This is a genomic window from Thalassovita gelatinovora, assembly GCF_001458355.1.
In the GTDB taxonomy this organism is placed as follows: Bacteria; Pseudomonadota; Alphaproteobacteria; order Rhodobacterales; family Rhodobacteraceae; genus Thalassobius; species Thalassobius gelatinovorus.
Window position 1 is genome coordinate 1 of record NZ_CYSA01000003.1, and the last position, 57,671, is coordinate 57,671.

49 protein-coding genes and 1 tRNA gene (1 of these 50 running past the window's edge) are annotated in these 57,671 nt (G+C 56.9%); 33 read left to right on the top strand and 17 right to left on the bottom strand.

Annotated elements, in window-relative coordinates; translation table 11 throughout:
• Positions 1–206 (top strand): IS3 family transposase (locus TG4357_RS18945; protein WP_144433912.1); only part of this gene is annotated, 206 nt, incomplete at its 5' end.
• Here TG4357_RS18945 and TG4357_RS19250 read toward each other — a convergent pair.
• The 4 genes from TG4357_RS19250 to TG4357_RS00375 form a co-directional block, all read right to left on the bottom strand.
• Positions 124–678 carry a calcium-binding protein gene (locus TG4357_RS19250; RefSeq protein ID WP_058260891.1) on the bottom strand — a complete coding sequence of 185 codons (555 nt, stop codon included), beginning with the start codon at positions 676–678 and terminating at the stop codon, positions 124–126. The two genes, TG4357_RS18945 and TG4357_RS19250, sit on opposite strands and share 83 nt — an antisense overlap.
• A gap of 136 nt (positions 679–814) precedes the next feature.
• Positions 815–1,876, bottom strand: a complete 1,062-nt coding sequence (locus TG4357_RS00365; protein ID WP_058260892.1) for a calcium-binding protein — start codon at positions 1,874–1,876, stop codon at positions 815–817.
• Between the two features lie 223 nt (positions 1,877–2,099).
• The gene (locus TG4357_RS00370; RefSeq protein WP_058260893.1) at positions 2,100–5,690 is read right to left on the bottom strand and encodes an efflux RND transporter permease subunit; all 3,591 of its coding nucleotides are present in this window, start codon (positions 5,688–5,690) and stop codon (positions 2,100–2,102) included.
• Positions 5,687–6,919 (bottom strand): efflux RND transporter periplasmic adaptor subunit, encoded by a 1,233-nt coding sequence (locus TG4357_RS00375; RefSeq protein ID WP_058260894.1) that lies wholly within the window; start codon positions 6,917–6,919, stop codon positions 5,687–5,689. The genes TG4357_RS00370 and TG4357_RS00375 overlap by 4 nt, the downstream gene beginning before the upstream one ends.
• 213 nt (positions 6,920–7,132) lie before the next feature.
• On the opposite strand from TG4357_RS00375, the gene TG4357_RS00380 reads away from it, so the two are divergent.
• The 4 genes from TG4357_RS00380 to TG4357_RS00395 all read left to right on the top strand — a co-directional run bounded on the left by TG4357_RS00380 (position 7,133) and on the right by TG4357_RS00395 (position 11,956).
• Positions 7,133–7,816, top strand: a complete 684-nt coding sequence (locus TG4357_RS00380) for a hypothetical protein (protein ID WP_306345468.1) — start codon at positions 7,133–7,135, stop codon at positions 7,814–7,816.
• 49 nt (positions 7,817–7,865) lie between these two features.
• Positions 7,866–9,185, top strand: a complete 1,320-nt coding sequence (locus TG4357_RS00385; RefSeq protein ID WP_233487402.1) for a PQQ-like beta-propeller repeat protein — start codon at positions 7,866–7,868, stop codon at positions 9,183–9,185.
• 47 nt (positions 9,186–9,232) lie between these two features.
• Complete coding sequence (gene der, locus TG4357_RS00390) at positions 9,233–10,699, top strand: ribosome biogenesis GTPase Der (RefSeq protein WP_058260895.1); 1,467 nt, start codon at positions 9,233–9,235, stop codon at positions 10,697–10,699.
• A 267-nt stretch (positions 10,700–10,966) separates the two neighbouring features.
• On the top strand, positions 10,967–11,956 hold the full coding sequence (locus TG4357_RS00395) for a fatty acid desaturase (protein ID WP_058260896.1): 990 nt from the start codon (positions 10,967–10,969) through the stop codon (positions 11,954–11,956).
• Positions 11,957–12,088: 132 nt separating this feature from the next.
• On the opposite strand, the gene serS is transcribed toward TG4357_RS00395, so the two are convergent.
• A complete protein-coding gene (gene serS, locus TG4357_RS00400; RefSeq protein ID WP_058260897.1) occupies positions 12,089–13,381 on the bottom strand; it encodes a serine--tRNA ligase in 1,293 nt (430 codons plus the stop codon).
• Positions 13,382–13,784: 403 nt separating this feature from the next.
• Here serS and yajC point away from each other — a divergent pair, with 403 nt between their 5' ends.
• From yajC to TG4357_RS00450, 10 genes are all read left to right on the top strand, one after another.
• The gene (gene yajC / locus TG4357_RS00405) at positions 13,785–14,069 is read left to right on the top strand and encodes a preprotein translocase subunit YajC (protein ID WP_058260898.1); all 285 of its coding nucleotides are present in this window, start codon (positions 13,785–13,787) and stop codon (positions 14,067–14,069) included.
• 42 nt (positions 14,070–14,111) lie between these two features.
• Positions 14,112–15,776: a protein translocase subunit SecD gene (secD, locus tag TG4357_RS00410; RefSeq protein WP_058260899.1), complete on the top strand. Its 1,665-nt coding sequence runs from the start codon at positions 14,112–14,114 to the stop codon at positions 15,774–15,776.
• A 1-nt stretch (position 15,777) separates the two neighbouring features.
• Entirely contained in the window at positions 15,778–16,746 is a 969-nt protein-coding gene (gene secF, locus TG4357_RS00415) for a protein translocase subunit SecF (RefSeq protein WP_058260900.1), read from the top strand.
• Positions 16,739–17,491 carry a sulfite exporter TauE/SafE family protein gene (locus TG4357_RS00420; protein WP_058260901.1) on the top strand — a complete coding sequence of 251 codons (753 nt, stop codon included), beginning with the start codon at positions 16,739–16,741 and terminating at the stop codon, positions 17,489–17,491. Before secF ends, TG4357_RS00420 begins: the two co-directional genes overlap by 8 nt.
• 10 nt (positions 17,492–17,501) lie before the next feature.
• A complete protein-coding gene (locus TG4357_RS00425; protein ID WP_058260902.1) occupies positions 17,502–17,855 on the top strand; it encodes an Mth938-like domain-containing protein in 354 nt (117 codons plus the stop codon).
• A gap of 195 nt (positions 17,856–18,050) precedes the next feature.
• Positions 18,051–18,668 carry a heme ABC exporter ATP-binding protein CcmA gene (ccmA, locus tag TG4357_RS00430; protein ID WP_058260903.1) on the top strand — a complete coding sequence of 206 codons (618 nt, stop codon included), beginning with the start codon at positions 18,051–18,053 and terminating at the stop codon, positions 18,666–18,668.
• Positions 18,665–19,321: a heme exporter protein CcmB gene (ccmB, locus tag TG4357_RS00435; protein WP_058260904.1), complete on the top strand. Its 657-nt coding sequence runs from the start codon at positions 18,665–18,667 to the stop codon at positions 19,319–19,321. Before ccmA ends, ccmB begins: the two co-directional genes overlap by 4 nt.
• A gap of 46 nt (positions 19,322–19,367) precedes the next feature.
• Positions 19,368–20,099 (top strand): heme ABC transporter permease, encoded by a 732-nt coding sequence (locus TG4357_RS00440; protein ID WP_425329304.1) that lies wholly within the window; start codon positions 19,368–19,370, stop codon positions 20,097–20,099.
• The gene (gene ccmD, locus TG4357_RS00445; protein WP_306345469.1) at positions 20,099–20,254 is read left to right on the top strand and encodes a heme exporter protein CcmD; all 156 of its coding nucleotides are present in this window, start codon (positions 20,099–20,101) and stop codon (positions 20,252–20,254) included. Before TG4357_RS00440 ends, ccmD begins: the two co-directional genes overlap by 1 nt.
• The gene (locus TG4357_RS00450; RefSeq protein ID WP_139193695.1) at positions 20,247–20,786 is read left to right on the top strand and encodes a DsbE family thiol:disulfide interchange protein; all 540 of its coding nucleotides are present in this window, start codon (positions 20,247–20,249) and stop codon (positions 20,784–20,786) included. Before ccmD ends, TG4357_RS00450 begins: the two co-directional genes overlap by 8 nt.
• 72 nt (positions 20,787–20,858) lie before the next feature.
• Here TG4357_RS00450 and TG4357_RS00455 read toward each other — a convergent pair whose 3' ends face one another.
• Together TG4357_RS00455 and acnA are read right to left on the bottom strand one after the other, a co-directional pair.
• The gene (locus TG4357_RS00455) at positions 20,859–22,304 is read right to left on the bottom strand and encodes a TrkH family potassium uptake protein (RefSeq protein WP_058260907.1); all 1,446 of its coding nucleotides are present in this window, start codon (positions 22,302–22,304) and stop codon (positions 20,859–20,861) included.
• A gap of 224 nt (positions 22,305–22,528) precedes the next feature.
• Positions 22,529–25,213, bottom strand: a complete 2,685-nt coding sequence (gene acnA / locus TG4357_RS00460) for an aconitate hydratase AcnA (RefSeq protein ID WP_058260908.1) — start codon at positions 25,211–25,213, stop codon at positions 22,529–22,531.
• Positions 25,214–25,417: 204 nt separating this feature from the next.
• Here acnA and TG4357_RS00465 point away from each other — a divergent pair, with 204 nt between their 5' ends.
• On the top strand, positions 25,418–26,134 hold the full coding sequence (locus TG4357_RS00465) for a DUF1223 domain-containing protein (protein WP_233487403.1): 717 nt from the start codon (positions 25,418–25,420) through the stop codon (positions 26,132–26,134).
• 5 nt (positions 26,135–26,139) lie between these two features.
• Here the strand turns inward: TG4357_RS00465 and TG4357_RS00470 are convergent, their stop codons facing one another.
• The 4 genes from TG4357_RS00470 to TG4357_RS00485 all read right to left on the bottom strand — a co-directional run bounded on the left by TG4357_RS00470 (position 26,140) and on the right by TG4357_RS00485 (position 30,599).
• Positions 26,140–27,027 (bottom strand): lysophospholipid acyltransferase family protein, encoded by an 888-nt coding sequence (locus TG4357_RS00470; RefSeq protein WP_058260909.1) that lies wholly within the window; start codon positions 27,025–27,027, stop codon positions 26,140–26,142.
• Positions 27,028–27,035: 8 nt separating this feature from the next.
• The gene (locus TG4357_RS00475) at positions 27,036–27,893 is read right to left on the bottom strand and encodes a DMT family transporter (RefSeq protein WP_058260910.1); all 858 of its coding nucleotides are present in this window, start codon (positions 27,891–27,893) and stop codon (positions 27,036–27,038) included.
• A 138-nt stretch (positions 27,894–28,031) separates the two neighbouring features.
• On the bottom strand, positions 28,032–29,210 hold the full coding sequence (locus TG4357_RS00480; RefSeq protein WP_058260911.1) for an acetate/propionate family kinase: 1,179 nt from the start codon (positions 29,208–29,210) through the stop codon (positions 28,032–28,034).
• Entirely contained in the window at positions 29,211–30,599 is a 1,389-nt protein-coding gene (locus TG4357_RS00485; RefSeq protein ID WP_058260912.1) for a bifunctional enoyl-CoA hydratase/phosphate acetyltransferase, read from the bottom strand.
• Positions 30,600–31,373: 774 nt separating this feature from the next.
• Between TG4357_RS00485 and TG4357_RS00495 the strand changes: the two genes are divergently transcribed.
• The 9 genes from TG4357_RS00495 to TG4357_RS00535 all read left to right on the top strand — a co-directional run bounded on the left by TG4357_RS00495 (position 31,374) and on the right by TG4357_RS00535 (position 44,064).
• Complete coding sequence (locus TG4357_RS00495) at positions 31,374–33,797, top strand: hybrid sensor histidine kinase/response regulator (RefSeq protein WP_368677437.1); 2,424 nt, start codon at positions 31,374–31,376, stop codon at positions 33,795–33,797.
• A gap of 232 nt (positions 33,798–34,029) precedes the next feature.
• Complete coding sequence (locus tag TG4357_RS00500) at positions 34,030–34,917, top strand: hypothetical protein (RefSeq protein WP_058260915.1); 888 nt, start codon at positions 34,030–34,032, stop codon at positions 34,915–34,917.
• 377 nt (positions 34,918–35,294) lie between these two features.
• Positions 35,295–37,262 carry an acetate--CoA ligase gene (gene acs / locus TG4357_RS00505; RefSeq protein ID WP_058260916.1) on the top strand — a complete coding sequence of 656 codons (1,968 nt, stop codon included), beginning with the start codon at positions 35,295–35,297 and terminating at the stop codon, positions 37,260–37,262.
• A 3-nt stretch (positions 37,263–37,265) separates the two neighbouring features.
• On the top strand, positions 37,266–37,949 hold the full coding sequence (locus tag TG4357_RS00510; protein ID WP_058260917.1) for an adenylate kinase: 684 nt from the start codon (positions 37,266–37,268) through the stop codon (positions 37,947–37,949).
• A gap of 59 nt (positions 37,950–38,008) precedes the next feature.
• Positions 38,009–38,281, top strand: coding sequence for a DUF4212 domain-containing protein (locus TG4357_RS00515; protein ID WP_058260918.1), 273 nt, complete (start codon positions 38,009–38,011; stop codon positions 38,279–38,281).
• A gap of 3 nt (positions 38,282–38,284) precedes the next feature.
• A complete protein-coding gene (locus TG4357_RS00520) occupies positions 38,285–40,072 on the top strand; it encodes a sodium:solute symporter family protein (protein ID WP_058260919.1) in 1,788 nt (595 codons plus the stop codon).
• A 209-nt stretch (positions 40,073–40,281) separates the two neighbouring features.
• The gene (locus TG4357_RS00525; RefSeq protein ID WP_058260920.1) at positions 40,282–42,105 is read left to right on the top strand and encodes a DUF294 nucleotidyltransferase-like domain-containing protein; all 1,824 of its coding nucleotides are present in this window, start codon (positions 40,282–40,284) and stop codon (positions 42,103–42,105) included.
• A gap of 22 nt (positions 42,106–42,127) precedes the next feature.
• A complete protein-coding gene (locus TG4357_RS00530; RefSeq protein ID WP_058260921.1) occupies positions 42,128–42,652 on the top strand; it encodes a hypothetical protein in 525 nt (174 codons plus the stop codon).
• The gene (locus TG4357_RS00535; protein ID WP_058260922.1) at positions 42,652–44,064 is read left to right on the top strand and encodes a 3'-5' exonuclease; all 1,413 of its coding nucleotides are present in this window, start codon (positions 42,652–42,654) and stop codon (positions 44,062–44,064) included. The genes TG4357_RS00530 and TG4357_RS00535 overlap by 1 nt, the downstream gene beginning before the upstream one ends.
• 300 nt (positions 44,065–44,364) lie before the next feature.
• On the opposite strand, the gene TG4357_RS00545 is transcribed toward TG4357_RS00535, so the two are convergent.
• Positions 44,365–45,102 carry an RlmE family RNA methyltransferase gene (locus TG4357_RS00545; RefSeq protein WP_058260924.1) on the bottom strand — a complete coding sequence of 246 codons (738 nt, stop codon included), beginning with the start codon at positions 45,100–45,102 and terminating at the stop codon, positions 44,365–44,367.
• Between the two features lie 73 nt (positions 45,103–45,175).
• Positions 45,176–46,288: a Ppx/GppA phosphatase family protein gene (locus TG4357_RS00550; RefSeq protein ID WP_058260925.1), complete on the bottom strand. Its 1,113-nt coding sequence runs from the start codon at positions 46,286–46,288 to the stop codon at positions 45,176–45,178.
• A gap of 191 nt (positions 46,289–46,479) precedes the next feature.
• Here TG4357_RS00550 and TG4357_RS00555 point away from each other — a divergent pair, with 191 nt between their 5' ends.
• Genes TG4357_RS00555 through TG4357_RS00565 form a run of 3 tightly spaced genes read left to right on the top strand, consistent with a single transcriptional unit; the run spans position 46,480 to position 48,810 of the window.
• Entirely contained in the window at positions 46,480–46,782 is a 303-nt protein-coding gene (locus TG4357_RS00555) for a virulence factor (RefSeq protein WP_058260926.1), read from the top strand.
• A gap of 32 nt (positions 46,783–46,814) precedes the next feature.
• On the top strand, positions 46,815–47,750 hold the full coding sequence (locus tag TG4357_RS00560) for a methylenetetrahydrofolate reductase (RefSeq protein ID WP_058261144.1): 936 nt from the start codon (positions 46,815–46,817) through the stop codon (positions 47,748–47,750).
• Position 47,751: 1 nt separating this feature from the next.
• Entirely contained in the window at positions 47,752–48,810 is a 1,059-nt protein-coding gene (locus TG4357_RS00565; protein WP_058260927.1) for a methyltetrahydrofolate cobalamin methyltransferase, read from the top strand.
• A 169-nt stretch (positions 48,811–48,979) separates the two neighbouring features.
• Here TG4357_RS00565 and TG4357_RS00570 read toward each other — a convergent pair whose 3' ends face one another.
• Positions 48,980–49,588, bottom strand: coding sequence for a response regulator transcription factor (locus TG4357_RS00570; RefSeq protein WP_058260928.1), 609 nt, complete (start codon positions 49,586–49,588; stop codon positions 48,980–48,982).
• Between the two features lie 186 nt (positions 49,589–49,774).
• Here TG4357_RS00570 and TG4357_RS00575 point away from each other — a divergent pair, with 186 nt between their 5' ends.
• On the top strand, positions 49,775–50,317 hold the full coding sequence (locus TG4357_RS00575) for a putative pterin-binding protein (protein ID WP_058260929.1): 543 nt from the start codon (positions 49,775–49,777) through the stop codon (positions 50,315–50,317).
• Positions 50,318–50,428: 111 nt separating this feature from the next.
• Positions 50,429–53,002, top strand: a complete 2,574-nt coding sequence (locus TG4357_RS00580) for an ATP-binding protein (protein ID WP_058260930.1) — start codon at positions 50,429–50,431, stop codon at positions 53,000–53,002.
• A 36-nt stretch (positions 53,003–53,038) separates the two neighbouring features.
• Here the strand turns inward: TG4357_RS00580 and TG4357_RS00585 are convergent, their stop codons facing one another.
• On the bottom strand, positions 53,039–53,746 hold the full coding sequence (locus TG4357_RS00585) for a winged helix-turn-helix transcriptional regulator (RefSeq protein WP_074646776.1): 708 nt from the start codon (positions 53,744–53,746) through the stop codon (positions 53,039–53,041).
• A gap of 152 nt (positions 53,747–53,898) precedes the next feature.
• Here TG4357_RS00585 and mddA point away from each other — a divergent pair, with 152 nt between their 5' ends.
• Both mddA and TG4357_RS00595 read left to right on the top strand, forming a co-directional pair.
• On the top strand, positions 53,899–54,636 hold the full coding sequence (mddA, locus tag TG4357_RS00590) for a methanethiol S-methyltransferase (RefSeq protein ID WP_058260932.1): 738 nt from the start codon (positions 53,899–53,901) through the stop codon (positions 54,634–54,636).
• Between the two features lies 1 nt (position 54,637).
• Complete coding sequence (locus tag TG4357_RS00595; RefSeq protein WP_074646778.1) at positions 54,638–55,285, top strand: OsmC family protein; 648 nt, start codon at positions 54,638–54,640, stop codon at positions 55,283–55,285.
• Between the two features lie 296 nt (positions 55,286–55,581).
• Here the strand turns inward: TG4357_RS00595 and TG4357_RS00600 are convergent, their stop codons facing one another.
• Together TG4357_RS00600 and TG4357_RS00605 are read right to left on the bottom strand one after the other, a co-directional pair.
• A complete protein-coding gene (locus TG4357_RS00600; RefSeq protein WP_058260934.1) occupies positions 55,582–56,802 on the bottom strand; it encodes an SGNH/GDSL hydrolase family protein in 1,221 nt (406 codons plus the stop codon).
• Positions 56,803–56,910: 108 nt separating this feature from the next.
• Positions 56,911–57,000 (bottom strand) — tRNA-Ser (locus TG4357_RS00605).
• A gap of 306 nt (positions 57,001–57,306) precedes the next feature.
• Between TG4357_RS00605 and TG4357_RS00610 the strand changes: the two genes are divergently transcribed.
• Positions 57,307–57,671: the 5' end (the start) of a DUF2059 domain-containing protein gene (locus TG4357_RS00610; RefSeq protein WP_058260935.1), read on the top strand. 454 nt of this gene lie beyond the right edge of the window; the window shows 365 of its 819 coding nt (coding positions 1–365); it begins with the start codon at positions 57,307–57,309; its stop codon lies off the right edge, out of view.

Genomic DNA, 57,671 nt, shown 5'->3' on the forward strand with positions numbered 1-57,671 from the left:
GCAAAGGTAATTGTTATGACAATGCGGCCGTCGAGACATTCTTCAAAACCATCAAGGCCGAGCTGATCTGGCGGCGGTCATGGGCAACCAGGCGGCAAACTGAGATGGCTATCTTCGAATACATCAATGGCTTCTATAATCCGCGCCGACGCCATTCAGCACTGGGCTGGAAAAGCCCCGTCGCTTTTGAGCGGAAGGTGGCTTAAACGAGCACTTGGGGCGGCACGAAACCGTGACAGGTCCAGTATCGTTGCCGACCCCGGTGCTGACATCGTTTCTGCCCGGTCCTGTATCCACTTCATCATTCCCTGCGCCGGAAATAATGTCGTCGTCGCCACGCCCGCCGACAACGGTGTCGTCGCCATCGCCCGAAGTAATCGAATCCGACCCGTTTTGGCCGTGGATCAAATCGTCACCGCCGCCGGTCGCAACCACGTCGTTCCCGTCTCCCGCCATGATCGTCAGGTCGTTCGAACTACCCATCTCGTCGATAATGTCATTCCCATCGGAAACCTCGATTTCATCGGTGTTATCTTCTTTGTCAGTGGTATTTTCGCTGTCGAAAATATCCCACAGGACAAGGCCGCCAATGAGCGGAAGCAGCGTCAATAAAAGCACAAAATGTCCCCATAAGTATTTGGAGACAATAAATTGAAACAATGTCAGAAATTCAAGCAAAAATAGTATTGCATGCAGATGTATATCGTTAATGACGACAACACTTCTCCAGAAACGGCTTTGTTTCAAATTCTGAGACAATCAACGAGCGGGGGGGCATATACCGGCGCGTTCCGTCAGTAGAAGAGCGTAATGCCTAACCCTCCAGCACCCTGACCGTCAGGTTGTCTGGCGTGATCTGGTCGAAGCTGACCCCTTGCAGGTGCAGGAACTCGATCCCCACGGCCGTCAGGACGATACCGCCATCGGGGGCCTCCTGCGCGGTGATTTCGTCAAAGCCAAATTCCAGCCCGCCGATCAGGGTGATCCGCACACTTTCGGTGTCGGGATCGAAATCGGTGATGGTGACGGTTTCAGCATCGCTGCTGTCCTGCACGATGCGTGGGTCTTGGTTGACGCAGATGCAGAACCGGTCGGTGCCGTCACCACCGGTCACGATATCACCGTCATCGGCGCGGATGAAATCGTCGCCCGCCCCACCGTTCAGGGTGTCGGGGGCATCGGGCAGGGGATTGCGGGCGTCATCGAATTGCAGGTCGCGGGCGACGATCCGGTCGTCACCGGCACCACCGTCAATTTGATCCCTGCCTTGATAGGAGGTTAGTAAATCATGCTCTGCCCCGCCCGACACGATGTCGTTGTCGGTCGCGGCCAATTCGGCGCTCAACAGGTTGTCGAGCCAGCGGTCTTCGCCATCGCCCAGATCGATCAGGTCGTTGCCGCCGCCGGATGTGACGGTGTCCGAACCGTCACCGGTTGAGATCGTGTCATTGCCATCGCCGGATTTAATGCGGTCATTCCCCGGCCCGCCGTCAATGATATTGTCGCCGCCGGTCGACTGTAGAATGTCATTACCATCGTCGCCGGTGATCGTGTCATTGCCGTAATAGGCATTGATGTCGTCATTTCCCGCGCCACCGTCGATTGCGTCATCGCCAGATCCGGAATCCACGGAATCGTCGCCTGCTGCGGTTTGAATGGAATTGTTGCCATCGCCGGTCCGGATGATGTCATCGCCAGAATGGGTATGAATGACAAGATTATTGTCATTAGACAGGTCAATGAACCGATCATCGTTTTCTGTACCGGTGAAGTTTTCGGCATCGTGACCGTCATCGCCATCGGAGTCCCCGCCAAAGTTCAGGCTGTCCACCAATAGAAGCCCGATCATCAGTGGCATCACAATCAGAGTAAACATAATGAAACACTCTCTTATCCCGGAATTTAGATACAAATTTGGAAATAGAGAGCTTTTCTTAAAAGCGTGTAAATTTAGAACAAAAAGAGAATATTTAGTGTCATGGCTTTTGCGGGCACACCTTGCGCGGGCTTGCCGCGCAAGGGGCGATCGGACCGAATGGTCACCGACGCCAATCGGATCATGATGGTTGGCAAGACCGGGGCATCCCCGGTCTTGCCAACTATTCCGCTGCTTTCAGTTTTCGAGACTTGTCGGCACTGTCCACCTCGGGCAAATCGAACATGTCCGGGGTTTCTTCTTCCCAGATAATCTCGGGGGCTTTCAACCTGCGCGCGGCGCGTTGAAGCGCCAGATCGCGGGCGGCGCGGCTGGCGCGTCCCAATGACAAAGCTGCCAGCGCCCGTGCGATCCAGTGCAGATAGGTTGTGAACCAGATCCGGATCGCAAGCATTGCAGGGGTAAAGACCAGTGTCAGCACTGTGGCGATGCCCAGTCCGAACACCACTGCTGTGGCCAGCTGTTTCCACCACAGGGCCGTCGGGCTGTCGATGCTATAGCCACCCTGGATGAAATCCAGCGACAAGCCGAACATCATCGGGGCCAGCCCCGCCATCGTGGTCACGGTGGTCAGAAGCACTGGACGGATACGATCTTCGGCGGTTCTGATGATCGCTTCGATCCGTGGCATATAGGCCGAATATTCCTGATAGGTGTCGATCAGAACGATATTGTTGTTCACCACGATACCGGCCAAGGCCACGATGCCGGTCCCGGTCATGATGACCGAAAAGGTCTGATCCATCACCAGCATGCCGATCAGAACCCCGGTGGTGGACAACACCACCGCCAGCAGAACCAGCGCCGAATTGTAGAAGCTGTTGAACTGTGCCAGCAGGATGATGAACATCAAGGCCAGCGCCGCGCCAAAGGCCTGACCAAGGAAGGCCTGGCTTTCCGCCTGATCGTCCTGATCGCCGGTCCATTCCCATTCAACGCCTACGGGCAGCGGTTTGGTTTTTAACCAGTTTGTCAGATCTTCGATCCGCTCGTTTGCGGTGATCGGGACGGTTACCTCTTTGCCATTCTGGTCGGTGATCGTTTTGGTCAGGCCGCTGGTGATTCCGGCTTTGACATCGAAGTAGCGTTTCTGATCGACCCGGCTGATGCTGGCCAGCTTTGGCACCGGTTGACGGGAGATGAAATTTGCCAACGGCACCAATCCGTCGGCAGTACGCACCTTCAGCGTGTCGAGCGTCGACAGAACCCGATCGCTTTCTGGTAACCGGACACGGATTTCGATTTCCTCATCCGAACTATCGACCCGCATCGTATCGAGAAGGATGCCGCGCGTGACCAGCTGAACCATGGCTCCCACGGTGGCCACATTGGCACCATAACGGCCCGCCTTTTCGACATCGACGTCGATTTGCCAGTCGATGCCGGGCAGCGGCAGCGTATCTTCGATCAGTTCCAACCCTTCGGTGTCTTCAAACCGGGTGCGGGCGATATTGGTGGCGGCAATCAGGTCTTCCCAGTTGTCCCCCTTTAACCGCAGATGCACGGGCTTGGCCGATGCTGGGCCGCGGGCCTGCGCCAAAATCTCCACTTTGATACCTGGGATCTGTTGCAACTGTTCGGTCAATTCGGCCAAAATGATGTCGCCATCCAAATCGGGACGGTCGGAACGGTCTTCCCACGGTATTGTTTCAAACTGGATTTGGCCGATCGTATCCACCGGTGGCTGCGCTCCGCCAGTGTTGCTGTTCAGACCGCCTTCTCCGGCAAAGGTAAAGGCATTCAATACCCCCGGATGGGACAGAACGATGTCTTCGGCCTCTTGCACCAGCAGGTCTTTTTCAGTCACCGACAGGTTGCCGCGCGCCCGGACATAGACGATGGCCTGTTCCGGTTCGGATTCGACGAAAAACTCGGTTCCCTTGTTGTGTTCGCCGAAATAGCTGAACACCGACATCACCACGAACCCGACAACCCCGACCGCGACCAGAGGCATGACGGGGTTGCCGACAATGGCCTTGATGGCCCAGCCGAACAAGGTCCGGCGACGTCTGGCTTTGATCTTGCGCCGGCGCCATTGGATTTCCGCAGCTTGCAGGGTGACCGAGGAGGCAAAGGCACCGAGGACAAAAATTGCACCGCCAACTGCCAAAGATGCCCGACCCGCATCGCCAAGCTCAAACAGGTAATTAGGATTGAGAACCTGCATTGCACCGACAAACATCATCAGCATCGATGGTGGCACCAAAGCGGCCCGCGCAATCCACCACGGCAGATGACGCTTGAGAAATTCCGACATATTGTGGAATTTGCGGCTGAGCCGGCCCGACACGCCGCCCATAACGGGAAGATAGATCAAGGCGACCACAAGCGAGGCGCTGAGAACGAAAATCAGCGTGACGGGCAACATGCTCATGAATTCACCCGGCACCCCGGGCCAGAACAGCATCGGCAGGAAGGCGCAAAGCGTCGTCGCGGTGGAACTGACCACCGGCCAGAACATCCGCTTGGCGGCTTCGACATAGGCATGCATCGGACCGACGCCTTCGTTGATCCGCTTGTCGGCATATTCCACCACCACGATGGCCCCATCGACCAGCATCCCGACGGCGAGGATCAACCCGAACATCACGATATTGGAAATCGTTACGCCCATCGCTGCCAGCAGCAAAAAACATAGCAGGAACGAGGTCGGGATGGCGAAGCCCACCAGAAGCGCCGCACGGCTGCCCAAAGATGCCAAAACCACAATCATCACCAGCGCGATCGCGGTCAGAACAGAGCCTTCCAACTGGCTGACCATAGACCCGACAACGCGGCCCTGGTCGTTCGAGGTGCCAAGCCGCACCGCCGCCTTAAGGTCGTCGGGCCAATCTTCGCGCGCCTTGTCCAATTCGTCTTTTACCGTCTCGATCGTGTCCAGCAGGTTGAAGCCTTTGCGTTTCACGACCTGCAGGGCGACGGTGGGCACGCCGTTGAATTGTGCGGTGCCTGTGCGGTCTTCGAAGGTCAGACGGATTTCTGCCAGATCGCCCAACGTGACGACCCGCTGGCCATTAATCTTGACCGGCAGGGAATAAATGTCGCGGGGTTCGTCAAAGGAAGACGGGATCTTGACCGAAAACGTGCCCTGATCTGTTTCCACCTCGCCAGCGGCGACCAGCATGTTGTTGCTGGTGACAACGTTGATCAGTTCCTGTGCGGTGACGTTATAGGATTCCAGCCGCAGCGGATCGATCACCACTTCGACCATTTCATCGCGATTGCCCGCGATACCGGCTTCCAGCACTGAATCGAGAGATTCCAGCTGATCCTGCAGGTCTTTCGCGACGCGGTACATCGTGCGTTCAGGGACGTCGCCGGTCAGGTTGACGATCAGGATCGGAAATTCCGAAAAGTTGATTTCGTTGACCGAGTAGCTGTCGAAACCACTGGGGAACTGGCCTTCTGCGGTCGACATCGCGTCACGGACATCTGCCGTGACCTTGGTCTTGTCCCAACCGAATTCGAATTCCAGCGCCACCCCGGCATAGCCTTCCGAGGCGGTGGAGGACATGGTTTTCAACCCATCCAGACCGGCCAATTCTGTTTCCATCGGCTTGACCAGCAGGGTTTCGGAATCCTCGGCGGAAATGCCGGGGAAGGGGACCGAAACGAACAGAGCCGGAATTTCGATATCCGGTTCCCCTTCTTTCGGCAGGCCGAAATAGGCATATCCCCCTGCCAGCAATGACAGCAGGATGAAAGCCATTACCATGCGGGCGCGTTCTGCGGCCCAATCGACGATACCGGTCATTGCGATACCTCGCGATAGGTCGGCAATACCTTGACGCCATCGACCACGTATTCCTGTCCAACCACGATGACATCGACGGTTTCCGGCAGCCCGCTTACCCAGGTGCCTTCGGCGGTGTCACGGATCAAAGAGACAGGTTTGAACGCAACGACATTGTCGTCCTCTACGATCCGAACGCCCAGACGTCCGCCGTCATCAAGCGTCAGCGACGATTGCGGAAGAAGATGGGCCCGGGTTCCGGCTGACGCGATCAGGATCTCGGCGGTTTGACCATCGCGGATGCTCAAATCTTCGTTGGTCACTTCGATATCAACGCGGAAGGTTCGGGTCTGTGGATCGGCTGAACGAGACAAGAATATAACCCGCCCCCGCACTTCCTGCCCGTCACTCAGACGCGCCCCGGCCAAACTGCCCAACGAGACCCGGTTTACCTGAGTTTCCGGCACGTAGCCGATGACCTTGATCGGGTCGAGCTGGATCACAGTGGCACAGACGCTGCCTGCGGTCAGCAAACTGCCCAGTTCTGCCGTGTCGGTTTCAAGTAACCCTGCGAAGGGGGCGGTAATGGTCAGCCGTTCGATTTCTGTTTCCGCGACCTCGACATTGGCTTCGGCGGCTCGAATCCCGGCCTGTGCGGACTCGACCCCGGAACGGGCCGATTCAATTGATGCTTCGGCGGATTTCACCCCTGCCTGCGTGGATGCTACCCGAGTGTTGGAAGCATAGCCTTCTTTCGACAATTCGGACGCGACTGTGTCGTTGATCTGAGCTTCGTCAAACCGTGCTTGCGCTTCTTTAATGCGGGCCTCTGCCTGAGGAACCTGTGCTTTGGCATTGGCCAGTTGTGCCTGGGCATTGGCCAAGGCCGCCGGACGTGTGCCGGGATCAAGCTTGCACAATTCCTGATCTTTCTGGACGAAACTGCCTTTGCGCAACGGTTCCGAAATCACCCGTGATGTGGTTTCGGACCGAACTTCAACTTGCCGCGCCGCTTCGGTTTCGCCGCGCAGGATCACCGCACTGTCGATTTCGCGGCTTTGCGAACGCTGCACCACCACCCGCACAACCGAGGCCGGTTCGCTGGTTGGTGTGGTGGTTTGTTCTGCTTCAACCTTGGTCGTTTCCTCAGTATTGCCGGTAGCAAATGCGATCACAACGTCGCGCTTCATTACCAGAAGGAACAGACCGGCAGTCACCAGCAGGGCAGTGATAATCGGAACAATACGCATTTGGGGTCCTAAATTTTTTTGTTCTTGGTGCCGTAAGTGGCTTTTCTATACTGAAATACAAGCTTGTGCAGCAATAACTAAACAGATCGGTTCGGAGTATGCTGCAGCAAAAACATCCGCAAGCAGGCAGAACGCGGAAAACATGCACACATAGCGGCGCATTCGCGCACACCCTTGGCAGCCTCGGTGCTTCGCGTTAAGAGGGGGCAAATCATGGGGGCACGAGTTGTGAGCAACAGCGACAGTTTCATTGAAGAAGTCACCGAAGAAGTGCGCCGTGACCGGCTGTTTGCGCTGATCCGCCGCTATGGCTGGATCGCAGTTCTGGCGGTGTTGACTTTGGTTGGCGGGGCCGCGTGGAACGAATGGCGCAAAGCGCAGAATATTGCGGCGGCACAGGCGCTTGGCGATGAAATTGTCGTCGCGCTAGAGGCTGACGCGGCCCAAGACCGTGCCGATGCTTTGGCGACGATCACATCCGAAACCGCGCAGGGCGATTTGGTTGTCAGCCTACTGCGGGCGGCACAACTGGAAGAAGCGGGCGACACCGTCGGTGCGCTTCAACTGCTTGATGCGCTGGCCGCTAATGGCGATGCACCGGCGATTTATCGTCAAGTCGCCGGTTTCAAATCGCTGCTGCTGCAAGCCGATACGTTGTCAGCCGACCAACGCCGTTTACGGTTGGACGGCTTGATTCAAACCGGATCGACTTTGCGGCTTCTGGCCGAGGAACAACTGGCGCTGATCGACATGTCCGAAAACATGCCGCAGGCCGCAATCGAACGGCTGCAAAGGATCATTGCAGATGCCGAAGCCACGACAGGCTTGCGTCGCCGCGCATCTCAGTTGATTGTGGCCCTTGGCGGCGACACCGCCACCGAGACGAATACGAACTGAGACTTTTGTGACCAGTGGTTTCAGCGCAATAAGACAGAGGGCAGGATTGGTGAAACGCAGTTCTATCGTTCTTGGCCTGGTAGCGGTTTCGCTGCTGGTAGCCTGCACCGAAAAAGAAGTCATCCTGCCAGGTAAACGCGAAAATATTCGTTCTATCCTGAGCGAAGAGGATATCATCGAGGCACCGTTGAGCGCCGCCAGCAGGAAATTGACCCTGCCCAAGGTCAGTAGCAACGCCAGTTGGACGCATCGCATTGGAACGCCGAAATATCGGCCTTCGCATCCGGCACTTGCCGCCGCACCGTCGTTGGTGTGGAGCGCTGACATCGGCGCAGGCGACGGCAAGCGCAACCGTATCACCGCCGATCCGGTGGTGGATCAGGGGCGTGTCTTCACACTGGATGCCGAAGCGCAGGTTGTTGCTACGTCAACGGCGGGCACAACGCTGTGGAAAACCGATCTCACCCCGGCCCGTGACCGTCAGGACGAAGCCACCGGTGGCGGTTTGGCGCTTGGCGCGGGCAAGCTGTTCGTCGCTTCGGGGTTCGGAACGCTGACCGCGATTGATCCGGCAACAGGCGGCGTTGTCTGGCAGCAGGATTTGGAATCGACCGGGTCGGGCACCCCCACTGTTTACGACGATCTGGTCTATATGGTCGGCGGCGACAACACCGCTTGGGCGCTTGAGGCGGATACTGGCCGGGTACGCTGGCAACTGACGCAGGCGTCCGATATTGGCAATGTCCTTGGCGCATCCGCCCCGGCAGTGAACGACAAATTCGTGGTCTTCGCATATGGCGATGGCGGACTGCACGGTGCGTTCCGAAAAGGTGGGCTGAGGCTGTGGTCCAGCTATGTTTCGGGCCAACGACGGTTCAAATCCATTGCCAAGGTCAGCGATATTACCGGCGATCCGGTCATTGATGGCGATATCGTCTATGTTGGTTCCCATTCCGGGCGCCTGGTGGCGCTCGACATCAATACCGGCGAACGGATATGGACGGCGGCCGAAGGCGCGATCAGCCCGGTTTGGCCCGCTGGAGGGTCTGTTTTTGCACTGACCGATCAAAACGAACTGGTGCGGCTCAACGCCCAGGATGGCAGTCGGATCTGGGGCACAAAACTACCCAACTTCGTCAAATACCACCCGCGTAAGGCGGCCGAGGTCTATGCCCATTACGGCCCCGTTCTGGCCGGTGGTCAATTGGTCGTGGCGTCCAATGACGGGCTGTTGCGGTTTTTCAACCCGGAAACGGGTGCCATGACCCGTTCGGTCGAAGTCCCGGGCGGTGCCACCACCGCGCCGGTGGTGGCGGGCGGTGTGCTGTATGTTGTCGGCACCAAAGGTCAATTGTACGCTTTCCGTTGATCGCAACTTGGTGTAACAGGGCGGCTTGATCCGTTTTGGAGCGATAAATGAGCTTTACCCTCGCCATCGTGGGGCGTCCCAATGTGGGCAAATCCACCCTGTTCAACCGCCTTGTCGGCAAACGTCTGGCCTTGGTCGATGACCAACCCGGCGTGACCCGTGATTTGCGCGAAGGAGAAGCCAAGCTGGGCGGTCTGCGGTTCACCGTGATCGACACTGCCGGTTTGGAAGAGGCCACCGATGACAGCCTGCAGGGGCGGATGCGGCGGCTGACCGAACGCGCGGTGGACATGGCCGATATTTGCCTGTTCATGATCGACGCGCGGGTCGGGGTGACGCCGACCGACGAAATGTTTGCCGAAATCCTGCGGAAACGCTCCAAACACGTGATTCTGGCCACCAACAAGGCTGAAGGTAAAGCCGCCGATGCCGGGGTATTGGAGGCCTATGCCTTGGGCTTGGGTGAACCATTGCGTTTGTCAGCCGAACATGGCGAAGGCATGGGCGAATTGATGCACGTTCTGATGCCGTTGGCGGATGAATTTGCCGATGCAGCCGCTGAACATATGCCAGAAACCGATGTCGCACTGGATGAGGACGAAGACGAAGAAGGTTTCCGCAAACCGACCTTCGAAAAGCCGTTGCAAGTCGCGGTGATCGGCCGGCCGAATGCGGGGAAATCGACCCTGATCAACAAGATCCTTGGAGAAGACCGGCTGCTGACCGGCCCCGAAGCCGGGATTACTCGTGATGCGATTTCACTGACCATCGATTGGGGTGGATTGCCGGTGCGGATCTGGGACACTGCCGGGATGCGTAAACGCGCCAAGGTTCAGGATAAGGTCGAAAAACTGTCGGTCTCCGATGGGCTTCGGGCGGTGAAATTCGCCGAAGTGGTGATCTTGCTTCTGGATGCGGAAATTCCGTTCGAACAACAGGACCTACGGATCGCCGACTTGGCCGAACGCGAAGGCCGTGCCGTGGTGGTGGCGGTCAATAAATGGGACATCGAAGAACATAAGCAGGAAAAGCTGCGCGAAATGCGTGAAGCTTTTGAACGTCTGCTGCCGCAATTGCGCGGCGCGCCGCTGGTCACCGTTTCGGCCAAGACCGGGCGTGGGCTGGATCGGCTGCAGGCGGCGGTGGAAAAAGCCTATGATGTCTGGAACCGCCGGGTTCCGACCGCGCAGCTCAATCGTTGGTTGATTGCGATGCTGGAACAACATCCGCCGCCCGCGCCGGGCGGACGTCGGATCAAGCTGCGTTATATGACCCAGGCCAAGACGCGGCCACCGGGGTTCGTGGTCATGTGTTCTCAGCCCGACAAGATTCCCAACAGCTATTCGCGCTATCTCGTCAATGGGTTGAGACAAGATTTCGACATGCCGGGCACGCCGATCCGGCTGACTATGCGCGGTCAGGGGGATAAAAACCCCTATAAGTCCAAACGGGAAAAGAAACCCGGTGCCTTGGGCAAACACCTGACCAAAAAACGCGGTCAACCGCGCGGCTAAATCCTGATTTGGTAGGGCTGATTGGGCAACATTTCGCACTTGCTGCGGCGTGGGGCGGGGGTGTGGCTGTTTTCCTGACCTGAGGACTTGCGAAAAATGTCTCTCAGATTACTTTCTTCATGAACGGCGCATTGGGCGTAAAGATTTTTAATCGTTATGGCCGCAAATTCGGTCAATAAACTGTAGTGTGTAGGAATTAGAAAGACGGCTGTGTGGCCGCTTCGTGCGAAAACCCGCTGGATTAAATGAATTACCTTGGGGTGAATAATGTCTGTCAGGGATCATACCAAAGCTTATACGGAAAAAGACAACCGCATCGCGGCGGTCAGTTATTTCGGAACCTTCCTTGTCTATTTTGCGACGCTTTTTACGGCAATCATCTGGGCCTCGCTGTGGTGGGCGGTTATTCCGCTGGTTATCGTGAATGCTTTTGCAGGGGTGCGGCTTTACGTGCTGCAACATGATTGCGGTCACGCTTCGTTGTTCGCAACCCGGCGGCAAAACGATCTGGCTGGATACGGCCTGTCGGTTTTCACCCTGACACCCTACTGGGTGATGCGCCACAATCACAACCTGCATCACGCCCATGTCGGCAATCTCGATCATCGTGAAGATGGTGAAATCTACACCATGACCCTTGCCGAGTGGAACAAGGCGGGGTTTTGGCAGCGGATCACTTACCGGCTCTATCGCAATCCCGCGGTCCTGATGTTGGTGGGTGGGGTTTTCGTCTATTTCCTGCGCTACCGCTGGCCCAAGAACACGCTGCGTGCCGGCATCGCCGGGGTGTTGGCGCATAATCTGGCACTTGTGATCTGGATTGCCTCGATTTGGGGGCTGGCTGGTTGGACCGGATTGACCGTCTGGCTGGCGACTGCGGTTGTCGCCGGGGCGATCGGTGTTTTCCTTGTCTATCTGCAGCATAATTTCGAAGACACCTATTGGGATCGCCGTCCAGATCTCGATCCGTCCATCGCGGCGCTGAAAGGGTCTTCGGCACTTGATCTTGGTTGGTGGTGGGATTTGGGGACCGGCAATATCGCCTATCACGACATTCATCACTATGACCCGCGAATTCCATCTTATCGATTGCGCAAATGTCATCGTGAAATCAGCCCCGTGCTGGCACCGCAGACCAATATTGTGAAATGGCCGCAAGCGATTGCCTCGTTCCGGCTCAAGCTGTGGGATGAAGATAACGAAAAGCTCGTACCGTTCCCGCAATCACGGCAGCACAGTCTGGCGACTGCAAGCTGATCATATCCCCTGTGGCGTTTCTTCTTGGCGGCAATACTCTGGGGGATGAATTGGCCAAAGGCCAAGAAGGGGGCAAGGCCCCCTTCGATCGCCCGGAACGGGCTAAACCGGACAGCGCGGCCGCGCTGACCTTCAGATCAAGATGCCATCTGCATCCAGGATGGTCTTGCCGCCAAGATAGGGATGCAAAGCCTGCGGCAGGGCGACCGACCCGTCTTCCTGCTGACCATTTTCCAGCACCGCGATCAACGCTCGGCCCACCGCAAGCCCCGATCCGTTCAGCGTGTGCAGGAATTCCGGCTTGCCGCCGGCTTCGGGCTTGAACCGGGCATTCATCCGGCGCGCCTGAAAATCGCCACAGACCGAAACCGAACTGATTTCACGGTACATGTTCTGCCCCGGCAGCCAAACCTCGATATCGTGGGTTTTTTGGGCGCCGAACCCCATATCGCCGGTGCACAGCACCACGGTGCGATACGGCAGCCCCAGCTTTTCCAGGATGCCTTCGGCGCACCGCGTCATGCGGTCGTGTTCATCCAGCGATTTATCCGGATGGGTGATCGATACCATTTCGACCTTTTCGAACTGGTGCTGGCGCAGCATCCCGGCCGTATCGCGGCCAGCGCTGCCTGCTTCGGAGCGGAAACACTGGGTATGCGCCACGTAGCGGCGTGGCAGATAGCTTTCCTCGACCGTCTCGCCATTGACGATATTGGTCAGTGGCACCTCGGCGGTGGGCACCAGCCACCAACCATTGGTGGTCTGATAGCTGTCTTCGCCGAATTTCGGCAATTGCCCGGTGCCCTGCATCATTTCTTCGCGCACCAGAACCGGGGTCCAGGTTTCGGTGAGGCCGTTTTCATCGACATGGGTGTTCAGCATGAACTGGGCCAGCGCCCGGTGAATACGCGCCACAGCCCCCGACAAGACCACGAAACGCGATCCAGACAGTTTGGCCGCAGTTTCGAAATCCATTCCGGGTTTGACGCCTGCCAGATCGAAATGTTCTTTCGGTTGGAAGGTGAATTCGCGCGGCGTGCCCCAGTTTCGGATTTCGACATTGTCATTTTCATCCGCGCCCTCGGGCACATCTGCCAAAGGCGCATTGGGAAGAGTCATCAACAGGTCGTTGAGTTGCTGATCAAGTTCCTTTGCTTCGGCCTGCATCGCGGCGACTTGCGCTTTCTTGTCGCCGACCAGCGCGCGCAGACGTTCGAATTCGGCCTCATCTCCGCTTGCTTTGGCGGCACCGACGTCCTTGGCGGCTTTCTTTTGATCGGATTGCGCGGTTTCAGCGGCTTGGATCTTGGCCCGGCGCGCTTCGTCAAGTGCTAGGATTTCCGATGACATCGGCGCGCCGTTGCGGCGGGCCAGGGCGGCGTCGAAAGCGCCCGGATTTTCGCGGATGGCGCGGATGTCATGCATGGTTTTGGTCCTTACATATAGGAATCGGGTTTGCGAAGCGGTTATTGCTCATTTTCAGGCGGTTGGAAACCGATCTCCTGTTGCCGGATGCGGCAGGCGGGCTTGTCGTGATCGAAAGGCAGGGTGTCATCGCAATTAAACGGGGCCGGGGGGAGGTCCGGCCCCGGAGTTCGCATGGCTGCCCCGGAGGAAGGGTGCGAACTCTGACCTTATCGCTGGGACATGATGTTAAGTGGCAATTCACTCTGAAAAAATGGGGGGATTCCAGACCTGACAACCGCAATTGCGGGTTTCCCTCGAATCCAGCAGCCCGAGGCGTCTTGCAAAACCGCCCCCCGGCTCATAGGTTCCGATCAAATCCGCAGGGCAATTCCTGCGTTGCACAGACTTAAGGACACTAAAGATGGAAGCCTTCGGCCAGTTCGTACCCCTCTTGTTGATCTTCGTGATCATGTATTTCCTGCTGATCCGCCCGCAGCAAAAGAAAATGAAAGACCATCAGTCGATGGTCGGCGCGCTGCGCCGGGGCGATCAGATCGTCACCCAGGGCGGCTTGATCGGCAAGGTTTCCAAGGTCAAGGACGACAACGAGGTCGAAGTTGAACTGGCCGAAGGCATCAAGGTGCGTGTGGTCAAATCGACCATTGCCCAGGTCGTCAGCAAGACCGAGCCGGCCGCCGAATCCTGATTTTCCCGGCCTTTCGGGGCCAGATGAGCGAAAGCTGCACTTATGCTACAGATTGATCTGTGGAAGCGAGTGGTAATCTGGGGGCTTTGCACCCTCGGGTTGCTCTTGGCGCTTCCCAATGCCTTTTACACGCGGGTGGAAACAAGCAACGATGCTGTCGCGGCAATGGAAACCGGCGCTACGGGGGCAGGATTGGAACAACAGGCCGCGCTGTGGCCGTCTTTCCTGCCTTCGGGGCTTGTCAATCTGGGGCTAGATCTGCGTGGCGGCGCACATCTGTTGGCCGAAGTTCAGGTCGAGGATGTCTACGAAGCCCGGTTGCAGGGGATGTGGCCCGAGGTGCGCGATCTGTTGCGCGAAGAACGCGATGAAATCGGCACCATTCGGCTGCAAAAAACCCAAGGTGCGATGCTGCGGGTGCGGCTGAACCAGAAACCGGAAATGGCTGACCGGGCCGCTGAACTGGTGCGCGGTCTGGCCCGCCCAGTGGTCAGCCTGACCGGGGCAGGGGCCAGCGATATCGAAGTCACGGTAGACGGGGCCGATATCGTGGTGACGCTGAGCGAGGCAGAGCGGCTTGCGACTGACGAACGTACCGTCAAACAATCGCTGGAAATCATCCGCCGCCGGATCGACGAAGTCGGCACCCGCGAACCCACCATTCAGCGTCAGGGCGCCGACCGGATCTTGATCCAGGTGCCCGGTGTCGGATCGGCCAGCGAATTGAAGGATATCATTGGCACCACCGCACAGCTGACCTTTCAGCCGGTGGTCACGCGCACCAATAATGCCGACATGCCTGCCGGGGCTGGCAATGAATTGCTACCGTCGCTGGATGATGAAGGTGTTTATTATGTGCTGGAACAGGTTCCCGTCGTGACTGGCGAAGAACTTGTCGATGCACAGCCGTCGTTCGATCAGAACGGCGGACCGGCCGTGTCGTTTCGCTTCAACACGTCGGGGGCCCGGAAATTCGGCGATTACACCGCCGAAAATATCGGCAATCCATTTGCCATCGTGTTGGATGACGAAGTCATCAGCGCACCGGTCATTCAAGCCCATATCGGCGGTGGATCGGGCATCATCACCGGCAGTTTTTCGGTCGAAGAAAGCACCAATCTTGCCGTTCTGTTGCGTGCGGGCGCCTTGCCTGCAGGGTTGAGTTTTCTGGAAGAGCGCACCATCGGCCCGGAACTGGGCGCTGACAGTATCGCGGCGGGCAAGATCGCCTGCATCGTTGCCTTCACCGGTGTTCTGGTCTTCATGATGCTGAGTTATGGGTTGTTCGGCGTGTTTGCCAATATCGCGCTTGTGGTCAATGTCTGTCTGATCTTCGGCGCGCTGTCGATGATCGGAGGCACCCTGACCCTGCCGGGGATTGCCGGGATCGTTTTGACCATCGGCATGGCTGTAGATGCCAATGTGTTGGTCTTTGAACGTATCCGCGAGGAAATCCGAACCGCCAAGGGACCGGCGCGTGCGATCGAACTGGGCTATGACCGGGCGCTGTCGGCAATCATCGACGCCAACATCACCACCTTCATCATCTCGGTGATCCTGTTCACGCTGGGCTCAGGCCCGGTTCGGGGCTTCGCCATCACGCTGGGGCTGGGTATCCTGACCTCGGTCTTCACCGCGATTTTCGTGACGCGGTTGTTGATCGTGATGTGGTTCGAACGCCGCCGTCCCAAAACGATTGAGGTTTGATATGCGCCTGAGATTTTTTCGTGAAGTACCGACATTCGATTTTTTCCGCTTCCAATGGGCGACGCTTGGATTTTCCGGTGTCTTGGTGGTGCTATCCTTGGTCGCTTGGGCGATGATCGGGTTGAACTTCGGGATCGATTTCCGTGGTGGCACCACGATCCGAACCCAATCCGAAAGCGCCGTGGACGTGGGAACCTATCGTCAGGCGATGACATCTCTGGAACTGGGCGATGTAACGATCACCGAAGTGTTCGATCCTACCTTTGCCGAAAACCAGCATGTGGCGATGATCCGCATTCAGGCCCAGGATGGGCAGGAAAGCGTCAGTCAGGAAACCGTGGACCGGATTGAAACGGCGCTTCGGACAGTGGATGACACCATCACCTTCCCGTTGGTCGAATCAGTTGGGCCGAAAGTATCGGGGGAATTGATCTGGACCGCCGTTCTGGCGGTTGGGGCGTCGCTGGCGGCGATCCTGTTTTATGTCTGGCTCAGGTTCGAATGGCAGTTTTCCGTCGGTGCGGTGGCGGCCTTGGCGCATGACGTGATCGTGACCATCGGGATATTTTCGGTGCTGCAAATCCGCTTCGATCTGGCCACGATCGCGGCGCTGCTGACGATCATCGGTTATTCGATCAACGACACGGTGGTGATTTTCGATCGGTTGCGCGAGAACCTGATCAAATTCAAGACCACGCCGTTGCGCGATCTGATGAACCTGACAGCCAATGAAACCCTCAGCCGAACCTTGATGACGAGCGGCACCACGCTTCTGGCGTTGATCGCGATGCTGATCCTTGGGGGGGACGTGATCCGCGGGTTTATTTTCGCCATCACCTGGGGCGTGATCGTGGGCACCTATTCGTCGATCTATGTGGCTAAAAACATCGTGTTGTTACTGGGTGTCAAACGCGATTGGACCAAGCCGGACAACAATCAGGGCAATCAGTTCGCAAACGTCGATGCCTGATGGTCTAGATCAGCTATTGGCCTATGAAGGGCTGGGCTGGCTGATCGGGGCGGTTTTCATCGCTGGGGCTGTGCGGGGCTTTTCGGGGTTTGGCACGGCCCTTGTCTATTTACCCGTCGCGGCCATGTTCATGCCGCCGGTCTGGGCGCTGATCACTCTGGTGGTGATGGATGTGTTCGGCCCCATTCCGAACCTGCCGCGGGCACGGCGTGACGGACGGGTGGCCGATGTCGGGCGGATGTGGCTGGGGACCATTCTGGCGCTGCCCTTAGGGTTGATGGTGCTTTACACGGCCGATCCCAGCTTTTTTCGATATGCGGTCTGTGGCATTGCATTGCTGGTGCCGTTGCTGTTGGCCTCGGGGGTGCGGATGCGGGGTCAGATCACCCCGGCGCTGCAAATTGGCACCGGTGGCGTGGCGGGATTTCTAGGCGGGGTGGCCGGGTTGCCGGGACCGCCGGTGATCCTGATGCATATGGCGTCGACCGAACCGGCACAACTGATCCGTGCCAACATCATGATGTATCTGTTTGCCTTTGATGTCACCCTGCTGGGTCTGTTGGCCATACAAGGTAAACTGGAACTACTGCCGATCCTGATCGGTCTGGTGCTGGCGGTGCCGAATCTTCTGGGCAATCTGGCCGGGGCCGCTATGTTCCGGCCCGAAAGACAGCGGCTGTACCGCTTGGTCGGTTATGGTATCACCATGGCCGCGGCGCTGAGCGGGCTGCCGATCTGGGCGTGAGGAGGGCACTATGCAACTGACCGAGATAACATTCAACGACGCCGTGCCGGTGGATGGTTATGGTCCGGGATTTTTCCGCGTCGCAGATCAGGTCCTGCACGGGGCGGTGATCGTGACGGCGGACCGGGCCACGGTCTGGGCCGGGCTGGAGGATGGCGCGGCCTTGCTGGGACTGGCCGATGAGGTTGATGTGCTTTTTATCGGCATGGGGGCCGAAATCGCTTTTCTGCCCGCAGACCTGCGCCAGACCTTGGAAGCGGAGGGAATTGGGGTGGAGGTGATGAATTCGCCTTCGGCCTGCCGGACCTACAATGTGTTGGTGTCCGAAGGCCGCCGTGTGGCGTTGGCGGCGCTGCCGGTGTGAGGCGGTGTCTGATCTGAGTTTTCGCCTGCGGCGGGCGGGGCGAAGGGGCGCTGCCCCTCTTGGCGTGCCGCCAATTCACCCCGGAGTATGTTTACCAAGAAGAAACAAAATGAGCGGGAAATTTGATCGAGCGCTGGGGAGCCGCTTTTATGCTTCATGCTTTTGTCGGGCGCATCAATGAGATAGGAGAGATGCATGGAATTGAATGTCTCTGATCTCAGCGTTTCACGGGGCGGCATTGCGGTGCTGGAAGGTCTGTCGTTTTCGATCTTGGAGGGCGAAGCTCTGGTGCTGCGTGGACCCAATGGCAGCGGCAAGACCACGCTGTTGCGCACGATTGCCGGATTGCAGCCGCCGCTCAGGGGAACAATCGGGTTGGAACGCGAAGCGATGGCCTATGCCGGGCATTCCGACGGGATCAAATCGGTGCTGACGGTTCGGGAGAACCTGCAATTCTGGGCCGATGTGTTTGAAACCGGGGCTATTGATCCTGCTTTGCAGGCTTTTGATCTGTCCGCTTTGGAAAACCGGCCCGCGGGTGGTTTATCAGCGGGGCAGAAACGGCGGTTGGGATTGGCGCGGATGGTGGTGTCCGGCCGTCCGGTCTGGGTCTTGGATGAACCGACGGTGTCGCTCGACCTTGCGTCGGTGGCGATGTTCGCCGAAGCGGTGCGGGCGCATCTGGCGGCGGGGGGGCTGGCGCTGCTGGCGACCCATATCGATCTGGGCCTGTCGGAGGCCCGGATGCTGGACGTCACCCCATTCAAGGCGATTCCGCCCGAGATCGACGATTTTGATGGAGATTTCCTGTGATTGCGTTGCTGATCCGAGATTTGCGGCTGGCGGTGCGCGCCGGGGGCGGTTTTGGTCTGGGATTGTCGTTTTTCCTGATCGTTGTTGTGCTTGTACCTTTTGGTGTCGGGCCTGAAAGCGGGCTGTTGTCGACCATCGCTCCGGGCATCCTGTGGTTGGGGGCATTGTTGGCCTGTTTGCTGTCATTGGATCGGATTTTGGCGCTCGATTGGGAAGATGGGTCGTTGGATTTGCTGGCCACGGCCCCCCTGCCAATGGAGGCGATCGTCAGCATCAAATCGCTGGCTCATTGGATTACGACCGGATTGCCGTTGGTTTTGGCCGCCCCTGTCTTGGGGTTGCTTTTGAACCTGCCAGATGCGGGCTATGGCCCCTTGGTTCTGTCGCTGCTGATCGGCACCCCGGCCTTGTCGGTAATCGGCACTTTCGGAGCGGCGCTGACCGTTGGGTTGAAACGCGGTGGGCTTTTGCTGAGTTTGCTGGTGCTGCCGCTATATGTGCCGACGTTGATTTTCGGCGCGGAAATGGCGCGGCGGTCGATTGAGGGGATGGACGCCACCCCCCCCTTGCTGATGCTGGCCGGGATTACCTGCGGCACCATCGCGCTGTTGCCTTTTGCTTCTGCTGCGGTACTGAGGGTCAACTTACGTTGACGGGGACGTGACTTGCGCCTTGCGCCAAAAGAGATAGGAAATGCACATGGGCTCGATCTGGGAATATGCCAATCCGAAGAAGTTCATTGCCACTACGGACAAGGTTTTGCCGTGGGTGTCGCTGCTGGCGTTGGTTGCGCTGGTCGGCGGGTTGGTTTGGGGCTTCTTTTTCACGCCGGATGATTACAAACAGGGATCGACGGTCAAGATTATCTATCTGCACGTGCCAAGCGCATTGATGGCGATCAATGTCTGGATCATGATGTTGGTGGCTTCGCTGATCTGGATCGTGCGGCGGCATCATGTGTCGGCGCTGGCGGCAAAGGCTGCGGCTCCGATCGGGGCAACGATGACGCTGATCGCTCTGATCACCGGGGCAATCTGGGGTCAGCCGATGTGGGGCACCTGGTGGGAATGGGACCCTCGGTTGACCTCTTTTTTGATCCTGTTCCTGTTTTATCTGGGTTACATGGCGCTGTGGTCAGCGATCGAAAATGACGACACCGCGGCCGATCTGACTTCGATCCTGTGCTTGGTAGGGTCGGTTTTCGCGCTGCTCAGCCGCTATGCGGTGAATTTCTGGAACCAGGGCCTGCATCAGGGGGCGTCATTGTCGATGGATAAAGAAGAAAACGTTGCCGACGTATTCTATTATCCGCTTCTTCTGAGCATTGCCGGGTTCATCTTGCTGTTTATTGCGCTGGTTTTCCTGCGCACCCAGACTGAAATTCGTGCCCGAAGGATGCGGGCGCTCCTGGCCCGCGAAAGGATGAGCTGATGCCGGATCTTGGAAAATATGCCCAGGCGGTTCTGGCGTCTTACGCGGTGTCGATCGCATTGATCGTTGCGATGATCGTGGTCAGTATCCTGCGCGCCCGCAAGATGAAAGTGCAGTTGAAAGAGGTTGAAGGACGGATCAAATCCAATGGCTAAGATCAACCCAATGATGATTGCGCCGCCGGTAATCTTTGCCGCGCTTGCGGCCATGTTCTGGATCGGCATGGGGCGCGACAACCCCAATGAATTACCCACCGCCCTGGCCGGCAAAGAAGCCCCTGAGGTACGGATCACACCGCTGGGCGATCTGCCGGGATTCGACGATGCCAGTTTGCGCGACGGCAAGGTGAAGCTGGTCAATTTCTGGGCGTCGTGGTGCGCCCCGTGCCGGGTGGAACATCCCAATCTGGAAAAGCTAAAGGAACAGGGGATCACCATCTACGGGGTGAATTATAAGGACAAGCCGGGCAATGCGCTTGGTTTTCTGGCCGAGCTGGGCAATCCCTATGCCGCAATCGGGGCCGATAACGAGGGGCGAATGGGGTTGAACTGGGGCGTCTATGGCGTGCCGGAAACCTATGTCATCGATGGTGCAGGCCGTATCATCATGCGCCATGCCGGACCGATCACGCAGCGCGCAATTGACGGGGCATTGGGCGCGGCGATTGCAAAGGGCACCGGCGAATAGAGGCTGTGTCGGGGATTTCCGGCGCGCTGCCGGACGGTTGGCTTGATCGGTGACGCCAGCGTTCGATGGGGTTTACAAGCGCCAGAATGCCGGGGTGAACAAAACAAAGACGGTTAGAATTTCGAGCCGCCCGACCAACATGCCAAAGATCATCAGCCATTTCGCCATTGTCGGGAACGACGTCAATGCGCCTGAACTGCTGACTTCGGGACCAAAGGCTGGGCCGACATTGGCGATCGACGTCCATGCGGCAGTGATCGACGTCGAGATATGCAGACCGGTCAGATCGAGCCCGACCGTAATCAGCCCCATAGTCAGAAAAAACAGGGCGAAAAAGGCGATCACGGAATCGAACACGTCCGCTTCGATCGGTTTGGTGCCCAACTTCGGAGTTACCACCGCATGCGGGGCCTGAATCCGGCGGATTTGGGCCTTGATCGCCTCGATGACCACCAGCCAGCGGAATATCTTGACAGAACAGCCGGTTGAGGCTGTGCAACCACCGATCAGTCCGACTGCAAGGATCACCGTGATCGGAAACGATCCCCAGGACACGACGTTGGCGCTGGAATAGCCGGTGCCGGAAAACAGCGTGACCATGTTGAAGGTGGTTTCTCGCAGCACAATCCAAAACCCGGTGTGTTCATGTAGCAACCGCCAGATTACGACGGCGGCGATGGAATAGCCGGTCCAGCGCAGATAGGTGCGCACCTGCACATCTTGAAACAGCGGCTTGGCGTCGCCTTGTGACAGTTGAACAAAGCGGATGAATGGCATCGAGGCCAGCAGCATAAAAACCGAAGACACATATTCCAGCGGTCCAGAAAACGCCGCGAATGAAGCGTCGGAATTGGCGAAACCGCCGGTTGATAGGGTCGACATCGACACCACGGTCGCATCCAGTGTGGACATGCCCAGAATCCGGTAACAGAGCCAGCACAGAAGCGTCAGCAGGATATAGGTGCTTAGCAATGCGCGTGCGATGTCGGGGGCGCGGGGCAGGATCTTGCCCAATGTATCGAAACCTTCTGAGCGGAAAAACTGCATGCCGCCCAACCCTAGGACCGGAAGAAAAATCATCGCTACCACCACAATGCCAAGACCGCCCAGCCATTGCAGGATACCACGCCATAACAGCGCACCCTGTGGCAGGGTTTCGATTTGTTCGAACACGGTCGACCCGGTTGTTGTCATGCCCGAGACGGCTTCGAAATAGGCGTCGGTCAAGCCGACGTCGGGCGCGCCGATCATGAAGGGCAGGGCACCGACCAGCGGCAGATAGCTCCAGGTGCAGGTGGTGAGAAGGAAGGCTTCGCGAATCCCAAGATCACGAGATTTTCGGTTATCGGTCGCCAACACGATAAGAACCCCGAACAGCAGGGCCAATAGAGCAGAAACGCCAAACACGATGCCGCTTTGCTGCCCCTGTATCAGGTCCACGGCCAGACAGGGCAGCATCGCTATCCCCATCGCGATGGTCAGATAGCCGTTGATCCGGAAAACGTCGCTGTAATGCATTCCCAAAGCCCGTTTGCGTCGGCAGAGTTAACGCCTGCACGGGGGGGAGGTCCAGTGCTAACCTGCAGGATTGCACTCTCGCCCTCGGTTCTGAAGTCCCTATTTTGTAGCCGATTCCGAAACGGACGGTCAGAGCCATTTTCAAGTGGAGCAAGCGGATGTCGGCCAAAAAGAAAGAGGCACCCGCAGGCGCCTCTTGATGTTTTTTCCGGTTGGTCAGGCGATCAGGACTTGGCCAAGTTCCGCAGCACGTAATGCAGAACGCCGCCGTGTTCGACGTATTCGATCTCGATCGCGGTATCGATCCGGCACTTGATCAGGATCGCTTTGGTGCTGCCGTCGCCATAGGTGATGGTGCAGGGCACGTCTTGCAGCGGCTGGATGGTATCCAACCCCGAAATCGCCACCGTCTCGTCGCCGGTCAGTTTCAGCGTTTTGCGGGTGTCGCCGCCGGTGAACTCGAACGGGATCACACCCATACCCACCAGGTTGGAGCGGTGGATACGCTCAAAGCTTTCGGCGATCACGGCCTTGACGCCCAGCAGCGCAGTACCTTTGGCCGCCCAGTCGCGCGAAGAGCCCGCGCCATACTGTTCGCCGCCGAACACCACCAGAGGGGTGCCTGCCGCCTGATAGGCCATCGCCGCGTCAAAGATCGAGGTCTGTTCGCCATCGGGGCCTTTGGTATAGCCGCCCTCGACGTCGTCCAGAATCTCGTTCTTGATGCGGATATTGGCAAAGGTGCCGCGCATCATGATCTCGTGGTTGCCCCGGCGCGAGCCATAGGAGTTGAATTCGCGCGGGTCCACCTGACGCTCCAGCAGATACTTGCCTGCGGGCGAGGTGGTGGCAAACGAGCCTGCGGGCGAGATGTGGTCGGTCGTGACCATGTCGCCAAGGATCAACAGCGGTTTGGCGCCCTCGATATTGCTGATGGTGCCCGGCTCTGAACTCATCCCTTGGAAATAGGGCGGGTTCTGAACATAGGTCGAGGCCGGCGGCCAGTCATAGGTTTCGCTGTCGGTGGTTTCGACCGCTTGCCATTTCTCGTCGCCTTTGAACACGTCCGCGTATTTCGACAGGAACGCCTCGCGGGTCACGGTGCTGTGCACCAGATCCGAGATTTCCTTGTTGGTCGGCCAGATGTCTTTCAAATAGACATCCTTGCCGTCCGGGGTCTGGGCAATCGGGTCGGTGGCCAGATTGATGTCCATCGTCCCGGCCAGCGCATAGGCCACCACCAGCGGCGGCGAGGCCAGATAGTTGGCGCGCACATCGGGCGAAATCCGGCCTTCGAAGTTGCGGTTGCCCGACAAAACGGCGGTGGCGACCAGATCACCCTCGGCGATGGCGTCGGAGATTTCCGGTTGCAGCGGGCCAGAGTTGCCGATGCAGGTGGTGCAGCCATAGCCGACCAGATTGAAGCCGACCTTGTCCAGATCTTCCTGAAGGTTGGCGGCCTCGAGATAGGCGGAGACGACCTGAGAGCCCGGCGCCAGCGAGGTTTTGACCCAAGGCTTGCGGTTCAGACCCAAGGCTGCGGCTTTGCGTGCCACCAGACCGGCCCCGATCATCACATAGGGGTTCGAGGTGTTGGTGCACGACGTGATCGACGCGATTACGACCTTGCCCGAATCCAATGTGTAATCTTCGCCTTTGACGGCCACTTCCTTGCCCATCGGGCGCTTGAAGGTGTCGGCCATTTCCTTGGCGAATGCGGCTTTGGCATCGGTCAGCGCGACATAGTCCTGCGGCCGCTTCGGCCCCGAGATGGCAGGCACGATGGTGCCCATGTCCAGGCTCAGCGTGTCGGTATAGACCGGCGCGTAATCGGCACCCCGCCAGAACCCGTTTTCCTTGGCATAGGCTTCGACCAGCGCGACGCGGTCTTTGTCGCGGCCGGTATTGCTCAGATAGCGCAGGGTTTCTTCGTCGATCGGGAAGAACCCGCAGGTGGCACCATATTCCGGGGCCATGTTGGCGATCGTGGCGCGATCCGCCAGCGGCAGGTGATCCAGACCGGTGCCGTAGAATTCCACGAACTTGCCGACCACGCCTTTTTCGCGCAGCATCTCGACCACTTTCAGCACCAAATCGGTGCCTGTGGTGCCTTCGACCATTTCACCGGTCAGCTCAAACCCGATAACCTCGGGGATCAGCATAGAGATCGGCTGGCCCAGCATCGCCGCTTCGGCTTCGATACCGCCCACGCCCCAGCCCAGTACGGCGACGCCGTTGACCATGGTGGTGTGGCTATCAGTGCCCACCAGCGTGTCGGGATAGGCCACTTGCTCGCCGTTCTGGTCGGTATCGGTCCAGACGGTCTGGGCCAGATACTCCAGATTCACCTGGTGGCAGATGCCGGTTCCCGGCGGCACAACGCGGAAGTTGTTAAATGCGCCTTGGCCCCATTTCAGGAACTGGTAGCGTTCCATGTTCCGCTCATATTCGCGGTCCACGTTCATCTGGAAGGCGCGCGGGTTGCCGAACTCGTCGATCATGACCGAATGGTCAATCACCAGATCAACCGGGTTCAGCGGGTTGATCTTCTGCGCGTCGCCGCCCAGCGCCTTGATGCCGTCACGCATCGCGGCCAGGTCGACCACGGCGGGCACGCCGGTGAAATCCTGCATCAGCACGCGGGCCGGACGATAGGCGATTTCGCGCGGGTTCTTGCCGCCCTTTTTCGCCCAGTCGGCAAAGGCCCTGATGTCGTCAACCGAGACGGTCTTGCCGTCTTCGAATCGCAACATGTTTTCCAACACCACTTTCAGCGCGGCGGGCAGCTTGGAGAAATCACCAAGCCCGGCTGCTTCGGCGGCAGGAATCGAGTAATAGGAAACGGACTTACCGCCCACAGACAAAGTCTTGCGGGTCTTGGCGGTATCTTGTCCAACGACGATGGGCATGAGGTGGCCTCCCTCTGAGTAGGTAAAAAAGGGGTGTTGCTGGTGCTGCTTCTGCCTGATCGCGAGGCGGCAATCAAGGGGGGATGCAAGATTTGTATACCAATGTACACAAAATTTCACATTCCGGCTGAGTTCACCAGCGGCTGACAAAACCTTGATTGGTTATTTCATTCGGAAATGCCTAGAACAGGAACAGACAGAAGAATGGAGAAAATCCCGAACATGCGCCGTTTCGTCACTTGGCTTGCTGCTGCCCTGATTGGGTTTTCATCTCCGGTTCTGGCAGAAGATCATCCTGTGGTGGTTGAACTTTTTACCTCACAAGGCTGTTCGTCCTGCCCGGCGGCCGATGCCTACTTGGCGACTTTGGCCGACCGAGAAGATGTGATCGCGCTGGCTTTGCATGTGGATTATTGGGATTATATCGGATGGAAGGACGTTTTCGCGGACCCGCGTTTTACCAAGCGTCAAAAAGCCTATGCAATCGCGGCTCATCGTCATTCCGTCTATACGCCGCAAATGATCGTCAACGGGGTGGAACATGTGGTCGGCAATCACCCGGTGGATGTTGCCGCACTGATCGCCAAGCACGCCAAAACGCGGCACCCTATTTCGCTCGCGTTGAAAGAACAGGCCGGGGTTTTGTCGATTTCAGCCAGTTCCGATCAGGTCATGCCGACGCCGGTCATTGTGCAACTCGTACGCTATGTGCCCGAACGTGAAGTCGCCATTCACGCTGGCGAAAATGCCGGAAAGAAGTTGATATACAGCAATATCGTCACGGAATGGCATCGTTTGGGCGATTGGGACACAAACGGCCCGTTCAACCTGCAAACGCAGGTTCAGGGCGATGAACCGATCGTGGTGATTGTACAAGCACCCGGACCGGGACCGATCATCGCTTCGGCGCGGCTGCGCTGAAATCGTTAACGGTCTTTCTTCCAGCGACGATGCACCCAAAACCATTGTTCGGGATGCTGCCGCGTCATTGCTTCCAGTCGGTCATTGAAAGCCTGGGTCATTTCTTCAGCACTGCTGTGCGGGATCGGGTTTTGAATGGTTGGCTGAAACGTGATTCCGTCGGGGCTGCGCACTCCAAATGCAGGTAAAAGCAGTGCATTGTATTTCAATGCCATTTCCGCCGCTGCCAGAGAGGTGCGGGCCGGATGACCGAAAAACCGCAGCTTGGCTCCATCCTGGACGTGTTGATCAATCAAAAGGGCAATGATATTGCCCCCGCGCAGAAATTTCACCATTGCTGCCAAACCGCGCCGACCACGCGGAAACACCGGCGTCGCGATGCCGCTAAGCGCCTTTTCCCAGTGGCGGTTGAAGTAGATGTTGTCGAGCGGCCGAAACAATGCGCCAACGTCGCCGTATTTCCGTGTCACGGTGGCGCGTACGGAATCATGATTGCCAAAATGGCCAGACACCAGAATGACCGGGCGCCCGGTTCGGCAGGCTTCTTCCAGCGCGGGCACACCGGGTCCGGTCAGATCGGTGCCTGCCACGTGCCGCTTGAAGGTCGCACCGGAATAGATTTCGATCAATGTCCGGCCAAAATTGTCCGGGACCGCGCGGGCCAGCCGGTCAATTTCGGTCTGGGGCAGCTCCGGCCATACCAAGGCGAGGTTTTCGCGCACCCGTTTGTCGTATCCTGCCAGCGGCGCAATGATACGGCTGACCATCCAGCCCATCGCCGGTACGCGCCAGCGATAGGGCAGCATTAACGCCAGAAACAAAGGCGCGCTCATGAGAAGGTTCAAAAGGTACTGACCCGTGCGAGCGGCCAGAGACAACGTATCGTTGGGCATGTTTTGGCTCAGCTCCGCGCTGATGAGGTTTCGCGGTGCCACACATAAATACCCGAAAGCACAATCACAAGCGCACCGATCACGGTCCAGAAATCGGGATATTCGTCAAAAAAGATCATACCCCAAAGCGTGGCGAAAAGCAGCCCGACATAGGCAAACGGCGCCAACATTCCCGCTTCACCGATGGACAGGGCCCGGATCAGAAGAAGTTGTGAAAGCGTGCCGAAGATTGCCAGCATGATCATCAGAAGGGCCGAGGTAAGATCGACCGGTTGCCAGTAAAACGGGATGATGCAGCTGAAGATTATCGCGCCGAACATCGCGGTATAAAGCAGCGAGGTCCACGGGTCTTCGTTCAATCCGACGTAGCGGGTGACGATATTGTAAGCCGAATAACTGAAAGCGGCGGCCAGCGGGAAAAGTGCATAGGGCGAAAACACACCGCTGCCGGGGCGAATGATGATCAAGGCCCCGATCAGGGCGACGGCAATCCCGAAGGCGCGCCGCGGCCCGATTTTTTCACCCAGAAACAGCGCCGCACCAAGCGTGATGATGACCGGGTTCGTATCCATGATCGCGGTCGCTTCGGCCAGACCGATATTGGCGATTCCAAAGAAGAAAAAGCCGGTGCCAAACATCAGGAAGACCGACCGCGCCAATTGCAAAAAGGGATAGCGCGTGCGCGCCACGGCGCCAAGGCGCGGCAACACGATCAGCAGTACCAAGCTGGCCTGGCCGGCATAGCGCGCCCAGACCGCTTGCAACGGACCGACGCGCTGGCTGAGTTCTTTCGCGGTCGCATCCATCGCGGCGAAAAAGAAGATCGCTCCGATCATCAGCAGGATCGCGCGCGCGGTGTTGGACATCATCGTCTCCGAATTTGAGGCACCGTCACAAAGGTGATCCTCCCAAGCGCGGATGTGGGCGCGACCCTAGGCAGATGCCCGGGGGAAGTCCAGTATGCGCGGGGCAGGGGAGCGCGGCCTGCGGGCTGCCGATTGCCCTCAGCCGGTCAGTTTCGCACAAGCGCGTGCGATGACAATTTCTTCATTGGTGGGGATGACCATGACCTTGACCTGTGCGGTTTCGGTGCTGATCACTGGGGCATTGGTTGCGTTTGCTGCGGCGTCGATTTCGATCCCGATCCAGCCAAGCCCGGCGCAGATCCGGTCCCGGATCAGGCTGGAATTTTCGCCGATACCGCCACAGAACACGACCCCGTCCAATCCCTCCAGCGCTGCTGCCAATCCGCCCAGTTCGCGCCGGGCGCGGAAGGTGAAATAATCGATGGCTTGTTGGGCTTGTTCGCTGTCGGAAGACTGTAGCGTGCGCATATCATTGCTGAGGCCCGATAGACCCAGTAAGCCGGATTGCGTATATAATAGCGTGCTGATTCCGTCGGCGCTCAACCCTTCCTGTTGCATCAGGTACAAAAGAACGCCCGGATCGATCTGACCGCAGCGGGTGCCCATGGGCAATCCGTCCAGCGTCGAAAACCCCATCGAAGAGGCCATCGATTGCCCCGCCTTCATGCCGCACATCGAGGCGCCGTTGCCAAGATGCGCCACGACGACCCGCCCGGCGTGAAGCTGCGGCGCGGTCCGCGCCAGTTCTCCCGCGATATAGTCATAGCTCAGTCCATGAAACCCATAGCGCCGCACGCCCTTGTCGTAATAGGCGCGGGGCAGGGCGAAGACGTCGTTGACGAAAGGATGATCGCGGTGAAACGCGGTGTCGAAACACCCTACCTGAGCTGCCTGCGGAAACTCTTGCATCGCAGCGCGCACCGCAGCCAGATTATGGGGCTGGTGCAGCGGTGCGAAGGGTTCAAGTTCCGCGAGTTTTTCGACGCTTTTCGCATCGATCAAGGCTGGGCCGCTGTAGTGCAGCCCGCCATGCACGATGCGATGACCGACAGTGACGATATCGGCTTGCGGTAAATGGTCATTCAGCGCGTTCAAGGCCGTCGCCAAGGCTCCTTGGTGATCCACCACGCCGTCGGTGGGGATTGGGGCGGCGTCGATCAGCCGGACCCCGTCCGGGTTTTTCAACGTCAGTGTCGCCGCACCGCCGATCCGGTCGGCTTTACCGCTGGCGATCAGGCTTGGTTCGACTGCAGACAGGTCGAACAGCCCGAATTTCAGGGATGACGATCCGGCGTTCAGTGTCAGCGCATGGGCCATTCACTTGTCCCCGCTCAGCCGTTGATGATGCAAGGCTGCAACCGCGCAGGATGCCAGCCGTGCCATATCGTCATCAGCGCGGCTGTTCAGGATGATCGGCACCCGTGCACCCAGAACAACACCAGCGGCTTCTGCATGACTGATATAAGTCAGCTGTTTTGCCAGCATGTTGCCAGCATCAAGGTTTGGAACCACCAGAATATCAGCGCGGCCCGCCACCGGTGAAATAATCCCCTTGATACGGGCGGCGGCCAGATCGACCGCATTGTCCATCGCCAAAGGTCCATCGACCAAACCACCGGTGATTTGGCCACGTTCGGCCATTTTCGACAGCAGTGCCGCATCGACCGAAGAAGGCATGTCGGGATTGACCGTTTCCACCGCTGACAACACGCCGACTTTGGGTTCTTCGATTCCCAGCGACAGCGCCAGATCGATGGCGTTCTGACAGATATCTTTCTTGGTCTTCAGATCCGGTTCGATGTTGATCGCCGCGTCGGTCACCAGCAGCAGATGTGACAGCCCCGGCACATCCATCACAAAAATATGGGTGAAACGGCGCCCCATCCGCAGCCCGGTCTGCTTGTCCAGCGCCGGGCGCAGCAGATCGTCAGTATGCAAATGTCCTTTCATCAGGGCCTGCGCCTTGCCGTCATTGACCATCTGCACGCAAAGCCGCGCGGCATCGCGGGGGGTGGGTTCGTTTATGACTTCGATTCCGTCGAGCGAATATCCAAGTTCGGCCGCGACTTTGCTGATCTTGTCGGCGTCCCCGACCAGAATAGGATCGATCAATGTGTGCTGCTGCGCCAGAAGCGCGCCACCCAATGAATTGACTTCATCAGGGCAGACGATGGCGGTTTTCAGCGCTGGCAGTGGTTCGGCCCGCGCCAGAAGTTTTTCAAAATGACGATGACGCTGAACAATCAATCCGGGCAAATCGTGACTGTCATAATGCAGTTTGTGATTGGGGGCCTCGACAGTGGCCATGCCCGAAACCAGCAATTCACCATCGGAAATCCGTTCAACCCGGGTGTCCATCACGACTTGTCGGGTGGCGGCGTCGACCGATTTCACCGTCACCTTGGCGCACAATTCTTCTCCAGCTTGGGCGTGACCGGAAAAATTCAAATCCTGATGATGATAGAGCGTGCCTGCCCCGGGCAGGATATTGCCCAGAACCGCAGAAATCAGCGATGCCAGAAACATTCCCGGTGCCAGTGCTTCGTTCTGGCCATCGCCATCGCCATCGTGATCAAACAGGTGCATTGGATTGTGATTGCCCGAAACATTGGCAAAAACGATCAGATCGTCTTGGGTGACCAGCCGTCGGATTTCGGCGCTGTCACCGGGTGAAAGTTCTTCGAATATTTTGTTTTCAATCAGCATCAGATTCGTCTTTCCGGTCTTGCCCGTGGTTTCGGCGCTTGCTTGCCTGAATTATGACAATCCCTTGCCGGTCAAGCAAAGCCTGTCTATTTCCTGCATGTGACATCTTCGCTGATCTGGATCAGGTTTTCATATGCTGTGGCGGAATTGCCCCGTTACGCTGCGTGATCTGTTCACGACCTCAGTCAAATTGCTGCGGGGTTGCATAGTCACTTATTGGGCTGTCGCGCTTGGGTCTTCAGATTGCGGTCGGCATTCCCGGCCTACATCTGGTCGAACAGTTGCGTGACGGTATCAGGAACGGAGCGACCGGTTCGCTCAAAATACGTTAGGCATTGGTCGCAAAGCCCGCACCATGGTTTAAGATCCTACTCGCCGGACCAAGAAACTTCTGGTCAGCAAAGCCTCAATTGTATTTAGGCAGGAGGTATTCTAATCGGTGACTGTGATGTGCCGATTGGAGAATTCGGCAGAGTGCGGTTCTATAGGGTCGAGTTTGAGTACAAAAAAACGAAATCGGACGGCGTTTCTTTGATCCAATCAGATGTATGTATAGGGTGATCCTTATGACAATTTTACATACTTTTGGGCAGATGCAAGTTTCGTTTGGCGGCGTTTACTCAGAAAAATGCTTTGCATATGATTAAAGTTCATGTGTAGTTTTTTTTGTGATTGGCGCCTAAATTCAGACATGAATGGTCTGATGAGCGCTGTAACTGATTCGTGGGAGACTAAGCGATTAGTTTTGATTGCGTCTTCTGGAAAGATTCGAACCTGAGATTCGTTGCCGGGAATGCCGACTTTGCCAAGGTCGCCGGGCTGCAATCGCTTGCGCAGATTCAAGGTCTGAGAAACGATCAAATCCCTCGGGCAGAGATCGCAGAACTGGAACGCGAAACAGATCGAAAAGTCGTTGAAACCGGCCAGGCAATCGAACACTTTGAATTCGACCTGAAGATCGCGCAGGGACTGCATGTAACATTCAAGATAAGTAAAACGCCTTGCTTTGATGCGGATGGCGCTTTTTCTGGCATTATTACGCACTACAAAGATATTTCGGCCGAACAGGGGTATAAGCGCAAATTCCGCCGTGTGCTGCGTGAACTTGAAATTATCGAATTGATTGCCAGCATCGCCAATAGCGCCGGAAGCGCGAGCGAGTCTTTTGAAAAATCCATGAGGATGATGGCCAAATTCCTCGGGTGGCCGGTCGGTTCATTTTTACGGGTCCAGAAGGAAAAAGGCGAAATACTGCTGGTTCCGACTGGGCAGGACTATGTGGCGGATGAAGAAAGATACGGCTATTTGCGGGAGCTTACCCGAAGTCGTATCTTCCGCCCTGGCGAGGGCCTTCCCGGGGTGACTTATATGCGCGGCGTACCGCAATGGTATGAAAATATCTATGAGCAGGATGATATTCCCATGCTGCGCAGTATAGAAAAACGCGACATTTATTCCGCGCTGATCGTTCCGATTTATGTTGGTTCTGAAATTGTCGCCATTTTGGAATTCTATTCCGACCAAATCATTCCCCGGGATGCCTATCTGTTCGAATTGGTGCATCGTCTGGGGGTGCAATTGGGTCGCGTAGTGGAGCGGGAAAATACCACCAATGCATTGCTACAAAAACGTACCGCAGACGCTGCGAATAAGGCTAAATCGGTGTTTCTGGCCAATATGAGCCATGAAATCCGCACTCCGATGAACGGGATCGTCGGCATGATAGAACTGCTCAGCCGTAGCTCGTTGAACGATCAGCAGATGCGAATGCTGGAAACGATTCAAGATTCTTCGTTTTTTCTTTTGGGGATCATCGACGACATTCTGGATGCTGCCAAGATCGAAGCCGGCCAGTTGAAAATCGAAAAGACCGAATTCGCACTGCTTGATGCAGTCGAACGCACCGCCGAAACCTTGGCCGTGCCAGCGCAGGAAAGCAATGTTACATTCATGATGGAAGTCGATCCGGGCCTGCCTGATTTCGTGTGCAGCGATCCGATCCGGCTGCGTCAGATTTTGCTGAACCTGCTCAGTAACGCGATCAAGTTTTCCAAGCACGATGATGGTCGTCAGGGCCTTGTCAATCTGAAGCTCTCTCCGGTCGAAGGGGAAGACGAGATCTGCTTTGAGGTGCGCGATGAAGGCATCGGGATGAGCCCGAGCACCATTGAGCGGATTTTCAAACCTTTCAATCAGGGCGAAGAATCGACAACCCGTCGGTTCGGAGGCACCGGATTGGGTTTGGTAATCACGCAAAACCTAGTCAATATGATGGACGGGACGTTGACGGTGCAAAGCGAACCGGGAAAAGGGTCCTGTTTCAAGGTGGCGCTGCCAATGGAAGCCGTTCCTGAAAAGCAGACGTTGACCCCGGTCAACGGCGTTCAAATAGTGGTGATGGCCAGAAAGCCGATTTTTCACAATAGAATTAAGTCTTTTTTCGAACAATATGGGGCACGGGTTGAAACGCCTAAGACACGGTCCGAACTGATGGAATATGTCAGAAAGGCAGGGCCGGACACGGTCGTCATTCTGGCCTTGCAAACGATGGCGGAATGCGAAACCTTTAAACAGGCGGTTCAGCAGGAAAATCCAGAATGCCGATTGATATTCTTGGATTCATCACGCCAAAATCCCAAGGGGCTGCTGAATGAAACGCTTTATGTTTCCTATCGGTTCCCGGTACATTTTTCAGACATATTAAGGGGGGCTGCGGTTCTGACCGGGCGGGTTTCTGCGGCAAGTGGTCAAGACGAAGCAGTCCGGGTTCCGGGTCCCAAAGATCAGACCATGCCGATGGAAAAAGACGATGACGCGCATATTCTGATTGTGGATGATAACGATTTGAACCTGTCGGTCTTGTCGCGGCAGATGGAATTGCTGGGGTATTCGTGCGAAACGGCGGTCAACGGTAGGGATGGGTTGGAAAAATGGAAACAAAACCGTCATCAATTGGTTCTGACCGATTGTCAGATGCCGGTGTCTGACGGTTTCGAAATGACCCAGGAAATTCGCAATTTCGAATTTGAAAACTGTTTGAAGCCAGTTCCGGTGGTTGCCATTTCAGCAAGCGCTTTGGTTGACGAGGCCGAACGCTGCTTCAAATCGGGCATGAACGATTATCTGTCCAAACCGGTACAATTGAACGCGCTGCAATCGGTGATCGAAAAATGGAAGGACGGCATTGCCCCACACTGATGATCGCGGCCGATACCTGTAGCATCGAACCGGTGGGCCGGTAATCCATCAATGTTTCCACGATCAAGACGCGGTCGCCCACTGCCTTGGCGGCTTGGAAACTCGGCTGTGCCTGCAACCCGGTCCTGAATGCGACTAACCCTGTTCAAACTCTTGGTGGTGGCGTTGCAGGGGCCTTTGCGCAGTATCAGAAACATGCTAGGCCGAAATCACAGGATACTGGGGATCAGCGATGAAATTGGCTTTTGTCACCATGGTGTGGCGCGACTATTGGCTGTTGGAAAAATGGGTCAATCATAACACTCAATATGTTGAAAAGCGCAACCTTTACGTGATCAATCATGGCGGCGACCCAAAAGTGCATGAGATCGCCGCAGGCTGCAATGTCATTGACATTCCCCGTGATGAGGTCCCGATGGATCTGACCCGCCGCCGCTGGGATCTACTGGGCGGGCTGACCAATGGGTTGCTGGCATTTTACGATCGGGTGATCTGTACCGATGTGGATGAATTGATTGTCTATGTCGGACAGTTGGAGAGTTTGCAGGCGCATCTGGAAACCAGTACTGCCGATACTGTGGCGCTTTCCCCTATTGGTCTTAATCTTATCCCGCGCGAAGAAGGCAATATCGAAGATGGGGTGCTGCGGGCCTATCCCTATGCCATGCTCAGCGCGAAATATACCAAGCCCTGTATCGTCAGGGATCGGGTCTTTTATACGATCGGCGGGCATGGATTGCAGCGCGGCCAATTTACCATTGATCCGGACCTGTTGCTGTTCCACCTGCATTACGTGACGCCGGATTATGTCGATCGCATGGAAGAACGCCGCCAGATCGTGTTGCAGTCGCGCGAACACAATCAGGCACTGGAACAGCCCAAGGAGTTGGGGAAGCGTTACTGGATCAACTGGGCCAAACCGCACACGATCCGCGACAAGGAATTCGGAATTTATGAACGGGCCAGCGACATGCCCGTCGATCAAGGGTTTGAATTGGCCGCCGAAGCGTTGCGCGCGGCGGTCCGCACAAGCGGAAAAAAGGTCGTCGTCGATCACGCTTCGATGCTGGAAACGCCCTATCGGATAACGATTCCCGAACAGATGCGCGACCTGCTTTAGGCTGCTGGCTGGATTGAGAAAGCCCTGATTGCGATAACATTGTATGCCATTGTATGCTGTGCAAATTGTCGCAGGTGGTTCCGTTACGTCACTTGCTGTGGTGAATTCCCATTTTGCCACGATCTGATTTGGGAGCCCGGGTCGATTTCATTGACAGGGACTGATCTGTTTTTACAGGGCGTTTCCTCGATTTCTGGAATATATTTACAAAGCAGATAATAATGAGAGTAATAATTTACATCAAAATCATTGTATTTCATCTACTTATTTCTTTGTTTTCATTTTTTGCTATAATGGGCTTCATCATGTTTGCAGGTCGCATTCATGTGCGGGGCCAAACTTGGTCCCCCGTGTAATACCCAAGGGAGGAGCCTTGAATGACCGCCGGGAACCCAGCTCGAACCATCGAAAAATCTCTGTCCGAAACTTTCGGGGAAACCGCCCATGTTGATGCTGCGCGTTATGACGCGATGTATGCGGCGTCGCTTGCTGATCCCGAAGCGTTCTGGCGCGACCAGGGGCAGCGCGTGGAGTGGATCAAGCCCTTTACCAAGGTCAAGAACACCAGCTTTGCGCCCGGCGCGATCGACGTCAAATGGTACGAAGACGGCACGCTGAACGTTGCCGCCAACTGCATCGACCGGCATCTGGCGACCCGCGCCGATCAGACCGCGATCATCTGGGAACCCGACGATCCCGAAGAAGCCGCCCAGCACATCACCTATGCCGAACTGCACCGCCGCACCTGCCGGATGGCCAACATCCTGGAAGATCTCGGCGTGCGCAAGGGCGACCGGGTGGTGATCTACCTGCCGATGATCCCCGAAGCGGCCTATGCGATGCTGGCCTGCGCCCGGATCGGCGCCATTCATTCGATCGTCTTCGCCGGGTTTTCGCCCGACGCGTTGTCGGCGCGGATCAACGGCTGCGACGCCAAGGTGATCATCACCGCCGACCACGCCCCGCGCGGCGGCCGCAAGACCCCGCTGAAGGCCAATGCCGACGCCGCCCTGCTGCATTGCAAGGACAGCGTCAAATGCCTGGTGGTCAAACGCACCGGCGATCAGACGTCCTGGGTCGACGGGCGCGACTTCGACTATAACGAAATGGCGCTGGAAGCCGACGATTATTCCAAGCCGGCCGAAATGGACGCCGAAGATCCGTTGTTCATCCTTTACACCTCCGGGTCGACCGGCCAGCCCAAGGGCGTGGTCCACAGCACCGGTGGCTATCTGGTCTATGCCGCGCTGACCCATGAGGTCACCTTCGATTACCATGACGGCGACATTTTCTGGTGTACGGCGGATGTGGGTTGGGTCACCGGCCACAGCTATATCGTCTATGGCCCGCTGGCCAATGGCGCCACCACGGTGATGTTCGAAGGGGTGCCGACTTGGCCCGATGCGGGCCGGTTCTGGGCGGTGTGCGAAAAGCACAAGGTCAATCAGTTTTACACCGCGCCGACCGCGATTCGGGCGCTGATGGGCCAGGGCGAAGAATGGGTCAACCGCTATGATCTGAGCGATCTGAAACTGCTGGGCACGGTCGGCGAACCGATCAACCCCGAAGCCTGGAACTGGTATAACGACCATGTCGGCAAGGGCCGCTGCCCGATCGTCGACACCTGGTGGCAGACCGAAACCGGCGGTCACATGATGACGCCGCTGCCGGGCGCGCATGACCTGAAGCCGGGGTCGGCGATGAAGCCGTTCTTTGGCGTCAAGCCGGTGGTCCTGGACCCGCATACCGGTCAGGAAATCGACGGCAACGGGGTCGAGGGTGTGCTGTGCATCGCCGATAGCTGGCCCGGCCAGATGCGCACCATCTGGGGCGATCACGACCGGTTCGAAAAGACCTATTTCGCCGATTACAAAGGCTATTACTTTGCCGGTGATGGGTGCCGCCGCGATGCGGATGGCGATTACTGGATCACCGGCCGGGTCGATGACGTGATCAACGTGTCGGGCCACCGGATGGGCACGGCGGAAGTGGAATCGGCGCTGGTGGCGCATCCGCAAGTGGCCGAAGCCGCGGTGGTGGGCTATCCGCATGACATCAAGGGCCAGGGCATCTATTGCTATGTCACCTTGATGAACGGGGTCGAACCCACCGAGGCGCTCTACAAGGAATTGCGCGCCTGGGTCCGCACCGAAATCGGTCCGATCGCCAGCCCCGACCTGATCCAGTGGGCCCCCGGCCTGCCGAAAACCCGGTCCGGCAAGATCATGCGCCGGATCCTGCGCAAAATCGCCGAAAACGACTATGGCAGCCTCGGCGACACATCGACCCTCGCCGACCCATCCGTCGTCGAAGACCTGATCGAAAACCGGATGAATAAGGGGTAAGACATGGATTCTGTTGTGAAAACCACACCTGCTGTTCTGATCCTTCTGGGACCTCCGGGGGCAGGCAAAGGCACCCAAGCAAGGATTTTAGAGGACAAGTTCGGATTGGTGCAACTGTCCACCGGGGATTTGTTGCGTACCGCCGTGGCCGCCGGGACCGAAGCCGGATTGCGGGCCAAATCCGTCATGGACGCGGGCGGTCTGGTCAGTGATGACATCGTCATCGCCATTTTGCGCGACCGTCTGACCGCGACCGATTGCGTGCGTGGCATCATCCTTGACGGGTTCCCGCGCACCACTGTGCAGGCCGAAGCGCTGGACGATCTGTTGGCGGAGACCGGACAGAAAATCAACGCGGCGATCAGTCTGGAAGTGGATGACGCTGCGATGGTGGCCCGGATTTCCGGCCGTTACACCTGCGCCGGTTGCGGCGAAGGCTATCACGACGCTTTCAAGCAGCCACAACAGGCGGGAATTTGTGACAAATGTGGCGGCACGGAGTTCAAGCGGCGGGCGGATGACAATGCTGCAACCGTCGGCCAGCGGTTGCAGGCCTATCACGCTCAGACGGCCCCTTTGATCGCCTATTACGACAGCAAGGGTGTTTTGCAACGGATCGACGCGATGGGGGACATCGCTGCGATAGCAACAGAGCTTACGACCATGGTCGAAAATGCCATGACGTGAGTTACAGCCCCCGGCGGAACGGACCGGCGGGGTTCAGGAGGAAGAGGAGGACCCGCGAAATGGCGGATCAACACACTGCAAAAGCATCGGATGGAGCCTATTGGGCTGCCAATCTGCGCATCATTCTAATCAGCCTGGTGATCTGGGCCGTGGTTTCGTTCGGGTTCGGCATTCTGCTGCGCCCGTTATTGTCAGGGATCGCCGTCGGCGGAGCCGATCTGGGATTCTGGTTCGCGCAGCAGGGCAGTATCCTGGTATTCCTGGCGCTGATCTTCAACTACGCGTGGCGCATGAACAAGCTGGACCGCGAACACGGCGTGGAGGAGGAATAAGTCATGGATCAGTTTACCATCAACCTGCTGTTCGTGGGCGCGTCTTTCGCGCTTTATATCGGTATTGCGATTTGGGCCCGCGCCGGGTCCACGTCGGAATTTTACGCCGCAGGGCGCGGTGTGCATCCGGTTACCAACGGGATGGCCACGGCGGCCGACTGGATGTCGGCGGCTTCTTTCATCTCGATGGCGGGGCTTATCGCTTTTACCGGCTATGACAATTCGTCCTACCTGATGGGGTGGACCGGCGGCTATGTGCTGCTGGCGCTGCTGCTGGCGCCTTATCTGCGCAAATTCGGCAAATTCACCGTGTCGGAATTTATCGGCGACCGATTCTACAGCCCAACCGCGCGACTGGTTGCTGTGGTCTGTCTGATCGTGGCTTCGACCACCTATGTGATCGGTCAGATGACCGGCGTCGGCGTTGCCTTTGGCCGTTTTTTGGAAGTGGAGAACACCACCGGGTTGCTGATCGGTGCCGTGATCGTGTTCGCCTATGCGGTGTTCGGCGGCATGAAAGGGGTGACTTATACTCAGGTTGCGCAATATTGCGTGCTGATCCTAGCCTATACGATCCCTGCGATTTTCATCTCGTTGCAGTTGACCGGCAACCCGATCCCGGCTCTGGGACTGTTTGGCGATCACGCGGCCAGTGGTGAACCTTTGCTTGCCAAGCTGGATGCCATCGTCAAGGAACTGGGGTTCAGCGAATATACCGCGCATCATGCCGATACGTTGAACATGGTTTTGTTCACCTTGTCGCTGATGATCGGGACGGCGGGTTTGCCGCATGTGATCATGCGCTTTTTCACCGTGCCGAAAGTTGCGGATGCCCGTTGGTCGGCCGGTTGGGCGCTGGTTTTCATCGCGCTGCTTTATCTGACCGCCCCGGCGGTTGGTGCGATGGCGCGTCTGAATATCACTGAAATGATGTGGCCCAATGGGGGCATCAATGGTGGTGCCGTGACCGTTCAGCAGATCGAAAACGACCAACGCTATGCCTGGATGGCAACTTGGGAAAAAACCGGGTTGTTGGGCTGGGAAGACAAGAACGGCGATGGTGCGATCCAGTACTATAATGATCAGAACGCCGATCTTCAGGCGATGGCCGCCGAAAAGGGGTGGACCGGGAACGAGTTGACCAATTTCAACCGTGACATCCTGGTTTTGGCCAATCCCGAGATTGCCAACCTTCCGGGTTGGGTGATCGGTCTGGTCGCTGCCGGTGGTTTGGCCGCTGCGCTATCGACTGCTGCCGGTTTGTTGCTGGCGATTTCGTCCGCTGTGTCGCACGATCTGATCAAGGGGGCGATCAATCCGAATATTTCGGAAAAAAGCGAATTGCTGTCGGCCCGCATCGCCATGGCAGTGGCAATTTGCGTGGCGACCTATCTGGGGCTGAACCCCCCGGGGTTCGCGGCGCAGACTGTGGCTCTGGCCTTTGGTCTGGCGGCGGCTTCGATCTTCCCGGCGCTGATGATGGGGATCTTTTCGACCAAGATCAACAACACCGGTGCAGTGGCGGGCATGTTGGCTGGTCTGATCGTGACTCTGGTCTATATCTTCCTGCACAAGGGGTGGTTCTTTGTTCCTGACACCAACAGTTTCTCGGATGCTGATCCGCTGTTGGGGACCGTGAAGTCGACCTCGTTCGGAGCCATTGGCGCGGCGATCAACTTCGCTGTGGCCTATCTGGTCGCAGGAATGACCAAGGAGACGCCGGAAGAGATCAAGGCCCTGGTTGAAAGTGTGCGCATCCCTCGTGGCGCAGGCACTGCCCAGGATCATTGATCCCAGGATCGGACCTGCCTCCCCGGGTCCGATCCGCAAAACAACATCCCGTCCGGTTTTTCCGGGCGGGATGTTTGCGAATTCAGCTCGATAGTCGAAAGAAGATGGCTGGGCCTTTCGCAGGCATTTCTGATGAAACAGCCCAGTCGGGTTGCGGCCCGGTGGAATTGACGTAAACCTGTTCCTACCTTCTGATTACGGAGCGTCCCATGCCTGCAAGCCTACCTGACCTGCATCGCTTCCTGTCTTCGGTTCATCCCTATGATGCAATGCCGGTAGAGGAATTGGCGCGGCTGGTTGAGGCATTCGAACTTCGCAAGTTCAGTGGTGGTCAGCAGGTCTATGGCTTTGGCGAGACGTTGGAGGGGCTTTATCTGATCCATTCCGGCCAGATCGAAATCAGGGATGAAAACGATGTCCCGGTTTCTCTGCTCGGGATGCGTAACAGTTTTGCCGAACGTGGATTACAGCGCGATGGCATCGCGGCAACCACGGCCCGGGCGCTGGACGATGTGGTGCTGCTGTTGTTGCCGAAAGCAGCCTTCGAAACGCTGATCAAAACCAATGATGCGGCGCGGCGGTTTTTCGATCGGTCGCGTGCGCCTCGACGCAAAACAAATGATCTGGCGACCAGTCGGGTTGATGAATTGATGACTCGAAACCCGGTGATTTGTGTGCCGGATACCACGGTGCAGCAGGCCGCAAAGATCATGCGCGACAAACGGATTTCAGCGCTTTGCGTGACCGAGGGCGAACACTTGGTGGGGATCGTGAGTGTCCGCGATCTGGCGGCGCGTGTGTTGGCCGCGGCGCTGGCCTTGGATACCCCCGTTGGCGCGATCATGACGGCCACCCCTTTGACATTGCCCCCATCTGCCATCGGATCGGATGTGTTGCATGCGATGATGGAGCGCAAGATCAACCATATCCCGATCTGTGAATCGGGTCGATTGATCGGCATGGTCAGTCAGACCGATCTGACCCGGTTTCAAGCCGTGTCTTCGGCCGAATTGGTTTCGGAAATCGCCCATGCCGATACCGCAGAAGACATGGCCACGGTCACGGCCCGCATACCGCAATTATTGGTGCAACTGGTCGGCGCGGGCAACCGGCACGAAGTTGTGACCCGGCTGATCACCGACGTGGCCGATACTGCCACCCGCCGTTTGCTGACATTGGCCGAAGAAAAACTTGGCCCGCCGCCGGTGCCCTATCTGTGGCTGGCCTGCGGTAGCCAGGGACGGCAGGAACAGACAGGGGCCAGCGATCAGGATAATTGCCTGTTTCTGGACGATGCGGTGACGGACGAACAGATGCCCTATTTCGTGGCGCTGGCGCAATTCGTCTGTGACGGGCTGAATACCTGTGGCTATGTCTATTGCCCGGGCGATATGATGGCGACCAACCCGAAATGGTGTCAGCCCGTCCGAATTTGGCGTGAATATTTTCACCGCTGGATCGAACAACCGGATCCGATGGCACAGATGCTGGCCAGCGTGATGTTCGATCTGCGTCCGATTGGCGGTGCGCTGACGCTGTTTGCCGATTTGCAGCGCGAAACGCTGAGCAAGGCCAGTGCAAATTCGATTTTTGTGGCCCATATGGTCGGCAATTCCTTGAAACACACGCCGCCATTGGGTCTGCTGCGCGGGTTTGCTACGATCCGGTCGGGTGAACATAAAAACATGCTTGATATGAAACATAACGGGGTTGTGCCGGTGGTTGATCTGGGGCGCATATATGCGCTGATGGGGCAGGTCGAACCGGTCAACACACGGGCCCGTCTGGAACGGGCGGCCGGGGCAGGGGGGCTTAGCCCGTCAGGTGCACGCGACCTGTTGGATGCCTATGATCTGATCGCCGAAAACAGGTTGGCCCATCAGGCCCGTCAGGTGCGGCGCGGTGCGGCACCCGACAACTATATGGAACCGACGGAATTGTCGGATCTGGAGCGCAGCCATCTGCGCAATGCATTCGTGGTGATAAAATCGCTGCAATCGGCCTTGGGTCACAATCGCAGTGTTGGCGGTTAACTACCGGCGGGAGAGGAAAAAGATGTTTCTGGAACTGATTGCAACCTTTGTGGCCGGGATTGCGGCGGCGGGCGTGATGTTGTTGCTGAACAAGGGCATGGGCGGACGGTTGCCGCGCTGGCTGATCCCGGTTGCCGCCGGAGCAGCGATGATCGCGGCGACGATTTCCAATGAATATGGCTGGTATGGAAGGACAACGTCTGGTCTGCCCTCTGAAATTGTTGTGGCCCAAACTGTTGAAAGCAAGGCCATGTATCGCCCCTGGACCTATCTGCATCCGTTTGTCACCCGGTTCATGGCCGTCGATACCGCGTCCATCCGAACCAATCCTGCGGTGCCGGATCAGAAAATGGTCGACCTACTGTTTTTTGGCCGCTGGTCGCCGGTCCGATCATTGCCGGTTCTGGTCGATTGCGCCAACCGCCGTCAGGCGTTGCTGGCCGCAGGTGCGGCATTCGACGAGGCCGGGCAGGTGACTGATGCTGTTTGGTCCGCTCTTGCACCTGAACATGGGCTATTCGTGGCTTTATGCGTCGAGGCGAACTGATGTTCCTGCATCTTGGCCTGCGTCTTCGTATCTTCCTTTTCTTCGCTCTGGTCGCACTTGGCGGAATCGCCGCGATCTTTGCTGGGCTTTATGTCGGTTATCTCAAGGCGCTGTCGGGGGATCTGTTGTCGGCTTTCGTGCAGGCCGGAACGATTGCGGCTTTCGGTATTCTGGGGTTGGCGGCGGGGGTCTGGCTGCTGTTCGACGAACATGTCGCCAAACCGATCGAACGTCTTTCGGCGCGGCTGCGCGTTGGGGCGCATGCCGGGGTGTCCGGCGGCATAGACGATGGCGCTGCGCGGTATCTTGGTGATCTGGGGCCTGCTGCCGAAGCGGTGACGCGGCAACTGTCGGAAAACGCCCTCGACAGCGCGGGTGAAATCGCCCTGAAGACAGAACAATTGCGACAGGAAATGAACCGGTTGACCGCGCTTTTGTCCGATATCCCGGTGGCGATGGTGCTGATCAATGCCCGGCACCAGATCGTGCTTTACGATTCCCAATCGGCAGCGGTGCTTGGGCAGGTCCACACGCCCCGCCTGAACGCATCGATTTTCGATTATTTCAAACGCGCTGCCATTGAAACGGCATGGGCCAAGCTGATCAAAACCGGTCAGGAGGTGGCGTTTACTGCCAATGGCGCTGAGGGTGAACAGGATTTCGAACTGCGGATGAAGCCGCTGGACCAAGGGTCGGGCTATATGCTGATTATCGACGAAGCCCATGCGACGATAGAACCCGAAGCCGCGCGACCGCTGATTTACGATTTCGATCTGCTGCAACTGGCAGAAGGCAGTTCAGCCGATGAAACCCGCTTGTCCGATCTGACTTTCGTGGTGTTTGACAGCGAAACCACGGGGTTGCTGCCGCATAAGGACGAAATTGTGCAGCTTGGCGCGCTGCGCGTGGTGCGGGGCAAGATCGTTCAGGGTGAAGCGCTGGATATGCTGGTAAACCCGATGATGCCGATCCCGCCGGGGTCGACAAGGGTGCACGGGATCACCGACGCGATGGTGGTGGATGCGGCCCCGATTGACCGCGCGGTGAATGCATTTCACAAATTCGCCCATGACGCGGTGATCGTTGCCCATAACGCCCCGTTCGACATGGCCTTCATGCACCGGCATGGCAATCGGCTGGGGCTGAGTTGGGACCATCCGGTGTTGGATACGGTTCTGGCCTCGGCGGTGCTGTTCGGGGCCAGTGAGAGCCACACATTGGACGCGCTTTGTGATCGGTTAGGGGTGGAAATACCCGTGTCGCAGCGCCACAGCGCGATGGGGGATGCGCGTGCAACGGCGTTGGTATTGTGCCGCATGCTGCCGATGCTGGAAGCGCGTGGCATTGCGACCTTCGGAAACCTTCTGGCAGAGATGCGCAAGCATGGTCGAATGCTGAAAGACCTGAATTAAGCGGCGGGAGTTTCCCTGCTTTCGCTGCGAAAGCGATCAAAATCCGCCACAATTAACCGCGATCATATCTGCCTAGACAAAGGCGAGGCGGAAAATGCACCCTAAGATCACCGATATGAAACGTGCCCGTCTCGGGCGTCTGTTTGAATTGATCCGCCAGAAAAATCTGTCGGACCAGAGACGTAGACATTGTGAAGAACCGCTGAAAGTCCCGCAGGCCGCCGCGTTATGCCATGCTGCGAGCGAAAGCCTGAGTCCGTTTTCGCAACGGTCCTATCGGGCTTGAACTGCGCCCAAAGACTAGTCTTCTTCCGTCTTGGCGTCGCCGCGAAAACCGGTGGCGACAACGAATTTTTCCGAACTGTCTGATCGCGACGCGGGCGGTTTCACATTCACCACCTTGGTGAATTTTTGTTTCAGCAGCTTTTGCAACTCGCCCTCGGCGCCACCGGCCAGAACCTTGGCGACAAAAGTCCCGCCATCTTCCAGCACGTCGAAGGCGAAATAGGCCGCCGCTTCGCACAAGGCGATGATGCGCAAATGGTCGGTCTGTTTATGCCCCGAAGCCGAAGCGGCCATATCCGACATTACCACATCGGCCTTACCGCCCAGCCAATCCTTGACCTTCTGGTCGGCATCGTCTTCCATGAAATCCAACTGATGGGTTTCGGCCCCGGCAATCGGTTCGACCTCTTGTAGGTCGACGCCCAGAATTGTCCCGACTTTCTTGCCCTGTTTTTCGCCCAGCGCATTGATACGGCCCACCGCGACCTGACACCAGCCGCCCGGGGCGCAGCCCAGATCGACCACCCGTGCACCGGGTACGAGGAAACGGAATTTGTCGTCCAGTTCCAGTATCTTGAAGGCCGCGCGTCCGCGATATCCTTCGGCCTTGGCGCGTTTGACATAAGGGTCGTTCAACTGACGCTGCAACCACAGGGTCGAACTCATCTTGCGCCCGCGGGCGGTCTTGACCTTTACGGTCAGGTCACGCTGACCGCGTCCTGATGTGTTTTTGGTGCCTGGTTTCTTTGCCATGGTCTCAACTATTCGTTTTATGGGGCCGGAGGTGAATTTTCTGGCCCGGAATCAAAGTGGTTTAGGTCTTTTGTCAGAACGGGCCGTCTTCCAGAACCCCGTCCGCGCTCATTTGAGCATATAGCAGACCTTCGCGCAGGCCGCGATCAGCCACTGACAACCGGTCGGTGGGCCAGCAACGCAGCAGTGCCTGAAGGATTGCGGCGCCCGACATGATCAGCGCCTGCCGGTCCTGACCGATGCGCGGATCGCGGCGCCGACCTTGCGGGCCCAGCGTCAGATAGTTGCGGATCACCTTGTCGATTTGATCCGAGGACATGCGCAGCCCGTCTACTTTCGTCCGGTCATAACGTTTCAACCCAAGATGCGACGCCGCCACCGTGGTCACGGTGCCGCTGGTGCCGACGATCTGAAACCCTTCGCGCACCTGTTCATTGGCATAGGGTGTAAATTCGGACAGGTTTTCTTCGAAAAACCAGCTCATCAGCGCGAACCGGGCGGAATCGTCTTCGACATCGCGGAACTGATCGCGCAACGTCGCCACCCCCAGCGGCACACTGATCCAATCGACCACCTTGGCAGCCGGAAAGGGGCTGTCGCTGGGATGGAAACCGGCATGCAGCCGCATGATTGCCCGCGGTCGATCCCGGTTGGGGACCGATCTCAGGTCGATCCAGACAAGTTCGGTCGATCCGCCGCCGATATCCACCACGAGCAACTGTTCGGTCTTGGTCGACACCAAAGGAGCACAAGAAATCACGGCCAGCCGAGCTTCTTCCTCGGGCTGGATGATTTCCAGTTGCAACCCGGTGTCCCGGCGGACCTGACGGATGAATTCGCGGGAATTCTTGGCGCGGCGACAGGCCTCGGTGGCCACCAGACGCATGCGCGTGACTTTGTGGCGCTTCAGCTTTTGCTGACAGATGCGCAATGCCTGAGTGGTGCGCGCCATCGACGCCCGGCTGAGACGGCCGGTCGTTTCCAAGCCCGATCCCAGTTGGACGGACTTGGAAAAACTATCTACCACATGAAACTGGCTGCCCTTCGGTTGGGCAATCAGCATGCGACAACTATTGGTCCCCAGATCCAGCGCAGCATAAAGCTCAGCTGTATCCGGCGGTTTCGGCGCGGGGCTCTCAACCGGTTTTGGGAATGCGCCCGCACCTTTGGGACGCTTGGGCGCCATAACTACACGCCCTCCATTTCGAGTTACCCTAAAGGTAGTGACAAGTTTGTCATTGCGCAAGCGCCACGTCGGCAAATCTGCCGCGATGCAGTATTTGGTCGCTCGTCGTCGCGGGAATGTCGAAAACCGTCCTCTAGGGGTAAATCTGCCGGTTTAAGCATGAAGGTGTACAAAAGGGGAATCATACGACCATGCCCGATGTCACCATCGTTTTTTGGCGCGATATTCCGGCGCAAGTGATCGTCGGAAAAGGACGCCGTGGTACCAAGAAGCCCTTGGCCGAACGGTTCGAGCAAGCCATCGATCGCGCCGCAATGAAGGTGGGGGCCTCTGATACGGATGCCTATCTGGCGGAATGGCGCAAAGCGGCCCCTTACGAGATCGAAGGCGATCCGGTTGAGATCGTTAAAAGCGAAGCGGCGCGGCTGGAAGACGAATATGATCAACCGCGCCTGAAGGCATTGATCGACAATGAAGGATGGGATCAGGCGTGAGCCTCGATCCGGTGAAACTGAAGGAAACCATGATGGCATTGCTGAATTTCCGCAAACGCGAAGACAGACCGGCACTGACACTCACGCCTCAGGTCGAAGCGTTCTTGCAGGGCTATTCGATCGAAGTGATGCCGCGCACTGCGGCCAAGGTGGACAATTTCCGCGATCTGCTGCCCAGTGGCACCCGTGTCTATATTGCCCATATCGATGGTACCCCGATCGAGGAAATGGTTGAAACCGCGGCGCGGTTGACCGACGAAGGCTTCGACGTGATGCCGCATTTCCCAGCCCGAATTATCAAGGACAGGGCAACGCTGGAAAACTGGATCAACCGCTACCAGACCGAAGCGGGTGTCAAACAGGCGCTGCTGCTGGCTGGTGGCGTGACCCAAACGGCGGGGGAATTCCATTCTTCGATGCAGCTTCTGGAAACCGGGTTGTTCGATAAGGCCGGGTTTGACCGTTTACATGTGGCCGGTCATCCAGAAGGCAATAAGGATATCGATCCCGATGGTGGGGATGCCACAGTGATGGAAGCGCTGCGCTGGAAGCAGAAATTTTCAGAACGCACCGATGCAAAAATGGCGCTGGCGACGCAATTCTGCTTTGAGGCCAAGCCGATCATCGCATGGGCGGATCGTTTGAGGTCAGAAGGCATCGACCTGCCGATTCATATCGGTATTGCTGGTCCGGCAAAACTGCAAACCCTGATCAAGTTTGCCGTAGCCTGTGGTGTTGGCCCGTCGCTGCGTGTCTTGCAAAAACGCGCAATGGACGTGACCAAGCTGCTGCTGCCTTATGAACCGACCGATGTGATTGCCGAATTGGCTGCGCACAAAGCGGCACATCCAGATTTCAACATCGAACATGTCCATTTCTTCCCGCTGGGCGGCATCAAGACCAATGCCGGCTGGGCGATTGAAAACGGCGGCGCTTCGGCGGTTCCCGCCATCCAACAAGGAATTTAAAATGACCCGCACCATCGTTGAATCGAAAACCAAGACCGCGATCATCGGCTTTGATCAGCCCTTTTGCGTAATCGGTGAGCGGATCAATCCCACAGGGCGCAAGAAACTGGCGGCCGAACTGGAAGCGGGCGATTATTCCACCGTGGAAAAGGATGCAGTCGCTCAGGTCGCTGCGGGGGCGACCGTTCTCGATATCAATGCGGGGGTGGTTTACAATTCCAATCCCAATCCTAATGAAACCGAACCGCCACTGATGCGCGATCTGATCAATCTGGTGCAGGGATTGGTCGATGTGCCACTTTGCATCGACAGCTCGGTGCCCGCAGCGCTGGAAGCGGGGCTGGAAGCCTGTGAAGGGCGTCCATTGTTGAATTCTGTCACCGGAGAAGAAGATCGGCTGGAATTCGTATTGCCGCTGGTGAAGAAATACAATGTGCCGGTGGTGGCGATTTCCAATGATGATACCGGAATTTCCGAAGACCCCGATGTGCGGTTCGCGGTCGCCAAGAAGATCGTCGAACGCGCCGCCGATTTCGGCATTCCCGCGCATGATATCGTGGTCGATCCGCTGGTGATGCCAATCGGCGCGATGGCGACAGCGGGCAATCAGGTGTTTCAACTGGTCCGGCGTCTGCGCGAAGAACTGGGGGTCAATACCACCTGTGGCGCTTCGAATATTTCCTTCGGGCTGCCCAACCGGCATGGCGTCAACAATGCTTTTCTGCCGATGGCAATGGGGGCAGGCATGACCAGTGCGATCATGAACCCAGTGGCTTTGCCCATTTCACAGATCAAAATCGCCGAGAAAAAAGCGCTGATAGAAGCGGCGGGCATCATTCTGCCTGAGGATATGGATGACGAAGACTTCGTGCAGATGTTTGGTATGGGATCGACCCAGCCGCGCGCGGGGTCAGAAATGGAGGCGATCCGTGCTGCAAACCTGTTGACCAATAATGATCCGCATAGCAGCGCATGGATCCGATCCAACAAGTCCCCCGAGTCAGCAGGGTCAGCCGAAGGCCGCGGTCGTCGTGGTGGGGGCCGCCGCCGCCGCGCTTGAGCATTTGAAATCACGAGGTCATGTCATGTTCAAAGGGGCGACATCCGGTGCGCTGTCAATAAGTCTTGTGTGTTTTTCCGGGGATGTTCGGTCAACCAATGGCCGTTTTGCATTCGTGCAAGGCGGTACTTGGTTTGTTGGCTTCCGATCCTGCTTTCGGCGCTCTGGGTCAAATCAGGTCTATATCCCGCGCGATCATCGCCGCATGGGTGCGGTTGCGCGCCTGAAGTTTGCGGCTGAGCGTTTTGACATGCAGCTTGATCGTCACTTCCTGCACATCCAGATCGCGGGCGATTTCCTTATTCGCCTTGCCTTCGCAAATTCCGCGCAACACATCCATTTCGCGCGGCGTCAAATTGGGATTTTGGCCGTCGTTTCGATCCGATTCCAGAAATTGTTGCGGTGCGTAAACGCCACCGCCAAGCAAATGGCGCACCGCGCTGATCAGGGTTTCCGGGGCAATTGTTTTGGGCAGGAAGCCCGCAGCCCCCGTGGCCAGCGCACGCCTTGCAACATCGGGCGAGGCCGTGCCTGAAATGATAGCGACCGGATGGTCGGCATTCGTTTCCAGCGTTTGTAACAGCCCTTCGGGCAATGTCATGCCTGGCATTTTGTAGTCTAGGAGGACCAGATCGTAGGTGCCATTTTTTTGGATCAGGTCAAGACTTTCATCAAGGTTGGAGGCTTGATCGACGCTGAATTCTCCAGCGTTACGAATATAATCGGCAAGCGTTTCCCGGACCAGATCGTGATCATCGGCAATCAAAATTCTTTTCATATGAAATGCTCCACCAATTTACCGGAAGTTGGCACGTATATTTCACCTTGGGACCGATGAACCACTTTGATATCAATCACATTCAAATAGATGTTGGAGCATACCCTATACCTTGGAATAGGGCTATAGACAGCATTGTATTTTCTGGCGATCTTTCGCGCATCTTTGTTGGGGTATTGAACAGGCATGTCACGCATCATTTCCACCGTCCTAGCCGCCGCTTTCACGTTTGTAGGCTGGGCAAGTGTCGCCGTGGCCGAAGGTTTACCCGTCAATACGACGGATCAGGACCAATCTGTTAACGCGCAAGAACAGGAATTTCTACTTGAGTTTATGTATCCACCGGGGGCCGAACGTGAAGCGGTGTATATGACTTTGGATGATTTGCAAAATTTGCCTCATGCAGGTTTCGAAACGACAACCATATGGACCGAAGGCTTACAAACGTTCGAAGGGGTCTGGCTAAAAGATTTGGTGAGACATCTTGAGGTAAGCGAAGGCACATTGGAGCTGAGCGCCCTGAACGAATATCTGATCGAGATGAATGTCGAGGAAATCGCCGACAGCCACGCACTTGTTGCCTATATGCGAAATGGCAAGCCCATGACTGCACGCGAAAAGGGGCCGCTTTGGATCGTGTTTCCTTATGACAGCGACCCGAAGTTTCAATCCGAAACCGTTTACGCCCGTAGCATCTGGCAGTTGGACCGCATTTCACTGCTGCAATAGCCCATCCGGACGACAATCAACCCAGCCCCTTCAGTGCGGTGCAAACCGATTTGAAGGGTTGCTGCATTGATTTAAATAAACTGTTTTGAGGAATGAAAAAGGGAGGATTGCATGCGCGGACGGCAGGAGTTGAGGCGCAAATTCCGCTGGATTCACATTTTCCTGCTTTGCGTTGCCGTTAGTGTGACACTCGTTCTGTCGATCCAGCTTTGGGCCTTGTCGGCGCAAAAGATCAAGGATTTGCGCAGCTCAAAAACGGATAACGTGGTTTGGACTCTGGGCCAGCTTGAAGTCGAATTTCAGCAGCTCGAACTCAGTTTGCAAAATCTGGTTCTGACACAAGGCGATCCAAGTGCCGCCGCAGCAGAGGTCCGGCGGCGTTTCGATGTTTATTACAGCCGGGTCGAAATTCTAAGCGACAGCCCGCTGTATCAGATGGCGTTGGTTGCGAACGACAATGTTGTCACGTTGCAGCAATTCAAGAAGCAAAATGATCGGTTAGCACCGCTTATAGATGCGCCAGACGACCTGCTGGCAGAAAACGCCGCCCGTTTATACGCCGAATTCAATGCGGTTGAAAAACTGGTGCGGCAGGTTTCTGTCAGGGGAAATGCGGTCTGGGCTGCGCAGGGAGAAAAGGCCCGCGACGAAGTCGGTGCCATCATGTTTCGGTTGTCGATCGTGACGGTGATCCTGATGGCGTCCCTAGGCATGTTGGCGGTGCTACTTTTTCGGCTCAATTTGCAGAATGCCAAAAGCGCCAGGGAACATAAAGCCACCTCGGTGCGGTTGAGCGAAGTCTTGGGGACCACATCAGATGCGCTTGTCGTGACCGACGGAAACGGCCGTATCGTTGAATTCAACCGCGTCGCCGAGGAACTTTTGAAAACCGAAAGGGGGGCAGCTTTGGGGCAGGCTTTTGACCGCTGCTTACTCAATGAACGCGGAGATTTCGCCCGTTTGCCCTTTGTGTCCAGCGGCCGGATATCCGGATTGCAATTGCACCTTAAATCTGCAGATGGACGAGTGATCCCGGTAGAAGTTTCTCAGGGTGTGGCCAAGATAGAAACCGCCAAGTTCCACGTCTATTTCCTGCGTGACATCACCGAACGGAAAAACGCCGAACGGGCGCTGCGGCAATCCCGCGACCGGGCGCAGGCAGGGGAACGGGTGAAATCGCGTTTTCTGGCAGTGATGAGCCATGAAATGCGCACCCCTCTCAATGGTATCTTGGGCGTCGTCGATCTGATGCGCGATGGTCAGAATCTGACTGCGCGGGAATTCGACCATTATCTTGATCTGTTGCAGAATTCCGGTCAGACGCTGCTGACGCATGTCAATGATGTGCTGGATATTACCCAGTTGGAAGCAGACGATATTACCCTGAGCGAAGGCAGGTTTGATTTTGATGTGCTGCTGGAACGGTTGATTGCACCAATGCAGCTTGTGGCGGCGCGTCGCGGAAATCAGCTTTTGCTGGAAAAACCCCCTGAAAGTCTGGGCTGTTTCATTGGTGATGAAAAACGACTGCATCAGGTCTTGCTGAACCTGCTTGGGAATGCGGTGAAGTTCACCGAAAACGGGGTTATCACCGTCACTGTGAACGCTTCCCGGATAAAGGGACAGGACACGACCGAACTGGAAGTTCAGATTTCCGATACCGGGGTCGGTGTTGCAGAGGATGAACAAACGCGCATTTTCGACGATTTTGTCCGGATCGAAGACCAGACGAGGGAACAGCGCGAAGGCACCGGGTTGGGGCTTGGAATTGCAAAGCGCATCGTCACCGCGATGGGGGGCGATATCGGGGTGGAAAGTATTTTTGGTGAAGGCAGCGTTTTTTGGATCCGTATTGCTTTGCGACCGGCAAAAATGGCCGAAAGGCTTTCACCGGACGAAGACGACATGGCTGTACCGGAAAAAGCGCTGTCGGTCCTGATCGTCGAAGACAATCCGACCAACCGTTTCGTGCTGAGTGAATTGCTGACACGGGACGGCCATCGGGTGGCCGAGGCCGTCAACGGCAAGGACGGGGTGGAGATAGCGCGTCAGGAGCCATTCGACGTCATTTTGATGGATGTCAGCATGCCGGTCATGGGGGGGCTCGAAGCCGCGCGTCTGATCCGCATGGGCGGAGCCTCGTGCGAAAGCCGGATTGTTGCGGTGACGGCCCATGTCTTTGATCAAGACACGACAGAGTTCCGCGATGCGGGAATGGATGCGGCGGTGTCCAAGCCGATCAGCCGCAAAAGCATAAGGGCGGTGTTGACCGGCGAAGGCAGGATGGATGCCGACCGCAATGACACCGCCCTGCTGGATCGGATACATCTGCGCCAGGTCATGCAAAGCCTAGGCCCGCAAAAGGGGCACAAGCTGATCGAGGATTTCTGCCTCGAAGCCCGGGATGTGTTGGCCGGTCTAGATCAAACCGATTGGCAAACGTCCGGCGATATCGCCATCAGGCTGCACCGGTTGGCCGGTACGGCGGCACTTTCGGGGGCGAAGCGTTTCCGTACAGCGCTGAACCAGATGGAAAGCAGCCTGCAAGCCGGAGATCGTCAGGACCTTAGCAAGTGGGCTCCGTTTCTTTCATCGCTTTGGGCAGAAACACGGGCTGAACTGAAAGACTTTCTGGCTGACGCTGACAGTTCTGATTTGTCCGACCGAAATAACGCGAGACTCTAAATCAAAAAACTGTGCCGTTAGGTATTTCCCCCACTTTTAATGGAGCATTGCCGAAGCAGGGCGTACCCCTACAAAAGGAGATTGCGCCATCCAGTCTTGCGCTGTGTTGATCAGATGCCTTGGACCGTCAAGGAAAACGGTCTTTGCCTCGGTCGCATCCGCAACCGATAAATCCCCCAACCAAAGCGCAATCAGATCTGCAAGTGTTGCCGTAAGATAAACATCAACTTCATGTCCGGGGTCGGTGGGGCACAAGTCGACAGCATCGCCATTCGCAATGACCCACCATGTGTTCAGATCATTACGATCTGAAATTTGCACCAAGATCACGGTTTCCCCGTCCGGCAAGCCTTCTGTATTCAGGGTACGGTGAAAATCCCACATGAATCCGCCGACATCGCAGTCTTGCGCGGCGATGACGCGTTTGCGCCACCGCATGCCCCAGACGGCCATGTTTTCGACTATGGGTCCAAGTTCCCGGCCCGAGCGCGTCAGCTTGTATTCGGTCACTTGCCCTGTTGGCGCTGCCTTTCGAATGATGATTTCAGCGGCTTCCAGCGTCTTGAGTCGCTTGCTCAGGATTGAAGGGGACATCCGCGGGATCGCGTTTTGAAAGCCGCTGAAACGTGTCGTTCCCAGAAACATCTCGCGCAGCAACAACAGGGTCCACTTGTCCCCCAGTATTTCAGCGGATGCCATCGCTGGGCACAGGCTGCCTGATGCATTCTTCGTTTTGTGGGTCATCGGGCAAGTGTACTGTGTTCGAGGGCGCCCTGACTACTACGGATTCAGTAGTCGTTTAGTACGCAATGAGAAGTATCTTCCCTCTCTTGATGCGCACATCCTAAGGCCGAACCCGGTATTGTCGGGTAAATTCCTGATGAAAGGAGGTCGGCATGGGCCGCTCAATTACATTCATCTACGGTGTCGTCACCTACGTCATTTTTCTGGTGACTTTCCTTTATTCCATTGCGTTTGTCGGAAACCTCCTTGTGCCCAAATCCATTGATTCCGGTACGCAGGGGCCTGTGGCTGTGTCCATTGTGATCAATCTGGCGCTATTGTCAGTCTTTGCTCTGCAACACAGCATTATGGCCCGCCCAGCCTTCAAGCGGATTTGGATGAAAATCATTCCCAGGGCCGCCGAACGCAGCACCTACATCCTGACGACGTGCGTTGCCCTGATCCTGATATTCGTATTCTGGCAACCGATACCGATGCCGGTTTGGAACTTGGCCAATACACTTGCAGGATCGGTGGTGTCTTTGCTCTTTTGGGTCGGATGGTTGATCGTTCTGAGTTCCACTTTCATGATCGACCATTTCGATCTGTTTGGCCTGAAACAAATCTATGCGAACCTGCGGACCCGGCAGGCAACCCGACCGGGATTTATCAAGGTCGGTCTGTACAGACTGGTGCGTCATCCCATAATGACAGGTTTTCTGATCGCCTTTTGGGCCGCCCCCGTCATGACCATTGGGCATCTTTTGTTCGCAGTGGTGACAACCGGGTACATCATCATTGCCGTATTGCATCTGGAAGAAAAGGATTTGATCGCCGAGATGGGCGATGACTATCTGGAGTACCGGCGCGAAGTGCCCGCATTCGTTCCGGGTTTTGGGCGGGGGCAGTAAGATGACACTTGATTCCAAACACCTCGGTCATATCCGTTCATTCTCAGATGCTGGCTCGCTTAGCGCTCTCGATAGGCAAATGCCCCTGCGCACCCGATATCAAAGCGCGCCCGACGCGGCTTGGGTGCATGATCACGCCCGGACGGTAGACGCAGAGGTCCCGGCAACACATCCAGTTCATGCGCATGTCGTTTGCGGCGAAGGGATCCCCTTGGATATACCCGTATCCGTCCACAAGGCCGTCGGTGGTGAAAGTGATTTTCCATGCCCCGGTGAAATTTTGGCCGCCGCTTTGGCAAGTTGTCTTGACACCGCGATCCGCATGATTGCCAATCTCAAGGGGATTGAGCTTGCGCATCTCGAAGTGAAGGTCAGTCTAGGTGCAGACGTACGTGGAACACTCATGACAGGCGATAACGTGCCTGTCGGATTTCAATCCGCGCAGATTATGGTCGACATCAGGTCAGAAAACGGGGTGCCAAAGGCGCACCTGAACGCCTTGCTGGACGCGGCAGAACGGAGCTGTGTCATATTGCAGACATTGCGGGCGCCGCCATCCGTGCGGATAGAACGATGCGTCGATGACCACGACGAGACAGATCAATCTCTCGCAAGTCTGAGAAACGCGCGAAAGTTGGTGATGCCCTGAGGGGCGGCATATCATGGCGGTGTTCACCGGCTAGGCGTAGACCTGCCCGACGTGCTGACGCTGGCCCTGTCGTCGCCCTCACAGAGCGTCTTGGACGTTCTGACCGGGGGAAGGGCTAGGCGACATTGACCTTGCCGCCGTGGCGGTCTTGGCGGTGCCTCTGTGGGCACTACCCGTTGCGGACCGTCCCACCGTTGCGGCCCTGTGCAAACACCCCTGACAAGCTTTCCCTAAGTGCCAAAGGCAACTGACCCCGGTTTGCGTTCACCGTCGCAACCGGGGTTTCTCTTGCCCGTCTATTCTTCAACGAATCGTAGCAAGACTTCGATGCAAAGTGTTCCAGCGTTTGCGGCCTTCTTTGCGCGCTCAATTAGATAGTAGTCGAATGCCATCATAGGTGTCGTTGTTTCACCGCGTGCTGCCATCATCTCCGCCGCCTGAACCACCCGCAGTAATTCCGAAATGTCTAGCAAGTGCGGGAAGCCGCCGGTTTCAGCCATAAAACTCTTGATGAACTCAAGGCCGTATTTCTGTGGGTCTTCAATGAGATCCAAGTCTGGTATCAGAACGATTGCGTGCGCAGGTTTGTCGCGTGTGATAGAAAGAACTTTCCCATCACGGTCAGTTATTTCTTCGCCTTCCTTTAGCTTCCTGATTCCGCCTCGAAGCTGTTTGAACGCCTTATCAATATGCGATGAAACATCCCGTTGAAGTTTTGGCCGCGAAGGGAGCCGTTCGCGAGCAAGTATGGAAAGCGTCTTGGATTCAACCAGCGTAGCACCGTAGTCGTAACTCAACAAAATGTCGGTGAGTTCACGCGTCTCGTTCTTTTTGTAGGGGCGCTGCGGACTATGATAGGCACCCGAAGGGTGAAGACTGTCTGTGAGCCAGATGCCGATTTGTTCTTGCTGGTTGCCTTCGTCTTGATCGAAAACGTCTATAAGACTTGAATTGGCCGCAGCCGTTATGAAGTGGTTGCGTATGGGCTTCCAATCATTCTTGCCACCGATTTCGAGTATCATCCAATCAACGTTTGCGCCGTCACTGCTGCCCAGCTTGTCCAAGAGTTTCGCTGCTTTGCCCTTGACCGCTCTGTGATCGACATCGCCTAGCGATGAACCTTGAGAAAGGTTAATTAGCCTTTCCGCAGTTTCTATTGGGGGATAATCGTTCCACGCTACGTTGACGGCAATCTCATTGAACAAGAACGCGACCATCGGTTGCGCTTGCGCCAAGCCGCGAATGGCATCCAATTCCTCTTGGCGCTCAGCGACCGACCAAAGTATGCCGCCGTCGTTTTCATCATCAAACACACGCAGCGCATACAGAAGTCGTCCTTCGCAAGATGCAAACGCAAGTTGCATTCGTGCTCCGAGGACTATGTATTTAATAAGTAAGGTGCTGCCCTTGATGAGTAGAGTCGGTTCTTGGCCATCACGCCCTGCGGAATAGTCGAACCGGATCAGTTGTGGGACCGCCAAAAACTCGTCGCGGTTAGGACCAGAAAGAATGTGCATAGTGATGTCCTAACGTAGATAGAACAAAAAGTAACTGGCTGAAAAACATAAGTAGATTGTTAGTAGACTTTGCGTCCCGCCTGATTTCTCAATGAAATCAACGGCAAGTGGCGGAGAGACAGGGATTCGAACCCTGGGTGGGCTTGCACCCACAACGGTTTTCGAGACCGCCCCGTTCGACCACTCCGGCACCTCTCCGCGGGGGTCTGTGGAAGGTGCGTTTAATCACTCTTTCTTTGGGTGGCAAGAGCGTTTCGTGCGAAATGCAAAACTTTTTCGGACCGCTTCTCAAAGAACCGTCACGGCCGGGAATGGCGGCACCGCATCGCTGTTCTTTCTGGGGGTAGGGGGGGTAACCGTCCTGTTTGGTCGGTGGTTTTGTCTGAAACCATGCGGCCAAGCTTGAGCCAGCCTGCCACCTGCGCTAGGTGTAATGAACAAGTACCGCCACAGTAAGGGTCGTTTCCTATGTCGATCCGTCCGCCTATCCCGCCCGGAGGATCGATGCGAAAAATCCTGTTTATTTTAAGTCTGTTCGTTTTGAGCGCTCAGTCCGCCGTGGCTGCGTCGCGGATCGAAATTGAGGCGTTGTTCGACCTGTTGTCGATGGACGCAATGTTCGAGGTGATGCGCGAAGAAGGGCTCGTTTACAGTGACGATCTGGCCGATGACATGCTGCCGGGGGGAACCGGACCGGGCTGGCAGAACATTGCACGGCGCATTCATGATCCGGCAAAGATGCGGACCATCGTACAGGCCGAATTCGAAGCAAGTTTCGGTGATGCCGATGCTGCGCCGTTGCTGGATTTCTTCGCCAGCGAGACCGGCCAAAAGATCGTGGCACTGGAGGTGCAAACCCGTCGTGCCTT

Bases quoted from the DNA above. Each gene is read 5' to 3' on its own strand.
- TG4357_RS00365 (WP_058260892.1), bottom strand. From the start codon at position 1,876: ATGTTTACTCTGATTGTGATGCCACTGATGATCGGGCTTCTATTGGTG.
- TG4357_RS00370 (WP_058260893.1), bottom strand. From the start codon at position 5,690: ATGACCGGTATCGTCGATTGGGCCGCAGAACGCGCCCGCATGGTAATG.
- TG4357_RS00375 (WP_058260894.1), bottom strand. From the start codon at position 6,919: ATGCGTATTGTTCCGATTATCACTGCCCTGCTGGTGACTGCCGGTCTG.
- TG4357_RS00380 (WP_306345468.1), top strand. From the start codon at position 7,133: ATGGGGGCACGAGTTGTGAGCAACAGCGACAGTTTCATTGAAGAAGTC.
- der (WP_058260895.1), top strand. From the start codon at position 9,233: ATGAGCTTTACCCTCGCCATCGTGGGGCGTCCCAATGTGGGCAAATCC.
- TG4357_RS00395 (WP_058260896.1), top strand. From the start codon at position 10,967: ATGTCTGTCAGGGATCATACCAAAGCTTATACGGAAAAAGACAACCGC.
- serS (WP_058260897.1), bottom strand. From the start codon at position 13,381: ATGCATGACATCCGCGCCATCCGCGAAAATCCGGGCGCTTTCGACGCC.
- yajC (WP_058260898.1), top strand. From the start codon at position 13,785: ATGGAAGCCTTCGGCCAGTTCGTACCCCTCTTGTTGATCTTCGTGATC.
- secD (WP_058260899.1), top strand. From the start codon at position 14,112: ATGCTACAGATTGATCTGTGGAAGCGAGTGGTAATCTGGGGGCTTTGC.
- secF (WP_058260900.1), top strand. From the start codon at position 15,778: ATGCGCCTGAGATTTTTTCGTGAAGTACCGACATTCGATTTTTTCCGC.
- TG4357_RS00420 (WP_058260901.1), top strand. From the start codon at position 16,739: ATGCCTGATGGTCTAGATCAGCTATTGGCCTATGAAGGGCTGGGCTGG.
- TG4357_RS00425 (WP_058260902.1), top strand. From the start codon at position 17,502: ATGCAACTGACCGAGATAACATTCAACGACGCCGTGCCGGTGGATGGT.
- ccmA (WP_058260903.1), top strand. From the start codon at position 18,051: ATGGAATTGAATGTCTCTGATCTCAGCGTTTCACGGGGCGGCATTGCG.
- TG4357_RS00440 (WP_425329304.1), top strand. From the start codon at position 19,368: ATGGGCTCGATCTGGGAATATGCCAATCCGAAGAAGTTCATTGCCACT.
- ccmD (WP_306345469.1), top strand. From the start codon at position 20,099: ATGCCGGATCTTGGAAAATATGCCCAGGCGGTTCTGGCGTCTTACGCG.
- TG4357_RS00450 (WP_139193695.1), top strand. From the start codon at position 20,247: ATGGCTAAGATCAACCCAATGATGATTGCGCCGCCGGTAATCTTTGCC.
- TG4357_RS00455 (WP_058260907.1), bottom strand. From the start codon at position 22,304: ATGCATTACAGCGACGTTTTCCGGATCAACGGCTATCTGACCATCGCG.
- acnA (WP_058260908.1), bottom strand. From the start codon at position 25,213: ATGCCCATCGTCGTTGGACAAGATACCGCCAAGACCCGCAAGACTTTG.
- TG4357_RS00465 (WP_233487403.1), top strand. From the start codon at position 25,418: ATGGAGAAAATCCCGAACATGCGCCGTTTCGTCACTTGGCTTGCTGCT.
- TG4357_RS00470 (WP_058260909.1), bottom strand. From the start codon at position 27,027: ATGCCCAACGATACGTTGTCTCTGGCCGCTCGCACGGGTCAGTACCTT.
- TG4357_RS00475 (WP_058260910.1), bottom strand. From the start codon at position 27,893: ATGTCCAACACCGCGCGCGCGATCCTGCTGATGATCGGAGCGATCTTC.
- TG4357_RS00480 (WP_058260911.1), bottom strand. From the start codon at position 29,210: ATGGCCCATGCGCTGACACTGAACGCCGGATCGTCATCCCTGAAATTC.
- TG4357_RS00485 (WP_058260912.1), bottom strand. From the start codon at position 30,599: ATGCTGATTGAAAACAAAATATTCGAAGAACTTTCACCCGGTGACAGC.
- TG4357_RS00500 (WP_058260915.1), top strand. From the start codon at position 34,030: ATGAAATTGGCTTTTGTCACCATGGTGTGGCGCGACTATTGGCTGTTG.
- acs (WP_058260916.1), top strand. From the start codon at position 35,295: ATGACCGCCGGGAACCCAGCTCGAACCATCGAAAAATCTCTGTCCGAA.
- TG4357_RS00510 (WP_058260917.1), top strand. From the start codon at position 37,266: ATGGATTCTGTTGTGAAAACCACACCTGCTGTTCTGATCCTTCTGGGA.
- TG4357_RS00515 (WP_058260918.1), top strand. From the start codon at position 38,009: ATGGCGGATCAACACACTGCAAAAGCATCGGATGGAGCCTATTGGGCT.
- TG4357_RS00520 (WP_058260919.1), top strand. From the start codon at position 38,285: ATGGATCAGTTTACCATCAACCTGCTGTTCGTGGGCGCGTCTTTCGCG.
- TG4357_RS00525 (WP_058260920.1), top strand. From the start codon at position 40,282: ATGCCTGCAAGCCTACCTGACCTGCATCGCTTCCTGTCTTCGGTTCAT.
- TG4357_RS00530 (WP_058260921.1), top strand. From the start codon at position 42,128: ATGTTTCTGGAACTGATTGCAACCTTTGTGGCCGGGATTGCGGCGGCG.
- TG4357_RS00535 (WP_058260922.1), top strand. From the start codon at position 42,652: ATGTTCCTGCATCTTGGCCTGCGTCTTCGTATCTTCCTTTTCTTCGCT.
- TG4357_RS00545 (WP_058260924.1), bottom strand. From the start codon at position 45,102: ATGGCAAAGAAACCAGGCACCAAAAACACATCAGGACGCGGTCAGCGT.
- TG4357_RS00550 (WP_058260925.1), bottom strand. From the start codon at position 46,288: ATGGCGCCCAAGCGTCCCAAAGGTGCGGGCGCATTCCCAAAACCGGTT.
- TG4357_RS00555 (WP_058260926.1), top strand. From the start codon at position 46,480: ATGCCCGATGTCACCATCGTTTTTTGGCGCGATATTCCGGCGCAAGTG.
- TG4357_RS00560 (WP_058261144.1), top strand. From the start codon at position 46,815: ATGGCATTGCTGAATTTCCGCAAACGCGAAGACAGACCGGCACTGACA.
- TG4357_RS00565 (WP_058260927.1), top strand. From the start codon at position 47,752: ATGACCCGCACCATCGTTGAATCGAAAACCAAGACCGCGATCATCGGC.
- TG4357_RS00570 (WP_058260928.1), bottom strand. From the start codon at position 49,588: ATGAAAAGAATTTTGATTGCCGATGATCACGATCTGGTCCGGGAAACG.
- TG4357_RS00575 (WP_058260929.1), top strand. From the start codon at position 49,775: ATGTCACGCATCATTTCCACCGTCCTAGCCGCCGCTTTCACGTTTGTA.
- TG4357_RS00580 (WP_058260930.1), top strand. From the start codon at position 50,429: ATGCGCGGACGGCAGGAGTTGAGGCGCAAATTCCGCTGGATTCACATT.
- TG4357_RS00585 (WP_074646776.1), bottom strand. From the start codon at position 53,746: ATGACCCACAAAACGAAGAATGCATCAGGCAGCCTGTGCCCAGCGATG.
- mddA (WP_058260932.1), top strand. From the start codon at position 53,899: ATGGGCCGCTCAATTACATTCATCTACGGTGTCGTCACCTACGTCATT.
- TG4357_RS00595 (WP_074646778.1), top strand. From the start codon at position 54,638: ATGACACTTGATTCCAAACACCTCGGTCATATCCGTTCATTCTCAGAT.
- TG4357_RS00600 (WP_058260934.1), bottom strand. From the start codon at position 56,802: ATGCACATTCTTTCTGGTCCTAACCGCGACGAGTTTTTGGCGGTCCCA.